50 protein-coding genes (1 of these 50 cut by a window edge) are annotated in these 44,813 nt (G+C 67.2%); 29 read left to right on the forward strand and 21 right to left on the reverse strand.

Annotated elements, in window-relative coordinates:
• The 10 genes from coxB to QMZ16_RS11750 all read left to right on the forward strand — a co-directional run.
• Nucleotides 1–450, forward strand: the 3' portion of a protein-coding gene (coxB, locus tag QMZ16_RS11705) for a cytochrome c oxidase subunit II (RefSeq protein ID WP_040595973.1). The gene continues 435 nt to the left of window position 1, outside the view; only the last 450 of its 885 coding nucleotides appear in the window; the start codon falls outside the window, past its left edge; it ends in the stop codon at nucleotides 448–450.
• A 64-nt stretch (nucleotides 451–514) separates the two neighbouring features.
• Nucleotides 515–1,432: a heme o synthase gene (gene cyoE / locus QMZ16_RS11710; RefSeq protein ID WP_022707720.1), complete on the forward strand. Its 918-nt coding sequence runs from the start codon at nucleotides 515–517 to the stop codon at nucleotides 1,430–1,432.
• Nucleotides 1,432–1,623, forward strand: a complete 192-nt coding sequence (locus tag QMZ16_RS11715) for a hypothetical protein (protein ID WP_156845233.1) — start codon at nucleotides 1,432–1,434, stop codon at nucleotides 1,621–1,623. Before cyoE ends, QMZ16_RS11715 begins: the two co-directional genes overlap by 1 nt.
• A complete protein-coding gene (locus tag QMZ16_RS11720) occupies nucleotides 1,620–2,192 on the forward strand; it encodes a cytochrome c oxidase assembly protein (RefSeq protein ID WP_282603400.1) in 573 nt (190 codons plus the stop codon). The genes QMZ16_RS11715 and QMZ16_RS11720 overlap by 4 nt, the downstream gene beginning before the upstream one ends.
• A gap of 36 nt (nucleotides 2,193–2,228) precedes the next feature.
• The gene (locus tag QMZ16_RS11725) at nucleotides 2,229–3,056 is read left to right on the forward strand and encodes a cytochrome c oxidase subunit 3 (protein ID WP_022707718.1); all 828 of its coding nucleotides are present in this window, start codon (nucleotides 2,229–2,231) and stop codon (nucleotides 3,054–3,056) included.
• Between the two features lie 75 nt (nucleotides 3,057–3,131).
• The gene (locus QMZ16_RS11730) at nucleotides 3,132–3,803 is read left to right on the forward strand and encodes an SURF1 family protein (protein ID WP_282603401.1); all 672 of its coding nucleotides are present in this window, start codon (nucleotides 3,132–3,134) and stop codon (nucleotides 3,801–3,803) included.
• 10 nt (nucleotides 3,804–3,813) lie between these two features.
• Entirely contained in the window at nucleotides 3,814–5,190 is a 1,377-nt protein-coding gene (thrC, locus tag QMZ16_RS11735) for a threonine synthase (protein WP_282603402.1), read from the forward strand.
• Nucleotides 5,187–6,461: a pitrilysin family protein gene (locus tag QMZ16_RS11740; protein WP_022707715.1), complete on the forward strand. Its 1,275-nt coding sequence runs from the start codon at nucleotides 5,187–5,189 to the stop codon at nucleotides 6,459–6,461. Before thrC ends, QMZ16_RS11740 begins: the two co-directional genes overlap by 4 nt.
• Nucleotides 6,461–7,042 (forward strand): GNAT family protein, encoded by a 582-nt coding sequence (locus tag QMZ16_RS11745; RefSeq protein WP_282603433.1) that lies wholly within the window; start codon nucleotides 6,461–6,463, stop codon nucleotides 7,040–7,042. The genes QMZ16_RS11740 and QMZ16_RS11745 overlap by 1 nt, the downstream gene beginning before the upstream one ends.
• A 10-nt stretch (nucleotides 7,043–7,052) precedes the next feature.
• On the forward strand, nucleotides 7,053–8,453 hold the full coding sequence (locus QMZ16_RS11750) for an FAD-binding oxidoreductase (protein WP_282603403.1): 1,401 nt from the start codon (nucleotides 7,053–7,055) through the stop codon (nucleotides 8,451–8,453).
• On the opposite strand, the gene QMZ16_RS11755 is transcribed toward QMZ16_RS11750, so the two are convergent.
• Together QMZ16_RS11755 and QMZ16_RS11760 are read right to left on the reverse strand one after the other, a co-directional pair.
• On the reverse strand, nucleotides 8,447–8,980 hold the full coding sequence (locus QMZ16_RS11755) for an adenine phosphoribosyltransferase (protein WP_022707712.1): 534 nt from the start codon (nucleotides 8,978–8,980) through the stop codon (nucleotides 8,447–8,449). The genes QMZ16_RS11750 and QMZ16_RS11755 overlap by 7 nt on opposite strands.
• Entirely contained in the window at nucleotides 8,977–9,579 is a 603-nt protein-coding gene (locus tag QMZ16_RS11760; RefSeq protein ID WP_282603404.1) for a flavin reductase family protein, read from the reverse strand. Before QMZ16_RS11760 ends, QMZ16_RS11755 begins: the two co-directional genes overlap by 4 nt.
• A gap of 114 nt (nucleotides 9,580–9,693) precedes the next feature.
• Here QMZ16_RS11760 and QMZ16_RS11765 point away from each other — a divergent pair, with 114 nt between their 5' ends.
• Together QMZ16_RS11765 and QMZ16_RS11770 are read left to right on the forward strand one after the other, a co-directional pair.
• Nucleotides 9,694–10,194: an N-acetyltransferase gene (locus QMZ16_RS11765; protein WP_282603405.1), complete on the forward strand. Its 501-nt coding sequence runs from the start codon at nucleotides 9,694–9,696 to the stop codon at nucleotides 10,192–10,194.
• 10 nt (nucleotides 10,195–10,204) lie between these two features.
• Nucleotides 10,205–10,978, forward strand: coding sequence for an EcsC family protein (locus QMZ16_RS11770; protein ID WP_282603406.1), 774 nt, complete (start codon nucleotides 10,205–10,207; stop codon nucleotides 10,976–10,978).
• A gap of 3 nt (nucleotides 10,979–10,981) precedes the next feature.
• On the opposite strand, the gene QMZ16_RS11775 is transcribed toward QMZ16_RS11770, so the two are convergent.
• Nucleotides 10,982–12,511: an AAA family ATPase gene (locus QMZ16_RS11775; RefSeq protein ID WP_282603407.1), complete on the reverse strand. Its 1,530-nt coding sequence runs from the start codon at nucleotides 12,509–12,511 to the stop codon at nucleotides 10,982–10,984.
• 66 nt (nucleotides 12,512–12,577) lie between these two features.
• A complete protein-coding gene (ccrA, locus tag QMZ16_RS11780) occupies nucleotides 12,578–13,864 on the reverse strand; it encodes a crotonyl-CoA carboxylase/reductase (protein WP_282603408.1) in 1,287 nt (428 codons plus the stop codon).
• 185 nt (nucleotides 13,865–14,049) lie between these two features.
• Here ccrA and QMZ16_RS11785 point away from each other — a divergent pair, with 185 nt between their 5' ends.
• Together QMZ16_RS11785 and QMZ16_RS11790 are read left to right on the forward strand one after the other, a co-directional pair.
• On the forward strand, nucleotides 14,050–16,035 hold the full coding sequence (locus tag QMZ16_RS11785) for a protein meaA (RefSeq protein ID WP_282603409.1): 1,986 nt from the start codon (nucleotides 14,050–14,052) through the stop codon (nucleotides 16,033–16,035).
• Between the two features lie 88 nt (nucleotides 16,036–16,123).
• Nucleotides 16,124–17,041: an acyltransferase gene (locus QMZ16_RS11790; protein WP_282603410.1), complete on the forward strand. Its 918-nt coding sequence runs from the start codon at nucleotides 16,124–16,126 to the stop codon at nucleotides 17,039–17,041.
• A gap of 61 nt (nucleotides 17,042–17,102) precedes the next feature.
• Here the strand turns inward: QMZ16_RS11790 and rpmE are convergent, their stop codons facing one another.
• The 10 genes from rpmE to QMZ16_RS11840 all read right to left on the reverse strand — a co-directional run bounded on the left by rpmE (nucleotide 17,103) and on the right by QMZ16_RS11840 (nucleotide 23,124).
• On the reverse strand, nucleotides 17,103–17,324 hold the full coding sequence (gene rpmE / locus QMZ16_RS11795) for a 50S ribosomal protein L31 (RefSeq protein ID WP_022707704.1): 222 nt from the start codon (nucleotides 17,322–17,324) through the stop codon (nucleotides 17,103–17,105).
• Nucleotides 17,325–17,335: 11 nt separating this feature from the next.
• Nucleotides 17,336–17,713 carry a 50S ribosomal protein L19 gene (gene rplS / locus QMZ16_RS11800; RefSeq protein ID WP_022707703.1) on the reverse strand — a complete coding sequence of 126 codons (378 nt, stop codon included), beginning with the start codon at nucleotides 17,711–17,713 and terminating at the stop codon, nucleotides 17,336–17,338.
• Nucleotides 17,714–17,715: 2 nt separating this feature from the next.
• Nucleotides 17,716–18,582, reverse strand: coding sequence for a tRNA (guanosine(37)-N1)-methyltransferase TrmD (gene trmD / locus QMZ16_RS11805; protein WP_282603411.1), 867 nt, complete (start codon nucleotides 18,580–18,582; stop codon nucleotides 17,716–17,718).
• A complete protein-coding gene (rimM, locus tag QMZ16_RS11810; RefSeq protein WP_282603412.1) occupies nucleotides 18,579–19,091 on the reverse strand; it encodes a ribosome maturation factor RimM in 513 nt (170 codons plus the stop codon). Before rimM ends, trmD begins: the two co-directional genes overlap by 4 nt.
• A 65-nt stretch (nucleotides 19,092–19,156) precedes the next feature.
• Nucleotides 19,157–19,516, reverse strand: a complete 360-nt coding sequence (gene rpsP, locus QMZ16_RS11815; RefSeq protein ID WP_022707700.1) for a 30S ribosomal protein S16 — start codon at nucleotides 19,514–19,516, stop codon at nucleotides 19,157–19,159.
• A 45-nt stretch (nucleotides 19,517–19,561) separates the two neighbouring features.
• A complete protein-coding gene (locus tag QMZ16_RS11820) occupies nucleotides 19,562–19,858 on the reverse strand; it encodes a chorismate mutase (protein ID WP_022707699.1) in 297 nt (98 codons plus the stop codon).
• The gene (locus QMZ16_RS11825) at nucleotides 19,855–20,397 is read right to left on the reverse strand and encodes a GNAT family N-acetyltransferase (protein ID WP_282603413.1); all 543 of its coding nucleotides are present in this window, start codon (nucleotides 20,395–20,397) and stop codon (nucleotides 19,855–19,857) included. The genes QMZ16_RS11820 and QMZ16_RS11825 overlap by 4 nt, the downstream gene beginning before the upstream one ends.
• A complete protein-coding gene (ffh, locus tag QMZ16_RS11830; RefSeq protein WP_022707697.1) occupies nucleotides 20,394–21,890 on the reverse strand; it encodes a signal recognition particle protein in 1,497 nt (498 codons plus the stop codon). The genes QMZ16_RS11825 and ffh overlap by 4 nt, the downstream gene beginning before the upstream one ends.
• Nucleotides 21,891–22,045: 155 nt before the next feature.
• On the reverse strand, nucleotides 22,046–22,459 hold the full coding sequence (locus tag QMZ16_RS11835; RefSeq protein WP_282603414.1) for a hypothetical protein: 414 nt from the start codon (nucleotides 22,457–22,459) through the stop codon (nucleotides 22,046–22,048).
• 77 nt (nucleotides 22,460–22,536) lie between these two features.
• A complete protein-coding gene (locus QMZ16_RS11840; RefSeq protein ID WP_282603415.1) occupies nucleotides 22,537–23,124 on the reverse strand; it encodes an NAD(P)H-dependent oxidoreductase in 588 nt (195 codons plus the stop codon).
• Nucleotides 23,125–23,222: 98 nt separating this feature from the next.
• Here QMZ16_RS11840 and QMZ16_RS11845 point away from each other — a divergent pair, with 98 nt between their 5' ends.
• From QMZ16_RS11845 to QMZ16_RS11855, 3 genes are all read left to right on the forward strand, one after another.
• The gene (locus QMZ16_RS11845; RefSeq protein ID WP_282603416.1) at nucleotides 23,223–24,071 is read left to right on the forward strand and encodes a LysR family transcriptional regulator; all 849 of its coding nucleotides are present in this window, start codon (nucleotides 23,223–23,225) and stop codon (nucleotides 24,069–24,071) included.
• A 114-nt stretch (nucleotides 24,072–24,185) separates the two neighbouring features.
• The gene (locus QMZ16_RS11850) at nucleotides 24,186–24,956 is read left to right on the forward strand and encodes a division plane positioning ATPase MipZ (protein ID WP_022707693.1); all 771 of its coding nucleotides are present in this window, start codon (nucleotides 24,186–24,188) and stop codon (nucleotides 24,954–24,956) included.
• Nucleotides 24,957–25,022: 66 nt separating this feature from the next.
• Nucleotides 25,023–25,541, forward strand: coding sequence for a type 1 glutamine amidotransferase domain-containing protein (locus QMZ16_RS11855; RefSeq protein WP_348984667.1), 519 nt, complete (start codon nucleotides 25,023–25,025; stop codon nucleotides 25,539–25,541).
• 69 nt (nucleotides 25,542–25,610) lie between these two features.
• On the opposite strand, the gene QMZ16_RS11860 is transcribed toward QMZ16_RS11855, so the two are convergent.
• The 7 genes from QMZ16_RS11860 to QMZ16_RS11890 form a co-directional block, all read right to left on the reverse strand.
• Nucleotides 25,611–26,927 (reverse strand): pyruvate dehydrogenase complex dihydrolipoamide acetyltransferase, encoded by a 1,317-nt coding sequence (locus QMZ16_RS11860; RefSeq protein WP_282603418.1) that lies wholly within the window; start codon nucleotides 26,925–26,927, stop codon nucleotides 25,611–25,613.
• A 13-nt stretch (nucleotides 26,928–26,940) separates the two neighbouring features.
• Complete coding sequence (locus QMZ16_RS11865) at nucleotides 26,941–28,311, reverse strand: pyruvate dehydrogenase complex E1 component subunit beta (protein WP_022707690.1); 1,371 nt, start codon at nucleotides 28,309–28,311, stop codon at nucleotides 26,941–26,943.
• Between the two features lie 12 nt (nucleotides 28,312–28,323).
• Nucleotides 28,324–29,358 carry a pyruvate dehydrogenase (acetyl-transferring) E1 component subunit alpha gene (pdhA, locus tag QMZ16_RS11870; RefSeq protein ID WP_022707689.1) on the reverse strand — a complete coding sequence of 345 codons (1,035 nt, stop codon included), beginning with the start codon at nucleotides 29,356–29,358 and terminating at the stop codon, nucleotides 28,324–28,326.
• 145 nt (nucleotides 29,359–29,503) lie between these two features.
• Complete coding sequence (locus QMZ16_RS11875; RefSeq protein ID WP_282603419.1) at nucleotides 29,504–29,797, reverse strand: septum formation initiator family protein; 294 nt, start codon at nucleotides 29,795–29,797, stop codon at nucleotides 29,504–29,506.
• A 60-nt stretch (nucleotides 29,798–29,857) separates the two neighbouring features.
• On the reverse strand, nucleotides 29,858–30,637 hold the full coding sequence (rlmJ, locus tag QMZ16_RS11880; RefSeq protein WP_282603420.1) for a 23S rRNA (adenine(2030)-N(6))-methyltransferase RlmJ: 780 nt from the start codon (nucleotides 30,635–30,637) through the stop codon (nucleotides 29,858–29,860).
• A 39-nt stretch (nucleotides 30,638–30,676) separates the two neighbouring features.
• Nucleotides 30,677–30,889: a DUF2945 domain-containing protein gene (locus tag QMZ16_RS11885; RefSeq protein ID WP_282603421.1), complete on the reverse strand. Its 213-nt coding sequence runs from the start codon at nucleotides 30,887–30,889 to the stop codon at nucleotides 30,677–30,679.
• A gap of 614 nt (nucleotides 30,890–31,503) precedes the next feature.
• The gene (locus QMZ16_RS11890) at nucleotides 31,504–31,725 is read right to left on the reverse strand and encodes a DUF1127 domain-containing protein (RefSeq protein WP_282603422.1); all 222 of its coding nucleotides are present in this window, start codon (nucleotides 31,723–31,725) and stop codon (nucleotides 31,504–31,506) included.
• A 332-nt stretch (nucleotides 31,726–32,057) separates the two neighbouring features.
• Here QMZ16_RS11890 and QMZ16_RS11895 point away from each other — a divergent pair, with 332 nt between their 5' ends.
• From QMZ16_RS11895 to rpsI, 12 genes are all read left to right on the forward strand, one after another.
• The gene (locus QMZ16_RS11895) at nucleotides 32,058–33,116 is read left to right on the forward strand and encodes an Mrp/NBP35 family ATP-binding protein (protein ID WP_282603423.1); all 1,059 of its coding nucleotides are present in this window, start codon (nucleotides 32,058–32,060) and stop codon (nucleotides 33,114–33,116) included.
• 649 nt (nucleotides 33,117–33,765) lie between these two features.
• The gene (locus QMZ16_RS11900; RefSeq protein ID WP_282603424.1) at nucleotides 33,766–34,278 is read left to right on the forward strand and encodes a cell division/cell wall cluster transcriptional repressor MraZ; all 513 of its coding nucleotides are present in this window, start codon (nucleotides 33,766–33,768) and stop codon (nucleotides 34,276–34,278) included.
• A gap of 3 nt (nucleotides 34,279–34,281) precedes the next feature.
• Nucleotides 34,282–35,250 (forward strand): 16S rRNA (cytosine(1402)-N(4))-methyltransferase RsmH, encoded by a 969-nt coding sequence (rsmH, locus tag QMZ16_RS11905; protein ID WP_282603425.1) that lies wholly within the window; start codon nucleotides 34,282–34,284, stop codon nucleotides 35,248–35,250.
• Nucleotides 35,250–35,588, forward strand: a complete 339-nt coding sequence (locus QMZ16_RS11910; RefSeq protein ID WP_028725865.1) for a hypothetical protein — start codon at nucleotides 35,250–35,252, stop codon at nucleotides 35,586–35,588. Before rsmH ends, QMZ16_RS11910 begins: the two co-directional genes overlap by 1 nt.
• Complete coding sequence (locus QMZ16_RS11915) at nucleotides 35,585–37,414, forward strand: penicillin-binding protein 2 (RefSeq protein WP_282603426.1); 1,830 nt, start codon at nucleotides 35,585–35,587, stop codon at nucleotides 37,412–37,414. The genes QMZ16_RS11910 and QMZ16_RS11915 overlap by 4 nt, the downstream gene beginning before the upstream one ends.
• 3 nt (nucleotides 37,415–37,417) lie before the next feature.
• Nucleotides 37,418–38,911, forward strand: coding sequence for a UDP-N-acetylmuramoyl-L-alanyl-D-glutamate--2,6-diaminopimelate ligase (locus tag QMZ16_RS11920; protein ID WP_282603427.1), 1,494 nt, complete (start codon nucleotides 37,418–37,420; stop codon nucleotides 38,909–38,911).
• Nucleotides 38,908–40,278 carry a UDP-N-acetylmuramoyl-tripeptide--D-alanyl-D-alanine ligase gene (murF, locus tag QMZ16_RS11925; RefSeq protein ID WP_282603428.1) on the forward strand — a complete coding sequence of 457 codons (1,371 nt, stop codon included), beginning with the start codon at nucleotides 38,908–38,910 and terminating at the stop codon, nucleotides 40,276–40,278. Before QMZ16_RS11920 ends, murF begins: the two co-directional genes overlap by 4 nt.
• Nucleotides 40,279–40,282: 4 nt before the next feature.
• Entirely contained in the window at nucleotides 40,283–41,365 is a 1,083-nt protein-coding gene (gene mraY / locus QMZ16_RS11930; RefSeq protein ID WP_022707678.1) for a phospho-N-acetylmuramoyl-pentapeptide-transferase, read from the forward strand.
• Between the two features lie 73 nt (nucleotides 41,366–41,438).
• Entirely contained in the window at nucleotides 41,439–42,845 is a 1,407-nt protein-coding gene (gene murD / locus QMZ16_RS11935; protein ID WP_282603434.1) for a UDP-N-acetylmuramoyl-L-alanine--D-glutamate ligase, read from the forward strand.
• A 64-nt stretch (nucleotides 42,846–42,909) separates the two neighbouring features.
• Nucleotides 42,910–43,332, forward strand: coding sequence for a PaaI family thioesterase (locus QMZ16_RS11940; RefSeq protein WP_282603429.1), 423 nt, complete (start codon nucleotides 42,910–42,912; stop codon nucleotides 43,330–43,332).
• A 153-nt stretch (nucleotides 43,333–43,485) separates the two neighbouring features.
• Complete coding sequence (rplM, locus tag QMZ16_RS11945; protein ID WP_022707675.1) at nucleotides 43,486–43,950, forward strand: 50S ribosomal protein L13; 465 nt, start codon at nucleotides 43,486–43,488, stop codon at nucleotides 43,948–43,950.
• A gap of 2 nt (nucleotides 43,951–43,952) precedes the next feature.
• Complete coding sequence (gene rpsI, locus QMZ16_RS11950; RefSeq protein ID WP_282603430.1) at nucleotides 43,953–44,444, forward strand: 30S ribosomal protein S9; 492 nt, start codon at nucleotides 43,953–43,955, stop codon at nucleotides 44,442–44,444.
• The last annotated feature ends 369 nt before the right edge of the window (nucleotides 44,445–44,813 follow it).

Here is a 44,813-nt window from a genome sequence, read left to right on the forward strand (position 1 = left end):
TACTGGTCCTATGAATATCCCGACAACGGCGTGAGCTTCGACAGCCTGATGCTGCCCGAGGAGGATCTGGCCGAGTACGGCTATGCCCCCGAGGAATACAAGCTGGCGACCGACACCGCCGTCGTCGTGCCGACCGGCCAGAACGTGCTGCTGCAGGTGACCGCCAGCGACGTGATCCACAGCTGGACCATCCCCGCCTTCGCCGTGAAGCAGGACGCCGTTCCGGGCCGCATCGCCCAGGCCTGGTTCAACGTCGAACAGGAAGGCACCTATTTCGGCCAGTGCAGCGAGCTGTGCGGCGTGAACCATGCCTACATGCCCATCGTCGTGAAGGCCGTCTCTCCCGAGGTCTATGCCGAGTGGGTCGCCTCGCAGGGGGGCAGCATGGGCGACGAGGTCGAGCAGACCGCCGCCCTGACCACCCCGGTCGAGGTCGCAAGCGCCGACTGAACCGACAAGCCGTTCGGGGGTGGCCCGCAGCCGCGCCCCGGACAAGCCAAACCGTGAAGGCCCGATGACCGACATCAACGCATATGACGCAAGCCCCGAGGGCGAGTTCCGCGATTACGTCGCGCTGCTGAAACCGCGCGTGATGTCGCTGGTGGTCTTCACCGCCTTCGTGGGCCTGTGGGTCGCGCCGGTCGACGTGCATCCCTTCATCGGCTTCTGCGCCGTGCTGTTCATCGCGCTTGGCGGCGGGGCCTCGGGCGCGCTGAACATGTGGTACGACCGCGACATCGACGCGGTCATGAACCGCACCCGTTCGCGCCCCATCCCCGCGGGCCTCGTGCAGGAAAACGAGGCGCTCGGCCTCGGGATCGTGCTGAGCGTCATCTCGGTGATGATGCTGGGGCTGGTGGCCAACTGGTTCGCCGCCGCTTTCCTCGCCTTCACGATCTTCTTCTATGCCGTCGTCTACACCGTCTGGCTCAAGCGCTCGACCCCGCAGAACATCGTCATCGGCGGTGCGGCGGGGGCGTTTCCGCCGATGATCGGCTGGGCCTGCGCGACGGGCGGCATCGGCATCGAATCCATCCTGATGTTCATGCTGATCTTCGTCTGGACGCCGCCGCATTTCTGGGCGCTGGCGCTGTTCATGAAGGAAGATTACCACCGCGCGGGCGTGCCGATGCTGACGGTGACGCATGGCCGCCGCTCGACCCGCCGGCACATCCTGGCCTATGCCGTGGCGCTTGCGCCCTTCGCGATCGGGCTGGGCCTGACCTCGGTGGGCGGGCCGCTGTACATGGCGGTGGCGGTGGTGCTGAACGTGGCCTTCCTGCGCGGCTGCTGGCAGATCTTCCGCCGGTCCGAGGATCAGGCGATCGCCGACGACTATGCCGTTGAGAAGCGCGTCTTCCGGCTGTCGCTCTATTACCTGTTCGTGCATTTCCTCGCGCTGCTGATCCAAAGCTGGCTGGGGGGCTGGTAATGCGTACCGAACACGAACTGCACTCGCGCCGCCGGTCGCGCAATGTCGGGCTTGGGCTGGTTCTTCTGGCCTTCGTCGCGCTGGTCTTCGCGCTGACCGTGGTCAAGGTCCGCCAGGGCGACCTGATGGAGGCGTTCGACCATAGCCCGCGCGTCTCGCTGACACCGGCCGAGACCGAGGAGGCCGAATGAAGCGCCTGAGCCCCGAGGCCCGCACCGTCACCGCGCTTCTGGCCGTCGTCCTGACCATGGGCGCGCTGGCCTGGGCCGCCGTGCCCTTCTACAACTGGTTCTGCCGCGTGACCGGGTTCGGCGGCACCACGCAGGTCGCCGAAAGCGCCTCGGACGAGGTCCTGGACGAGATCGTGCGCGTGCGCTTCGACGCGAATGTGGACGACAATCTGGGCTGGACCTTCCGGCCCATGCAGACGCGCATGGACCTGCGCATCGGGGAAAACGGGCTGGCCTTCTACGAGGCCATCAACAACACCGACGAGCCGCTGACGGGGACCGCCAGCTACAACGTCGCCCCCGAGGTGTCGGGCTATTATTTCATCAAGGTCGAATGCTTCTGCTTCACCGAGCAGACGCTTCAGCCCGGAGAGCGGATCGAGATGCCGGTCAGCTTCTTCGTCGATCCCGAACTGGTCGAGGATCGCGACGCGTCCTGGGTGCGCGACATCACCCTGTCCTATACCTTCCATCGGACCGAACCCAAGAGCGCTGCGCTTGACACGGGCACGTCCGGGACCATCAACTGACCTGAAGACAAAGAGGGGGCCTCTGGGGATCCAACGATGGCGCACGCAAAGAACCACGATTACCACATTCTGCCGGCCTCGATCTGGCCGTTCCTCGCCTCGGTGGGGGTGTTCGTCATGCTGTTCGGCGCCGTCGCATGGATGACCGGGGATGTCACCGTGATGGGCGCGCCGCTCACCGGTCCCTGGGTCTTCGCGATCGGCCTGATCGCGACCTGCTATGTCGCCTTCGGCTGGTGGGCCGATGTCGTCCGCGAGGCTGAATCGGGCGATCACACCCCGGTCGTGCGCATCGGCCTGCAGGTCGGCTTCATCCTGTTCGTGCTGTCCGAGGCGATGCTGTTCGTGTCGCTGTTCTGGAACTTCATGAAGAACGCCCTCTATCCGATGGGCGAGCAGAGCCCGATCACCGACGGCGTCTGGCCGCCCGAGGGCATCCAGACCTTCGACCCCTGGCACCTGCCCTTCATCAACACGCTGATCCTGCTGCTGTCGGGCGTGGCCGTCACCTGGGCCCACCACGCCTGGGCGCACGAGGGTGACCGCAAGACGACCATCAACGGCCTGGCCATCGCCGTCGTCCTGGGCGTCTTCTTCACCGGTCTGCAGGCATACGAATACAGCCACGCGGCCTTCGGCCTGGCCGACACGGCCTATGCCTCGGCCTTCTACATCGCGACCGGCTTCCACGGGCTGCATGTCATCATCGGCACGATCTTCCTGCTGGTCTGCCTGATCCGCTTCATGCGCGGCCAGATGACCCGCGACCAGCATATCGGCTTCGAGGCCGCCGCCTGGTACTGGCACTTCGTCGACGTGATCTGGCTGGTGCTGTTCGCCGTCATCTACGTCTGGGGCAGCTGATCCCCCAATCGCGACGACAGGGCGCGCGGGGGATGTCTCCCCGCGCGTTTTTCGTCATGGCCCGCCGGAAAGCCCATGCGCCGCTATCTGTTTCCCGTCCTGATCGGCATCGTCGGATGCGCCATCCTGGTCCAGCTGGGCTTGTGGCAGCTGGACCGTCGCGACTGGAAGGAAGCGATGCTGGACCAGATCCGGCAGGGGATCGACGCCGAACCGGTCCCGCTGCCCGCCGATGTCGATCCCTCGATGAAATACCTGCCCGTGACCGTCGCCGGCACCACCTCGGGGGCCGAGATCGACGTGTTGTCCCACACCAAGGAACAGGGCGCGGGCTATCAGGTCGTGTCGCGCTTCATCACGGATGACGGACGTGCGATCCTGCTGGACCGGGGCTTCGTGCCGCAGGACGACCGGCACCTGCACCGCGGCCCGACGCGCCTGCAGGTGACGGGCAACCTGCACTGGCCGCAGGATGCCAGCGGATCGACCCCCGCGCCGAACCTGGACGAGAATATCTGGTTCGCCCGCGACGTGGACGCCATGGCCGCCCAGCTGAACACCGAGCCCGTCTTGGTCGTCGCCAGCTTCGTGCAGGGCGACAACCAGGGCGCCGACCCCATCCCCGTCGCGATCGAGGGGATACCGAACAACCACCTGTCCTATGCCCTGCAGTGGTTCATGATCGCCGCCACATGGGCGGTGATGACACTGGCGCTGATCTGGCGTATCAGGCAGCGCAGCTATTGAAGGATTGCCGATGCGTTACGTCTCGACCCGCGGAGAGGCCCCGAGCCTGGATTTCGAACAAGCCATGCTGTCCGGTCTGGCGCGTGACGGGGGGCTGTACCTGCCCGAGACGATCCCGACCATCGACGGCCTGGACCGGATGGACGGCCTGTCCTACGAGGAGATCGCCTTCCGCGTGATCCGCCCCTTCACGGGCGACTGCTTCACCGACGCGGAACTGCGCGGCGCCATCGACCGCGCATATGACCGGATCAGCCATGCGGCCCGCGCGCCGCTGGTGCAGCTGGCCCCCGGCCATCACCTGCTGGAGCTGTTCCACGGCCCGACGCTGGCCTTCAAGGACTTCGCGATGCAGCTGATCGCCCAGCTGTTCCAGATCGCGCTGAAGCGGTCCGGCCAGCGGATCACCATCGTGGGCGCGACCTCGGGGGATACCGGCTCCGCCGCGATCGAGGCGTTCAAGGGCATCGACAATGTCGACGTGTTCATCATGTACCCGCATGGCCGCGTCTCCGAGGTGCAGCGCCGCCAGATGACCACGCCCGACGCGCAGAACGTCCACGCGCTGGCGCTGACCGGCCATTTCGACGACTGCCAGGCGCGGCTCAAGGACCTGTTCAACGACCACGATTTCCGCGACACCGTCGGGCTTGCGGGCGTGAACAGCATCAACTGGGCGCGGGTCGTGGCCCAGATCGTGTACTATTTCACCGCGGCGGCCAGCCTCGGGATGCGCCCGACCGATTTCTGCGTGCCGACCGGCAATTTCGGCGACATCTTCGCGGGCAGCATCGCGCGCCGCATGGGCCTGCCGGTCCGTCGCCTGATCGTCGCCACGAACCAGAACGATATCCTGCACCGCGCGCTGACCACCGGCGAATATCGCGTGGGCGAGGTTGCGCCCTCGATAAGCCCGTCGATGGACATCCAGGTCAGCTCGAACTTCGAACGCGCGCTGTACCTGGCCTATGACAAGGATGCGGGCGCGATCGGCCAGCTGATGGACGAGCTGAAGGCCGGCGGCTTCTCGATCAGCCAGGGCGCGCTGGAAACCCTGCGCGACGAGTTCCTGTCGGGCCGCGTCGGCGAAGAGGAAACCACCGCCCAGATCCGCGCCACCCGCGATGCCACGGGCGAAATCCTGTGCCCCCACAGCGCCATCGGCGTCGCGGTGGCCGAACGCAACATCGAACCGGGCGTCCCGATGGTCACGCTGGCCACCGCCCATCCCGCGAAATTCCCCGACGCGGTGGAGAACGCCATCGGCGAACGCCCCGGCCTGCCGCTGCACATGGCGGGGCTGTTCGATCTGCCCGAACGCGTCACCCGGGTTGAAAACGACGTCGAGGCGCTTAAATCGCTGATCCTCGACCGGAGGACGAATTGAACCAGGACCCCAACAGCCGACTGACGACCCTTCCCAACGGCCTGCGCATCGTCACGCGCCAGATGCCGGGGCTGCATTCCGCGGCCCTGGGCGTCTGGGTCAGCGCGGGCGGGCGCAACGAGCGCGCCGAACAGAACGGCATCGCGCATTTCCTCGAACACATGGCGTTCAAGGGCACCAAGACCCGCAGCGCCCTGCAGATCGCCGAGGCGATCGAGGATGTGGGCGGCTATATCAACGCCTATACCTCGCGCGATGCGACGGCCTATTACGTGCGCGTGCTGGAACAGGACGTGGACCTGGCCTTCGACGTCATCAGCGACATCGTCCTGAACCCCGTCTTCGATCAACGAGAGATCGAGGTCGAGCGCGGCGTGATCCTGCAGGAGATCGGGCAGTCGCTGGACACGCCCGACGACATCATCTTCGACTGGCTGCAAGAGGCCGCCTATCCCGACCAGCCCATCGGTCGCACGATCCTGGGCCCGGCCGAGCGTGTCAGCGGTTTCGGCCGCGAAGATCTGGCGGGTTTCGTGACCGAGCATTACGGCCCCGGCCAGATGATCGTCGCGGCGGCAGGTGCGGTCGATCACGACCGCATCGTGCGCCTGGCCGAGGCGACGCTTGGCCATGTCGCGCCGCGTCCGCAGGCCAAGCGCGAGGGTGCACGTTGGCAGGGCCTCGAATTCCGCCGCGACAAGCAGCTGGAACAGGCGCATTTCGCGCTGGCGCTCGAGGGGCCGGGCTATCACGCGCCGGACTTCTACGCCTCGCAGATATTCTCGGCGGCGCTCGGGGGCGGGATGTCCTCGCGGCTGTTCCAGAAGATCCGCGAGGAGCGCGGCCTGTGCTACACGATCTTCGCGCAGTCGGGCTTCCATGACGATACCGGCATGATGACCGTCTATGCGGGCACCGGCGCCGAGGATCTGGGCGATCTGGCGAACCTGACCATCGACGAGATCAAGCGCGCCGCCGAGGACATGACCGAGGCCGAGATCGCGCGCGCCAAGGCGCAGCTGCGCGCGGGGCTGCTGATGGGCCTCGAAAGCCCGTCCGCGCAGGCCGAACGCGCGGCGCGGACGCTGGCGATCTGGGGCCGCGTGCCCGATCCCGCCGAGGTGGCCGAGCGTATCGCCGCGGTCACCGCGGCCGATGTCCGCGCCCATGCCGAAGGGCTGATCGCCAATGCCCGGCCTGCGCTCGCGCTCTATGGTCCCGTGTCGCGGGCGCCGTCGCGCGATGCGTTGATCGAAAGGTTGGCCGCATGATCATGGCGCGGCGACGTTCCTTCCGGCTGGACGCCGAACGGATCGTGCTGCGCCTGCCCCAACATACGGATTTCACGGCCTGGAGCACCCTGCGTGCCGAAAGCCGTGACTTCCTGACGCCGTGGGAGCCCGTCTGGGCCCCCGACCACCTGACCCGCAAAAGCTTTACCAACCGCGTCTACTGGGCCGCCCGCGCCAGCAGGCAGGGCAGCGCCTGGCCGCTGTTCATCATGCGCCGCGACGGGGTTCTGGTGGGGGCGATCACGCTGGACAACATCCGCCGCGGCCCCGCGCAATCGGGCACGATCGGGTACTGGATCGGCCAGCCGCACGCGCGGATGGGCTACATGGCCGAGGCGATCGGCGTGCTGGTCCATCACGCCTTCACCACGCTGGACCTGTCCCGGATCGAGGCCGCCTGCCTGCCCGAGAACGCCGCCTCGCGCGGGGTCCTGGAGAAGTCCGGCTTCAAGTACGAGGGCGTCGCCCAGAGCTATCTGCAGATCGCGGGGCGCTGGCGGAACCACGTCCTCTATTCCAACCTGCGGCTGGACAGGCGCGGCCGCACCGATATCCGCTGACAGGTTGCCCATGCTGAACCCCGCCGACGACCGCCTTGCCGCCCGCCTGCCCGAAGGCGTCCTGCGAGAGGTCACCCCCGCCCATGTCGAGGAACCGCGCGGGCGTTTCCGCGGTCAGGCGGGCCTTGTCGCCGCCCCCCGCGACGCCGAGGAATGCGCCGCCGTCATCCGCGCCTGCGCCGAAGCCCGCGTGGCTGTCGTCCCGCGCGGCGGCGGCACGGGCCTTGTCGGCGGCAACGTCATGCCCGACGGCCCCGCGCCCCTGGTCCTGTCGATGGAGCGGATGACCGCCATCCGCGCCACCTGGCCCGAGGAAGGCGTGATGATCGCCGAGGCCGGGGCGACCCTGCAATCGGCCCGCGACGCTGCGGCAGCGGTGGGGCGCCAGTTCCCGCTGTCCCTGGCATCGCAGGGCAGCGCCCAGATTGGCGGCGTGCTGTCGACCAATGCGGGCGGGGTGAACGTGCTGCGCCACGGCAATGCCCGCGCCCTGTGCCTGGGCGTCGAGGCGGTCCTGCCCTCGGGCGAGGTCATGCGCGACCTCAAGCGGCTGCGGAAGGACAATACCGGATACGACATGCGCGACCTGTTGATCGGGGCCGAGGGCACGCTTGGCGTGATCACTGCGGCCTCGTTGGTGCTGGCGCCGCTGCCCGCCGAGACGGGCGTCGCGATGATGGTCGTGGACAGCCCCGCGTCTGCGCTGTCGCTGCTGTCGCTTGCGCAGGCGCGCATGGCGGGCGGCGTCACCGCGTTCGAGCTGATCTCGGGGCAGGGGATGCGCTTCCTGTCCGAGGCGTTTCCGGACATGCGCCAGCCCTTCGACCCCGCGCCCGAATGGATGGCGCTGATCGAGGTCGGCCTGCCTGCGGGCCTGTCCGCCGATGCAGCACTCGAGGGGCTGTTCACCGCTGGCCTTGATGCCGGGCTGGTCAGCGACGGCACCGTCGCGCAATCGGGCCAGCAGGCCGCGGACCTGTGGGCCCTGCGCGAACATATTCCGCTGGCCAACCGCCATGTCGGCGCGATCGCCAGCCACGACATCAGCCTGCCCCTGTCAGAGGTGTCGCGCTTCATCGCGGATGCGGGGGCGATGATGGCGGGGCAGGGCGACATGCGCATCAACTGCTTCGGCCATCTGGGCGACGGTAACCTGCATTACAACCTGTTCCCCGCCAAGGGGCGCGTGCGCGAGGAATACGACGACCGCCGCCGCGACCTGTCGCGGATGATCCACGAGATGGTCGTCGAACGCGGCGGCTCGTTTTCGGCCGAACACGGGGTGGGGCGGCTGAAGGCGCAGGACCTGGCCCGTTGGGGCGATCCGGTGCGCCTGTCGGCCATGCGGGCCATCAAGGGGGCGCTGGACCCCCTTGGCATCATGAATCCGGGTGCCGTCCTGGCTCAGTGACCGTCGAATTCGCACAGCGCGTGGACGGGCATGTCCATGCCCTCCAGCAGCTTGCGCCCGCCCAGGTCGGGCAGGTCGATGACGAAGGCGCAGCCCACGACCTCGGCGCCCAGGCGGCGGCACAGCTTGATGCTGGCCTCGGCGGTGCCGCCGGTCGCCAGCAGGTCGTCCACGATCAGCACTCGTTCGCCCGGCTTCAGCGCATCGTCATGGATCTCCATCACGGCCTCGCCGTATTCCAGCTGATACGCCTCGGAGATGACGGTGCCGGGCAGCTTGCCCTTCTTGCGGATCGGCACGAAGCCCGTGGACAGTTGGTGCGCCACCGCGCCGCCCAGGATGAAGCCGCGCGCCTCGAGGCCCACGACCTTGTCGATCCGGTCCCCGGCATAGCCGTGCAGGATCTGGTCCACGGCCATGCGGAACCCGCGCGCATCGGCGAACAGGGTCGTCACGTCGCGGAAGATGATGCCTTCCTTCGGGAAGTCGTGAATGCTGCGGATGTAATCCTTGACGCTGCGGCTCATGCCGGACGCTCCATCTCGAACAAATCGGTCACGGCGGCATAGTCCTTGTAGCCCAGGCGTGCAATCCAGCCGCCAGCCGCGCGGGGGTCGAAGCGCCCGTCCACGATGCAGTCGTCGCGCATGTGCACGCCCGTCACCACGCCGAAGACGGCAAAGTTCGACTGACCGGCCAGCGGCACGATCTGCGTCATGCGGCATTCCAGCGACGCGGCGGCGTCGCGCACGCGCAGGCAGTCGATCGTGTCGCAGGGGGCCATGTCGATGCCGGCATGTTCGGCCTCGGACTGTCCGGCGGGCAGCGGCGCCGAGGTCGCGTTCAGCGCCTCGCGCAGGTCGCCCGTGCCGATATTGACGCAGAAGACGCCGCTTTCGATGATCTGGGCCACGCTGTCCTTGGTGCCCCCGCGATCGGGTTTCGCCCCGGTCGAGGCGAACATCACCTGCGGCGGCACATAGGCGACCGCGTTGAAGAAGCTGTAAGGCGCAAGGTTGTCGCCCTGCTTGCCGCGGGTCGAGATCCAGCCGATGGGGCGCGGGGCCACGATGGCGTTGAAGGGGTTGTGCGGCAGGCCGTGTCCGGCTTCGGGGCGATAGAACATGGGCGGCCTCCTGGAATGATGCGCGCCCAAACTGCCACCGGATTTCTTCAGGTGCAATGTTCCGCAGGGCCGGGTGGCGTGCTATGCGCCGCGCGAAGACGTGCAGGAGGTGCAATGTACCGGATCCACCCCGAGACGCCCGCCGACACCCCCGAGGTCGAGGCGCTCTATGATCTGTGCTTCGCGCCGGGTCGGACGGCGCTGTCCTCCTATCGCCTGCGGGACGGGGTCGCGCCGGTCGCGCCGCTGTGCCTTGCGCTGCGCGGGGACGGGGACGCGCTGCTGGCGGCGATCCGGTTCTGGCCGGTGCGCGTGGCCGGTCGCAAGGTGCTGCTGCTGGGGCCGATCGCGGTCCATCCCACCGCCCAGGGCGAGGGGCTGGGCGCGATCCTGATGCGCGACAGCCTGGAGCGGGCGCGGCAGATGGGCTTCGGGCGCGTCCTGCTGGTGGGCGATGCCCCCTATTATTCGCGCTTCGGATTCGCGAAGCTGGACGAGGTGGTGATGCCGCCGCCGACGAATCCCGACCGCGTCCTGGGTCTGGAACTGCGGCCCGGCGCGTGGGTTGGTGTGACGGGGCAGGTGACACGCGACGAGGCCGCCCCCCGCGATTGAAGGATGCACCATGACCGACAAGCGCCCGATGGTCCTGCCGCCGATCACCGACCCTTCCGTTCATGAACAGATCGACCGGCTTGCACGCAGGCATCTGGCCGCCGGGGGCATCGGCATCGACCTGCTGACCCGCCTTGGCAGCAGCGCCGAGGGGTTGCTGGACCGCCTGCCGGGTTTCGTGCGCAGCAGGCTGGACGGGGCGACCCGCGCCGCCCTGTCGCGGGCGTTCCGCGCGGCATCGGGCAGCCGCCGCGTGACGCGGGATCGGGGCGACGTGTTCAACCGCATGGCATCCACGCTCAGCGGGGCCGCCGGGGGGATCGGCGGTTTCGCGGGTGCGCTGGTGGAATTGCCCTTTACCGTGACATTGCTGCTGCGGGCGATGCTGGACATCGCCGCCGAACACGGGCTGGACCCCGATGACGAGGCCGTGCGCAAGGAATGCCTGCGCATCTTCGCCGCCGCCGGCCCGATGGAGGATGACGACAGCACCGATATGGGTTTCCTTGCTGCGCGGATGTCGGTCACCGGTCAGACCGTGCAGGGCCTCATCAGCAAGGTCGCGCCGCGCCTGTCGGTGTCCCTGGGACAGAAGATGGCCGCGCAGGCGGCACCGGTCTTCGGCGCGGTGGTCGGTGCCTCGATCAACTATACCTTCGCGCGGTATTACCAGGAGATGGCGCGCGTCCATTTCGGCCTGATGCGGCTGTCGCAGGAAACCGGCCTGCCGCAAGAGGCCCTGGCCGAGGCGCTGCAGATGCGCATCCGCGCGCTGTCCCGATAAGCCTCAGCCCTGCTGTTCCAGCGACAGCGCGGTGTTCGGCACGGGCAGATCCTCGGTCGTCAACGGCCCCGAGGGACGCGCAAGCCGCGGCTTCGTCACCCAGATCAGCCGTTCCTGCGCCCGCGTGATCGCGACATAGGCAAGGCGCTTCCACAGGGGGATGCCCGCCTCGGTCCGGTTCGACCATGCGGCGGCGGAAATGTCGGGCGCGAAGACCTGCACGTCGCGCCATTGCGAGCCTTGGGACTTGTGGATCGTGATGGCGGCCCCGTGCAGGAAGGTAGCCCCCATGCGGGCGGCGAAGGGGATGAAGGGTTCCTCTTCGTCCAGCAGCTCGATCTTGACGATGGATGCCGCGGACAGGCGCGGATCCTCGGCCCCGATGACATGCAGGCGCGAGAAGCCCGGCTTGCGGCCCGGCCCCATATAGACCACCTGCGCCCCCTTGATGAGGCCGCGCGCCTCGAGGTCGATGCGCTTCTTGCGGTGCTTCAGCGGCAGCTCGATCCCGTCGCAGACCAGCGGCTCGCCCGGCAGCAAGGCATCGCCCGGCGCGCCGAAGGCGGTGCGGAAGGCATGGATCAGGCGGATGCGGGTCGCGTTGCGCCAGACCAGCACCGGGCTACGGGACATCAGGTCGCTTTCGACACGTTCGGACCAGACCACACGGTCGTCGCGGCGGGCGGCGTCGCGGATCATGCGCTCGAACGCGTCGAAGGTCAGGCTGTCATCGGCCAGCGCATGGGCCAGGTCCAGGATCGGGCTGTCATCCGATTGGCGGTGGATGCGGTCCAGGTACAGGCGCTGCTGGGGGGCAAGGCGGTCGAAGACCATTTCCCCGGACTGCCCGACGGGCGCCAACTGCGCCGGATCGCCGAACAGGACCAGCGTCGGGAAGATCTCTCGCAGGTCGTCGAACTGCTTCTCGTCCAGCATGGACGCCTCGTCGATGAGGCCCACGTCCAGCCCTTCCTCGCGCCTGCTCCAGCCGCGGATGAAATCGGACCCGCGCAGGCCCGCCGCCGCCAGTGCGCCCGGAATGGATGCGTGCTGCTGATAGAAGGCCAGCGCGCGGTCCAGCGCCACATCCTCCAGCCCCTCGATGTTCGGGCGGTCGCCCTGGCCCGTCAGCCATTCGGCGATCTTCTCGTATTCCGGATCGTAGACGGGGGTATAGAGGATGCGGTGGATCGTCGTCGCCGGAACTCCGCGCATCCGCAGCACGAAGGCCGCCTTGTTCGTGGGGGCCAGGATCGCGACCGACCGGCGGTCCTTGCGGCGGCGTCCCTCCCAGTCGGGGCTGATCAGGTCCACGCCCGCGGCCAGCAGGGCCTTGGTGATCTGCGACAGGATCAGCGTCTTGCCCGAGCCCGCCTTGCCGATCACGGCCATGACGCGTCCCTTGCCCTCGGTCGCGGGGGCGACCTCTTCGGCGGTCAGGTCGATGCCCGCGGCCTCGAAGGTTTCGGCCAGCCGGTCCCAGGCGGTGGCCTGGTCGGGCGAAAGGGTCAGGGCGGCGGAGGTCTGGGTCATGCGCCCTGAGATAACGCGGCGGGCACGGAAAGCGAAGCCCCGCAATCGCGGGGCCTCGTGCAGGCTTCAGTCGCGTGCGGCCAGCGCGTCCTCGAAGGTGCGCAGCCCGGTGACGGGGGACTGGACCAGGACGGCCATGTTCCCCGGCTTGTGCTGGTTGCGATACATCTGCATGTGCGCGGCCGGGATCTCGGCCCAGGGGAAGACCTCGGACATGCAGGGATCCAGCCGGCGTTCCAGCATCAGCTTGTTCGCCGCGCTGGCCTGCTTGAGATGGGCGAAATGGCTGCCCTGCAGGCGCTTCTGGTGCATCCACATGTAGCGCACGTCGAAGGTGCAGTTGAAGCCGGTGGTGCCCGCGCAGATCACGACCATGCCGCCCTTCTTGCAGACGAAGGTGGACACGGGGAACGTCGCCTCGCCCGGATGTTCGAAGACGATGTCGACATTGTTGCCCTTGCCGGTGATGTCCCAGATGGCCTTGCCGAACTTGCGGACCTCGTTGAACCACTCCTTGTATTCGGGGGTGTTCACGGTGGGCAGCTGGCCCCAGCAGTTGAACTCCTTGCGGTTGATGACACCCTTGGCGCCGAGGGACATGACGAAGTCGCGCTTGTCCTCCTCGGAGATGACGCCGATCGCGTTGCCGCCCGCCGCGTTGATCAGCTGGATCGCATAGGACCCGAGCCCGCCCGATGCACCCCAGACCAGCACGTTCATGCCGGGCTTCAGCTCGTGCGGTTCATGGCCGAACAGCATCCGATAGGCGGTGGCCAGCGTCAGCGTGTAGCAGGCCGATTCCTCCCATGTCAGGTGCTGGGGGCGAGGCATCAGCTGCTGCGCCTGCACGCGGGTGAACTGGGCGAAGCTGCCATCCGGCGTCTCGTATCCCCAGATGCGCTGCGTTGGCGAATACATCGGGTCGCCGCCGTTGCAATCCTCGTCGTCGCCATCGTCCTGGTTGCAATGGATCACGACCTGGTCGCCGACCTTCCAGCGCTTGACCTTGTCGCCGACCGCCCAGACGATCCCCGAGGCGTCCGACCCCGCGATGTGGAAGGGCTGCTTGTGCACGTCGAACATGCTGATCGGAACGCCCAGTCCCGCCCAGATGCCGTTGTAGTTGACGCCCGCGGCCATGACCATGACCAGCACCTCGTTGCTGTCGATGGCGGGCGTGTCCACGACCTCGAGCTGCATCGCCTTGTCGGGCTCGCCCTGGCGGTCGCGACGGATCGCCCAGGCATGCATCCTGGCGGGCACATGGCCCAGGGGCGGCATCTCGCCGATGTCATAGAGATCCTTCACGGGCGCCTGATAGGGCGCGATCGGGTTCGGGGCGTCCAGGGCCATCGTGTCGTCTCCTTCCCTTTGCCGCGGCGCAGAATCGCCGCTGATGGTCATCTTGCTACGGCAATACTGCGCAACATTGCAACTGTTGTGAACCATATTCGGTAATTTTATGTCTGCCGCGACGCAGCGTATTCCGCGCCGCGGCGAATTGACGGGGCAGTTTTGTTTCTGTAACGATCCCCGTGATGCAATTTTATTGCGGGTGTGATGCGATGACCCAGAAGGACAAACCCTGGCTTTTCCGGACCTATGCGGGGCATTCGACGGCGGCGGCGTCGAACGCGCTGTATCGTGCGAACCTGGCAAAGGGGCAGACGGGCCTGTCGGTGGCCTTCGACCTGCCGACACAGACCGGCTATGACAGCGACCACGTCTTGGCGCGCGGCGAGGTGGGCAAGGTCGGCGTGCCCGTCTGCCACCTGGGCGACATGCGCGCGCTGTTCGACCAGATCCCGCTGGAGCAGATGAACACCTCGATGACGATCAACGCGACGGCGCCCTGGCTGCTGGCGCTGTACATCGCCGTGGCCGAGGAGCAGGGCGCCGACATCGCGGCGCTGCAGGGCACGGTGCAGAACGACCTGATCAAGGAATACCTGTCGCGCGGCACCTATATCTGCCCGCCCGCGCCCAGCCTGGCGATGATCACCGATGTCGCGGCCTATACGCGCACGCATCTGCCGAAATGGAACCCGATGAACGTCTGTTCCTATCACCTGCAAGAGGCCGGCGCGACGCCCGAGCAGGAGCTGGCCTATGCCCTGGCGACGGCCATCGCGGTGCTGGACGATCTGAAGGGCAAGGTCCCGCCCGAGGGGTTCCCGGCAATGGTCGGGCGCATCAGCTTCTTCGTGAACGCGGGCATCCGCTTCGTGACCGAGCTGTGCAAGATGCGCGCCTTTACCGAGTTGTGGGACGAGATCTGCCGCGAGCGTTACGGCATCGAGGAGGAGAAGTTCCGCCGCTTCCGTTACGGCGTGCAGGTCAACAGCCTTGGCCTGACCGAGCAGCAGCCCGAGAACAACGTCTATCGCATCCTGCTGGAGATGCTGGCCGTCACCCTTTCGAAGAATGCGCGCGCGCGTGCGGTGCAGCTGCCCGCCTGGAACGAGGCATTGGGCCTGCCGCGCCCCTGGGACCAGCAATGGTCGCTGCGCATGCAGCAGATCCTGGCCTACGAGACCGACCTGCTGGAATATGGCGACCTGTTCGACGGCAACCCGGTGATCGCGGCCAAGGTCGAGGAGCTGAAGCAGGGTGCCCGCGACGAGCTGGCGGCGCTGGACGGGATGGGCGGCGCGATCGCGGCCATCGATTACATGAAGGCGCGGCTGGTCGAATCGAACGCGGCGCGGCTGGGTCGGATCGAGACGAACGAGACGGTCGTCGTCGGCGTCAACCGGTGGGAGCAGGGCGAGCCTTCGCCCCTGACGGCGGGGGATGGCGGCATCATGGTGGTCGATCCGGCGGTGGAACAGGATCAGGTGGACCGGCTGCAGGCGTGGCGCGAGGCACGCGACGAGGGGGCCATCGAGGCCGCCCTCGCCGCGCTGCGCGTGGCCGCGCAGAAGGGCGCGAACATCATGCCGGCATCCATCGAGGCGGCGCGTGCGGGTGTCACCACCGGCGAATGGGCGGGCGTGATGCGTGCCGTTCATGGCGAATATCGCGGGCCGACCGGCGTCTCTGCCAGCCCGTCGAACCGGACCGAGGGGCTGGACGACATCCGCGAGGCGGTGGACGCTGTCAGCGCGCGGCTGGGGCGCCGGCTGAAGTTCCTCATGGGCAAGCCGGGTCTGGACGGGCATTCCAACGGGGCCGAGCAGATCGCCTTTCGCGCCCGCGACTGCGGCATGGACATCACCTACGAGGGGATCCGCCTGACGCCCGAGCAGATCGTGTCCCGCGCGCAGGAGGAGGACGCCCATGTCGTCGGGCTGTCGATCCTGTCGGGCAGCCACCTGCCGCTGATCGAGGACGTGATGGCGCGGATGCGCGCGGCGGGGCTGATCCATGTGCCCGTGATCGTCGGCGGCATCATCCCCGACGAGGACGCGGCGCGGCTTCTGGGGATGGGGGTCGCGCGAGTCTATACGCCCAAGGATTTCCAGCTGAACGCCATCATGCGCGACATCGTCGTGCTGGCCGAACCGGAAACCGCCGCCGCCTGATGCGCGGATTGTCACCGAGCGCGGTTTGGTGATTTGAACCCGCGCCCGCCGCCGCTGTTGAAAGGGCGAAACGGCAGGCGGAGGTTCGATGCCCGGAACGAGTGACAGGAACAGCGCCATCGACCCGATGCGCATGGGGTTAGCGCTGAGCGTGATCGCGCTGCATACCGGCTTTCCCGACGGGCTGTCGGGACAGGCGCAGCAGGTGTTGATCAACGGGCTCTATCGCCTGGCGGTGCCGGTCTTTGCGCTGATCTCGGGGTTCTTCTTCCTTGGCGCGATGCGGTCGGGCAGGGGGGCGGGCTTCGTCTGGCGGATCCTGTCGCTCTATGTGATGTGGATGGTCGTCTATCTGCCGATCTATGGGCCGGATCTGTCATCGGTCGGACATGCGGCGCAGCTGTTCTTCTTCGGGTATTTCCACCTTTGGTTCCTGCCGGGGCTGGCGGTGGGCGCGCTGCTGGTGATGGCGCTGCGGGGCCGTGTGGCAGTCGCCATTGCCGCGCTGGCCTGCGCAGTCGTGGGGCTGGCGCTGCAATGGGCCGTCCTGTCGGGGCGGGCGACGATCCAGCTGGATTTCTATCGCAACGGGCTATTCGTGATCTTTCCCTTCTTCGCGACGGGCTGGCTGCTGGCGGGGGCGGACAGCCTGCCACGCATCCGCGGGCATTGGGTCGCATTGGCATTGGCCGCCGTCATGGCCGAAAGCCTGCTGTGGTACCGCATCGCGGGCGGAGGCTTCGGGGTGGACAGCATGGCCAGTCTGTTCGTCGCGGCGCCGCTGGTCTTCCTGGCAGCAAAGCAGGTCGGCGGGGATTGGGACGGCAAGCGCATCGCCTCGATGGCGGCCTTCGTCTATTTCATCCACATCCTGATCATGATCACCGCCAGCCGCTTCGGGCTGGAGGGCAACGCCAAGGCGGTCTTCGTCATGGCGGTCAGCACGGCGCTGGCCTGGTGGCTGGGCGCACCGCGCAGGCGGCCGGTCCTGTCGCTGCTGACCTGATGCCTGGAACGAAAAACGCCGCCCGGATGGGCGGCGTTTCCGTGTTCGCGTGGCGCGTGGCTCAGAAGCCCAGGCCTGCGTACTTGTTCTTGAACTTCGACACGCGGCCGCCGGTATCCATGAGGCGCGAGCTGCCGCCGTTCCATGCCGGGTGCGTGGTCGGATCGATGTCCAGCGACATGGATTCGCCCTCGGCGCCCCAGGTCGACCGGGTCTGATAGACGGTGCCGTCCGTCATCTTGACTTCGATCATGTGGTAATCGGGGTGGATGTCCTTTTTCATCGGGCGACCTCTCAGGCGTTGGCTTTGGGCTTGTAGTTGGTCTTTTCGGCGATACGTGCCGATTTGCCGCGGCGTGCGCGCAGGTAGTACAGCTTCGCGCGGCGGACCTTGCCGCGGCGGACCACTTCGATCGAATCGATGTTGGTCGAGTACAGCGGGAACACGCGTTCCACGCCTTCGCCGAAGCTGATCTTGCGCACGGTGAAGCTGGCGCTGATGCCGTTGCCGCCCTTGCGCGAGATGCAGACGCCTTCATAGGCCTGAACACGCGTACGGGTGCCTTCGGTCACCTTGTAGCCGACGCGAACGGTGTCGCCGGCCTTGAAATCGGGAATGGTCTTGCCGAGTTCAGAGATCTGCTCGGCTTCCAGTTGGGCGATCAGGTTCATCGCTATGTTTCCTCGTCATGCTCGCGGTGATTCCGCGATTGGTCTGATGCGCCCGAGAGCTGTCGGTCCTTTGCCGGGTCCATACCGTCCTGGTATGCCCGCCACAGGTCGGGGCGGCGTTCCTTGGTCAGCCTTTCGGCCTCACTGGCCCGCCAAGCATGAATGGCCGCGTGATTTCCCGACAGAAGAATGTCGGGGATCTCGCGACCGTCCCATTGGGCGGGTTTCGTGTACTGGGGGGCCTCCAGAAGACCCCGATTGCCGACGGAAAAGGATTCCTCGGCCAGCGAATCCTGATTCCCCAGCACGCGCGGTATAAGGCGGACCGTCGTGTCGATCAAGACCTGAGCGGCAATCTCTCCTCCGGTGAGGACATAGTCGCCGATGCTGATCTCCTCGACCCCGTGGGCGTCCAGGACGCGCTGGTCGACGCCCTCGAAGCGGCCGCAGATCAGGGTGACGCCGGGGCCCTGCGCCAGTTCGCGCGCGCGGGCTTGGGTCAGCGGCTTGCCGCGCGGCGACATGTAGATCACGGGCAGCGGGCTGTTGCCCGCCGCGTGGCGCAGCGCCTGGTCCATCACGTCGGCGCGGATGACCATGCCGGCCCCGCCGCCCGCGGGCGTGTCGTCCACGTTGCGGTGCTTGCCCACGCCGAATTCGCGCAGCGGCACGGTTTCCAGGTTCCACAGGCCCTGCGACAGGGCCTTGCCTGTCAGCGACAGGCCCAGGATGCCGGGAAACGCCTCGGGGAACAGGGTGACGATGCGCGCGGTCCATGCGCCCATCACCTGCGGTTCCGCCATCAGTTCGCGGGGGCGCAGGCTGGGGCGCATGGTCAGGCGGCCATGCGATTTGGGCTCCTGGCTCATTCCGCGTCTTCCGCGGCGTCCTCGCCCGGCGGGTCGGCGATGATGCGGCCTGCGGTCAGGTCCACCGTGGGGACGATCTCGCGGGTGAAGGGCAGCAGCACCTGTCCCGCGGGGCCCGTCACCTCGAGGATGTCGCCCGCGCCGTGATCATAGATCGCGTGCACGCGGCCAAGCGCCACGCCGCCCGCATCGAAGACCTGAAGCCCGATCAGGTCGGCATGGTAGAATTCGTCGTCGGGCAGCGAGGGCAGCGCCTCTCGCGGGGCCCAGAGGGTGGTGCCCTTCAGCGCCTCGGCCTCTTCGCGGGTGGCGATGCCCGTCAGGCGCGCGCCAAGGCCGCCGGTCACCGGGCGGGTCAGGTCGATCCGGAAGCTGCGCTGCCCGTCCTCGGTCGTCAGCGGGCCATAGGCCGCGATGTCCGAAGGCTCGGCGCAGAAGCTTTTCAGGCGAACCTCGCCCTGAACCCCGAAGGCTCCGGCAATGGCACCGACGCAGATCTTGTCCGTCATTGCTGATGACCCTTGCGGTTGTCGGGAAGAAAATGGCCCGGCGGGGTGCGCCGGGCCATCCTGCATCACTCGGCGTCGGCCGAAGCTGCGGCGGCCTTCTCGGCACGCTCTTCGGCGCGCTTGGTGGCCTTCGCACCCGGAACGGCCTTCTTCAGGTTCTGGCGGGTCGCCTTCTCGCGGACGCCTGCGGCTTCCAGGAAGCGCGCGATGCGGTCGGTCGGCTGGGCGCCCTGGGCGATCCAGTGCTGGACGCGCTCGACGTCCATCTTCACGCGCTCTTCGCTGTCTTTCGGCAGCAGCGGGTTGTAGGTGCCCAGCTTCTCCAGGAAGCGGCCGTCGCGCGGCATGCGCGTGTCGGCTGCGACGATTGCATAGTGGGGACGCTTCTTCGAACCACCACGGGCGAGACGGATTTTAACGGCCATTTGAGTTTCTCCTTTGAATGGCAGATGTCGCGGCGCGGCGGCGCCTTACGACTGATAGCTTTCGTGATGCCGGATCACTTCGGCGATCACGAAGTTCAGGAATTTGCGCGCGAATTCCGGGTCGAGATCGGCCTCGCGCGCGAGGCGTTCCAGCCGCTCGATCTGGGTCGCCTCGCGGGCGGGATCAGAGGGTGGAAGATCGTGTTCGGCCTTGAGATGGCCGACCGATTGCGTGTGCTTGAACCTTTCGGCAAGCGTATAGACGATGATCGCGTCCAGCCGGTCGATGCTGGCGCGGTGTTCCTTCAGCAGCTCGGCTGCGCGGAGTGCGGGATCGGTCATGCGGCACCTTTCGAGGAACCCGCCGGATGGCGGAAGACAAGACAGGGCCGATCCGAGGCCGGCGCCTTCGCGGTATCGTCGAGCGTGGCCCCCAGCCGTTCGGCCAGCGCGATGGACCGCGTGTTCCGCGCATCGACATAGCTGACGGCCGTATCCCAGCCAAGCGTGCCGAAGGCGTGATCGCGCGCGGCAACGGCCGCCTCGTGGGCAAAGCCGCGACCCTCGGCGGCCCCGGACCAGATCGTCCAGCCGATCTCTCGTTCGGGCCAGCCTGCGGGGAACCACGGGCCCGCCATGCCGATGGGCGTGTCGTCACCCTTCGCCGTGATGGCGAACGTCCCCCAGCCGCGCATCACCCAATGGCCGATGACATGCCCGAAGGCGCGCCAGACCTTGCCCTCGTCGAAATCGCCGTCGCGGACGAACCGGGCGCGATCGGTGGACATGAAGTCCCGCCAATGCGGCCAGTCGCCCGCCGCCGGTGCACGCAGCACCAGCCGGTCGGTCTCGATCCGGGGGGTGGGGGACAGCTGGATCATTTCTTGCCGAACATCCCGCCCAGGCCGCCGGGGAGGCCGGCCTTGCCCAGCTGACCGCCCAGGCCCTTGGGGTCCTGCAGCATCTTCTGGGCCTCGGCCATCTTCTCGGGGTCCATGTTGGCCATGTCGGGCAGCCCGCCGCCCTTGCCGGTCATGGCGCGCATGGCCTGCTTCAGCATGCCGCCCTTGCCCATCTTGCCCAGCTTCTTCATCGTGTCGGCCATCTGCTTCTGCATCTTCAGCAGGCGGTTCAGCTCCGACACCTCGAGGCCGGCGCCCGCGGCGATCCGCTTCTTGCGGCTGGCCTGCAGCAGGTCGGGATTGGCGCGCTCCTTCTTGGTCATCGAGTTGATGAGCGCGATCTGGCGGCGCACGACGGTGTCGTCGTAACCGGCCGCCTCGGCCTGCTTGGCCATCTTCTGCATGCCGGGCATCATGCCCATGATCGACTGCATGCCGCCCATCTTCTGCATCTGTTCCAGCTGGCCCTTGAGGTCGTTCATGTTGAACAGACCTTTCTGGAAGCGCTTCATCATGCGCTCGGCCTGCTCGACCTCCAGCACTTCCTGCGCCTTCTCGACCAGGGCGACGATATCGCCCATGCCCAGGATGCGGCCCGCGACGCGCTGCGCGTCGAAGGCTTCCAGCGCGTCCATCTTTTCGCCCAGGCCGACGAAGCGGATGGGCTTGCCGGTGACCTGGCGCATCGACAGGGCGGCACCGCCGCGCCCGTCGCCGTCCATCCGCGTCAGCACCACGCCCGAGATGCCGACCTTACCGTCGAACTCGGTCGCGACGTTCACGGCGTCCTGGCCGGTCAGGCCGTCGACGACCAGGATCGTCTCGCGCGGGTCGGCGATGTCGCGGACCTGCTGGACCTCGGACATCAGGGTCTCGTCGATATGCAGGCGGCCGGCGGTGTCCAGCAGCACCACGTCGTAACCCCCGAGCGATGCCTGCTGCTTGGCGCGCTTGGCGATCTGGGGCGCGGTCTGGCCCGGCACGATGGGCAGGCAGTCGACGCCGATCTGCTGGCCGAGGATGGCCAGCTGCTCCATCGCGGCCGGGCGGTTCGTGTCGAGCGAGGCCATCAGGACGCGCTTCTTCTCGCGGTCCTTCAGGCGCAGGGCCAGCTTGGCGGTGGTCGTGGTCTTGCCCGAGCCCTGGAGGCCGACCATCAGGATGGCGGCGGGCGGGTTGTCGATGCGCAGCGCCTCGGGGGCGTCCTCGCCCTGCAGGACGCGGATCAGTTCGTCATGGACGATCTTGACGACCTGCTGGCCGGGGGTGACCGATTTCGTGACGGCGGCGCCGGTGGCCTTCTGGGTGACGGCCTTGACGAAGCCGCGCGCCACCGGCAACGAGACGTCGGCCTCGAGCAGGGCGACGCGGACCTCGCGCATGGCGGCGGTGACATCGTCCTCGGACAGGGCACCTTGCTTGGTCAGCCGGTCGAAGACGCCGCCAAGACGGTCGGAAAGGTTCTCGAACATGGCCGGGCCTCCTGATGGCTCCAATACGGTTTTGCCCCCGTGGGCGCGACGCGCTGACGGGGGGCGATCCCCGCGCCATGCGGGGACCGGAAGGACGGCCTTCCGGGAATCCCGGGTTGCTTAGGGGATTCCCGTGTCCGAGTCAATCGTCCCGGTCAGTGCCTGACGGTTCCCATGGGCAGCACCAGGCTGACCCAGTCGTCCTTCATGTCGCTGCTGAAGGGCGGAATGCCCAGGTCGCGCGAGAATCCGCGCTGGACGGCGGCGTCGATCGACGGCCTGCCGGAGCTGCGCAGGATGTTTGCCTGCCGGACGCTGCCGTCGCGCGCGATGACCAGCCCGACCTCGAGCGAGATGCCCATCATGTGGCCTTGGCCGACAAGGCTGGACCCCATCCGCCGCATCGCGGCCTCGAGCGCGCCGGCGGTGGCGCGGCTCCATTCCTCGCGGTTCTGCACGGAAACGGGCGCGGTCCCGAACGAGGTCTGGGCGGACGCCTGCCGCGGAAACGAAACGACCGCAGGCCCGGCGATCAGGGCTGCGGTCAGAAGAAGCGCGAATGCACGCATGGTGAAATGATCCCTTGGAAAAATACGACCGGACCAGTTGCACCGGTCCGGTCGCATTCACCAAGCGGTTTCGCGGATCAGGCCGCGATTTCCTGCAGCGCGGCCTCGGCGCGTGCCATTCCGGCATCACGGTCCATCGCAAGGCCGTCGGCGGGCACGAAGGTCACGTCCGTGATGCCCAGGAAGCCCAGCATGTGACGGACATAGCCCGAGGCGTGGTCCAGGTCCGACCCGAAGGGCGTGCCTGCGGCAGCATAGGCGACGATGGCGCGCTTGCCGGTCAGCAGGCCCTCGGGGCCCTCGGCGGTATAGCGGAAGCTGATGCCTGCGCGGGCGATCTGGTCCAGCCAGTTCTTCAGCTGCGCGGGCAGGGTGAAGTTGTAGACCGGCAGCCCGATCACCAGCGTGTCGGCATCCTGCACCTCGGCCAGCAGCTCGTCCGAGATCTGGACGTGGCGCTCCTGCGTGGGGGTGGGGTTATCGGTGCCGACGCGGACGGCGGTGAACCACTCGCCGTCGATGGGCGTCACGCCCTGGTTCAGGTCGCGATAGGTCACCCTGGCCGCGGGGTTCGCGGCGGTCAGGCGAGCCACGACGTCGGCGGTCAGCTTGCGGGTGACGGATTGGTCGCCGGTGATGGCGCTGTCGATATGCAGGATGTTCATCGGAAGATCTCCGCTTCATGTTGGATTGCAGCTTACTTAGTCCTATGCATCCGCGAACGAAACGCCGATAATCGCGCAGTATCTGTGCGAGGATGCACATGCCGGTCGAAACCTGGGACGATATCCGCGTGGCGCTTGCGGTCGCGCGTCACGGCACTGTCAGCGGGGCCGCGACGGCGCTTGGGGTGCATCATGCGACCGTCATCCGCCGCATCGACGCGCTGGAGGATGCACTGCGCACGCGGCTGTTCCAGCGCCATGCGCGCGGCTATGCCCTGACCGAGACCGGGCGCGCGATGCTGGCGGCGGGGGCCGCGGCCGAGGAGCGCTTTGCCCAGATGGCCGCGCAGATCGAGGGTGCGGGCGACCGGGTCGAGGGGCAGTTGACCGTCACCTCGCTTCCCGGTCTTGCGGATGTGGTGATGCCGCGGCTGATCGGGCTGATGCGGCGTCATCCGGGCCTGCGCGTGAACTATGCCCCCGATCTGCGCCTGCTGCGCCTGGACGCCGGAGAGGCGCATGTCGCGATCCGCGCGGGCGCGAGGCCGACCGAGCCGGATTATGTCGTCCGCGCCATGGGATCGGGCGGGCACGCGCTGTTCGCCACCCGCGACTACATGCAGCGGCACGGCCCGATCGACGACCTGGACCGCCATTGCTTCGCGCTGCCCGCGACCAGCGGCGCGCTGGCCCCCTGCACGCGCTGGCTTCTGGAACGCATCCGCCCCGAGAACATCCTGATGACCGCCCCCGAGGACGACGCCCGCGAGCAGGTCGTCCGCGCGGGGCTGGCCGTCGGGATCCTGCCGCCCTCGCGCAGCGCGGGGCTGGAACTGGCGCTGCATCTGCCGGAATGGGATGCGCCGCTGTGGCTGGTCACGCATGTCGACCTGCACCGCACGCCCAAGGTGCAGGCGGCGCTGCATGCGCTGCGGGACGGCGACTGACCGCAGGGGATCGTGGCCGGCCGCCACATCTTGTGGGTGAACGCGTCGCGACGGCTTTTCTTTGGATCACGCCCTCGTTACGTTCGCGGAAGGGACAAGGAAGCGGGGCGGGACGTGGCGCATATCATCGTTGTCGGAAACGAGAAGGGCGGCTCGGGCAAGTCGACGACCTCGATGCATGTGGCGACGGCGCTGGCGCGGCTGGGCCATACGGTCGGCGGGCTGGACCTGGACGTCCGACAGCGCAGTTTCGCCCGCTATATCGAGAACCGCGCCGCCTTCCGCGCCCGCGAGGGGCTGGACCTGCCCATGCCGGTCGTGGCCCAGCTGGCCGAGGGGCCGGACCCGCTGTCCCCCGCGCTGGAGCTGCTGGAGCGGCAATGCGACTTCATCCTGATCGACTGCCCCGGTTCGCACACCAAGCTGAGCCAGATGGCCCATACGCTGGCCGACACGCTGCTGACGCCCCTGAACGACAGCTTCGTCGATTTCGACCTGCTGGCCCGCCTGTCCCCCGAACAGGAGATCCTCGGGCCGTCGATCTATTCCGAGATGGTCTGGAACGCGCGGCAGATGCGGGCGCAGGCGGGGGCGGGGCCGATCGACTGGCTGGTGCTGCGCAACAGGCTGGGCACGCAGCAGATGCACAACAAGCGCCGCGTGGGCGGTGCACTGGACCAGCTGTCGCGGCGCATCGGGTTCCGCGTCTCTCCGGGCTTCTCGGAGCGGGTGATCTTCCGCGAGCTGTTCCCGCGCGGTCTGACGTTGCTGGACATGAAGGATGTCGGCATCGAGAACCTCAGCATGTCGCATATCGCCGCGCGCCAGGAACTGCGCGAGCTGATCAACGAATTGCGGCTGCCGGGCGTGACCGTCACCTTCTGACGCAGGAACCGGTCGGGCCGCCGCGTCATTGGATGGGACACGAGGACCCAACCAATGGAGGCTTTCATGGCCAAGATCCTGATCGTCGCATCCGACGGATTCGAGCAGTCTGAACTTTTCGTCCCGCTGGAGAAGCTGCGCGCCTCGGGTCACGAGGTGCATCTGGCCGCCCCCGAGAAGGGCGATATCCGCGGCTGGGACCAGACCGACTGGGGCAAGTCGGTCGCGGCGGACCTGACCATCGCGGATGCGGGGGCGGGCGCCTATGACGCGCTGGTGCTGCCGGGCGGCCAGATCAATCCCGACGTGCTGCGCCTGAACGACAAGGCGCTGTCGCTGATCCGCGAATTCGGCGAAGCGGGCAAGCCCGTCGCCGCGATCTGCCACGCGCCCTGGCTGCTGATCGAGACGGGGCTGGCCAAGGGGCGGCGCATGACCAGCTTCGATTCCATCCGCACCGACCTTGCCAATGCGGGCGCCGAGGTGGTGGATGAAAGCGTGGTGGTGGATGGCAACATCATCACCAGCCGCAATCCGGACGACCTGGGCGATTTCGTGGCGGCGATCGAGAAGGCCGTCGCCTGAAACGTTGCCTGAAACGCGAAAGGGGGCCCGCGAAGGCCCCCTTTCTGAAACGTGCCGGAAGGTCCGGGGTCAGGCGAGCATGCCGACCGGGTTTTCCAGATGCGAGACGATACGCTCCATCAGTTGGGCGCCCAGTGCGCCGTCGATCACGCGGTGATCGACCGACAGGGTCATCGACATCACGTTGCGGATGACGACCTGATCGCCCTCGACCACGGGGGTCTTGATGCCCGCGCCGACCGCAAGGATCGCACCGTGCGGGGGGTTGATGACGGCGTCGAAATTCTCGATCCCGAACATGCCGAGGTTGCTGATCGCGAAGCTGCCGCCCTGGTATTCATGGGGTGCCAGCTTCTTCGACTTGGCGCGGCCCGCCAGGTCCTTCATCTCGGCCGACAGCTTGGACAGCGTCTTCATGTCGGCATCCTTCAGGACCGGCGTGAAGAGACCGCCTTCGACCGCGACGGCAACCGCCACGTCCGAGGGCTTCAGCTTGATGATCCGGTCGCCCGCCCAGACGGCGTTGGCATCGGGAACCTCTTGCAGGGCCAGCGCGCAGGCCTTGATGATGAAGTCGTTGACCGACAGCTTCACGCCCCGGCCTTCCAGCTGCTTGTTCAGCGTGGCGCGGAATTCCATCAGCGCATCCAGCTTGGCCGAGCGGCGCAGGTAGAAATGCGGGATGGTCTGCTTGGCCTCGCCCAGGCGCTGCGCGATGGTGCGGCGCATGCCGTCCAGCTGGACCTCTTCGGTTTCGCGATCGGCATAGATCTTGGCGATGGCATCGGCCGAAGGGGCCTTGGGCGCGGGCGCGGCGGCGGGTGCCGCGGCTTCGGGCTTGGCGGCGGGTGCCGCGGCCTTGGGCTGCGCGTTCTCGACATCGGCCTTGACGATCCGGCCGCGCGGGCCCGAGCCTTCGACCTGGGTCAGGTCCAGGCCCTTGTCGGCCGCGATGCGGCGCGCCAGGGGCGAGGCGAAGATGCGCTGGCCGTCGCCGGATTTCGGCGCGGGCGAGCCGCCTGCCGATTTCGCGGGCGAGATGTCGGCATCAGCCTGACCTTGCACCTCGCGCGGGGCCTCGGCGGGGGCGGCATCGGCCTTGGCGTCCGATTTCGGCGCGCTGTCGATGTCGTCCGCGCTTTCGCCGTCTTCCAGCAGCACGGCGATGGCGGTGTTCACCGCCACGCCCGAGGTGCCTTCCGCGATCAGGATCTTGCCGATCTTGCCCTCGTCGACGGCCTCGAACTCCATCGTGGCCTTGTCGGTCTCGATCTCGGCGATGATGTCGCCCGATTTGACCTCGTCGCCCTCTTTCACCAGCCACTTGGCCAGCGTGCCTTCCTCCATGGTGGGGGACAGCGCGGGCATCAGGATTTCCGTTGGCATCGCATTGCCTCCCTTACTTGTAGGTGACTTTCCGCACGGCCTCGACCACCTCGTCGACGGTGATCAGCGCGTGGCGTTCCAGGTTCGCGGCATAGGGCATGGGAACGTCCTTGCCGGTGCAGTTGATCACCGGGGCGTCCAGCCAGTCGAAGGCGTTCTCCATCACATAGGCCGAGATGTGGTTCCCGATCGAGCCGACGGGGAAACCTTCCTCGACGGTGACGAGACGGTTGGTCTTCTTCACCGATTCGATGATGGTGCCGTAATCCAGCGGGCGCAGGGTCCGCAGGTCGATCACCTCGGCGTCGATGCCCTGTTCGGCCAGCTTCTCGGCGGCCTCCAGCGAATGCGACATGCCGATGCCGAAGCTGACGATGGTCACGTCGGCACCCTTGCGGGCGATGCGCGCCTTGCCGAAGGGGATGGTGAAGTCCTCGAGATCCGGCACCTCGAAGCTGCGACCGTAGAGGATCTCGTTTTCCAGGAAGATGACCGGGTTCGGGTCGCGGATCGCCTGCTTCAGAAGGCCCTTCGCGTCGGCCGCGCTGTAGGGCATGACGACCTTCAGGCCCGGAATGGCCGAGTACCACGCCGCGTAGTCCTGGCTGTGCTGCGCGCCCACGCGAGCGGCGGCGCCGTTCGGACCGCGGAACACGATCGGGCAGCCCATCTGGCCGCCGGACATGTACAGCGTCTTGGCGGCCGAGTTGATGATGTGGTCGATCGCCTGCATGGCGAAGTTGAACGTCATGAACTCGACGATGGGGCGCAGGCCCGCGAAGGCCGCGCCGGTCGCGATGCCGGTGAAGCCGATCTCCGAGATCGGCGTGTCGACCACGCGACGCTCGCTGAACTCGTCCAGCAGGCCCTGGCTGATCTTGTAGGCGCCCTGGTATTCGCCGACTTCCTCGCCCATCAGCAGGACGTTCTCGTCGCGGCGCATCTCTTCGGCCATGGCTTCGCGCAGGGCTTCCCGCACGGTCATGGTCTTCATCTGCGTGCCTTCGGGCCAGTCGGGGCTGCGGTCGGGCTCGGGGGCCTTCACCTCCTCGACGGCGGATGCGGCGGGCTTGGCCTCGGCCTTTTCGGCGGGGGCCTTCTCGGCGGGTGCGGATGCGGTCTCGATGTCGTCGGCGGATTCGCCTTCCTCGATCAGGACGGCGATGGCGGTGTTGACCGCGACGCCCTGGGTGCCCTCGGCCACCAGGATCTTGCCGAGGATGCCCTCGTCGACCGCCTCGAATTCCATCGTGGCCTTGTCGGTCTCGATCTCGGCGATGATGTCGCCGGATTTGACCTCATCGCCTTCTTTCTTCAGCCATTTCGCCAGCGTGCCTTCCTCCATGGTCGGCGACAGGGCGGGCATCAGGATTTCGGTTGCCATGAATGATCCCCCTCAGGCGTTCTCGGTGGCGCTGCCCTGCGGCAGGTCCTCGGCATAGATGTCCGTCCACAGCTCCTCGAGCGCGGGCTCGGGGCTTTCCTTCGCGAACTCGGCCGATTCGTTGACGATGTCCTTGATCTCCTTGTCGAGGGCCTTGAGCTCGTCTTCCGACGCGTGCTTGCCCTGCAGCAGGATCTCGCGGATGTTCTCGATCGGGTCGCGCTCGTCGCGCATCTTCTGGACCTCTTCGCGGGTCCGGTACTTTGCCGGGTCCGACATCGAGTGCCCGCGATAGCGATAGGTCATCACCTCGAGGATGTAGGGGCCCTTGCCCGCGCGGCAATGCGCGACGGCCTTCTCGCCCGCGGCCTTGACCGCCAGCACGTCCATGCCGTCGACCTGCTCGCCCGAGATGCCGAACGCCTCGCCGCGACCGAAGAGGCTGGTCGAGCGGGTCGAGCGCTTGACCGAGGTGCCCATCGCGTACTGGTTGTTCTCGATCACGAAGACCACCGGCAGATCCCACTGGGCCGCCATGTTGTAGGTTTCGTAGACCTGGCCCTGGTTCGCCGCGCCGTCACCGAAATAGGTGAAGGTGACGTTGTCGTTGCCCAGGTACTTGTCGGCGAAGGCAAGGCCCGCGCCAAGCGGCACCTGCGCCGCGACGATGCCGTGACCGCCATAGAAGTGCTTCTCGCGGCTGAACATGTGCATGCTGCCGCCCTTGCCCTTCGAATACCCGCCCTCGCGGCCGGTCAGCTCGGCCATCACGCCGTTCGCCTCCATGCCGCAGGCCAGCATGTGGCCGTGGTCGCGATAGGAGGTGATGCGCTTGTCGCCTTCCTTAGCGCAGGCCTCGAGGCCCACGACGACGGCTTCCTGCCCGATATAGAGGTGGCAGAAGCCCCCGATCAGACCCATGCCGTAAAGCTGGCCCGCCTTCTCTTCGAAGCGGCGGATCAGCAGCATGTCGCGATAATATTGCAGCAGCTCGTCCTTCGAGACGTTCGCGGGCGCCTCTCCCTCGGAGCTTGGTTTCCTGGCCATGCCGGTATCCTCCTGGCTGTGCGGTCGGAATAGTTCAGCGTTAAACGATCCCTAGCCCAAACCGTCAGATGCTGCAATCTGCCATGCGAAAAGGGGCACGACCAGCGTGCCCCTTCCGACGGATTTCTGCGCATTCGTCAGGAAATCAGCGGATCATGATCTCGTCCGCACGGATCAGGCCCAGCACGTCGCGGGCGCGTTCGTCCAGCAGGTCGAGGTCCAGATACTCGTCCGACAGGCGATGGGTCAGGTTCTGCATCTGCGCGACCTCGTCGCGCAGGGCGTCGCGCTGTTCCATCAGTTCCTGCGTCTCGGCTTCGATCTGGATGCGGCGCAGGATGCCGGACGGCCCCTGCACGGCGGCATAGGCGAAATAGAGCGAGAGCGCGCAGAAGAGCGCGATGAACACGGTCGCGCCGATCGAAAGGCGTTGCGGCATGGTAGCTTCCCTTTTGTCGCGGTCATCATGCCACAGGCGCGGGCCGGTGGGGAATCCCCGTCAGGCGCGTTCGGCGAAGATGGTTTCCAGGCGCGCGGCCTCGTCGGCCAGTCCCCAGGGCGGATTCAGCACCCACATCCCCGATCCGACCATCGAATGACCGGGGCGGGCAGGGGGGAATCGGACCTCGGACAGCAGGGCGTCGGGGTGGTCGCGCATCAACTCGCGGACCATCGGCAGGTGCCGGTCGTCGGTCAGGATCGGATACCACAGCGCGATGACGCCCACGTTCCACTTGCGCGCGATCTTGGCGATGTGACGGGGGATGGCGGCGTAATCGGCCTTCACCTCGAAGCTGGGGTCGATCAGCAGCATCCCCCGGCGGGGCGTCGGCGGGCAGACCGCCTGCGCCATCTCGAATCCGTCGCGCTGGTGCAGCGTCGCGAATCCGGTCACGGTGGAAAGCGCAGCATGTTCGGCGGGGTGCAGTTCGGCCAGGTGCACGCGGTCGTCGGGGCGCAGGAAATGCGCGGCGATCAGCGGCGATCCCGGATAGGTGTTGGCCCCCCGGCTGGTGCGGATCGCGGTCAGCGCGCGCATCAGCGGGTGATCCTCGGGCAGCCAACCCTGGCTTGCCGCGCGCTCGATCCCGGCCGCGGCCTCGCCGGTCTTCAGGGCCTCGGCGCCGTCCAGCCGATAGAGCCCGCGCCCCGCATGGGTTTCGAGATAGGACAGCGGCTTGTCCTTGCGGGTCAGGTAATCCATCGCCGTTGCCAGCAGCGCGTGCTTGTGCAGATCGGCAAGGTTTCCGGCGTGATAGGCGTGCTGGTAACTGAGCATCCCCAGCCCATAGCGCCATATCGGCCCCTGCGGAAGGGTTCAGTCGGCGCGCTGCACCTCGGACCGGCTTTTGAGCACGCGATCGCCGTCATCCTGCTCGATCAGATAGGCCGGATCGTCCTTCGACGCGTCGCGCGTCACCTTCTGGCCCTTGATGGTCCGTTCGACCTTGTCGTGAAAGACCTCGGCGATCTTGCCGGTTCCCTTGCCGTTGCCCCATTCCCATTCGACCTTGGTGCCCTTGCGCAGCATATCGCATCCCCTGATCCGTGATCTCTGGATCAATGCCCGCAGGTCGGTCGGGTTCCGGAAATGAAAAGGCGGCGCCACCCAGGGAGGAGGAGGGGTGACGCCGCCGAACGCTGGCCCAGGGAGGAGGAGGGGCCGCGTAGTGTTGCGGTGACAGCCAGGGAGGAGGAGAGGCCACACCGCTTGCGCAGGGTCCGGGAGGGAGGAGGAGAGGACCCGGCGCAATTCGGTTGCCGCATATGGGGCGGCTATGAGGGACGCGGCGACACCCAGGGAGGAGGAGAGGGTGTCGCCGCTGAACGCTGGCCCAGGGAGGAGGAGGGGCCGCGTTTGGGGTGCGGTTCGGCCCGGGGAGGAGGAGAGGGCTTCACCGCGGAGCACCAGATCCGGGAGGGAGGAGGAGAGGACCCGGTGCGTTCGCTTGCCGCAGATGGGGCGGCTATGAGGTCGCGGCGGCTCCGAGGGAGGAGGAGAGGAGCCGCCGCTGCAAGCGCGAAACCCTTAAGGGAGGAGGAGGGTTCCGTCGCATCTTTTGGGCGGCATCCCCGAGGGAGGAGGAGATGGGGATGCCGCCGATCCCGGCCCGAGGGAGGAGGAGTGGGCCGGTGTTCGAATTCTTACTTCACGCCCCAGGCGGCTTCGTGCGCCAGGCGGGTGATCATCGAGCGGCTGATGCCCAAATCGTTCAGATCGCGGGTGGTCAGCGCGTTCAGTTCACGAACGGTCTGCTTGTAGACCGCACGACGAGCGCGGTTTTCCTGCAGGCGCTGGATCGCGTTCAGCATACGGCCGCGCAGGCCGGCTTCGGCGATGGCGTTGGTGTGAGCGATTGCAGCCATGTTCGTTTCCTTTCGTTCGTCCTTTGCACCGTCCCCGGATTGGTCCGGCGCTGCGTTGAGGTGAAGATGGCGCTAACCGCGGCGATTCACAACGGACGGTTTGCGAATGCTGCCATGCAGCAAATGCATGACTAAGCCTGACCTATCGTGAGCTTGAGTGATGAAAAACTGTCACAAAATTGAAGCGACACATTCGTTAACGGTAACGGGATCACGGCAAAAACCCATGTTTTGAAAGCGGTTGCGGGGCCGTGCGGCGACCCTCTCACGGCCCATTGAGGTGCGCTGCGCGATGCGCCATGCTGCGCGCGTTCTCAAGAAAGGCTGCCGCCATGACCGTCACGCGCGAAAAGATTCTGACCACGATCGCGGATATTCCTCTGCCGCAGGGGGGATTCCTGAAGGACGCGGACCTTGTCAGGGCCCTTGTCGTGGAAAACGGTGCCGTGCGATTCGTCATCGAGGTCGCCGATGCCGAGGCTGCCAAGGCCATGTCCGGCGTCGAGGCCGAGGCCAAGCGCCGGATCGAGGCGCTGGAGGGTGTCGCCACCGTCAGCATCGTGACGACCGCCCCCGCCAAGGCTCCGCCGCAGCTGAAGGTCGGCGGCCATGCCACGCCCCAGCAAGGGCCGCAGCCGATTCCCGGCGTGCGCAACATCGTGGCCATCGGATCGGGCAAGGGCGGCGTCGGGAAATCCACCGTCACCTCGAACCTTGCGGTGGCGCTGGCCAAGGCAGGCCGCAAGGTCGGCCTGCTGGATGCCGACATCTACGGCCCCTCGCAGCCGCGCATGATGGGCGTGTCCGGCAAGCCCCACAGCCCCGACGGCAAGCGGATCGAGCCGATGCGCGCGCATGGCGTCACCGTCATGTCCCTTGGTCTGATGCTGCGCGAAGGCGAGGCCGTCGTCTGGCGCGGCCCGATGCTGATGGGTGCGATGCAGCAGATGCTGCAGCAGGTGAACTGGGGCGAGCTGGACGTCCTGCTGATCGATCTGCCGCCGGGCACGGGGGATGTGCAGCTGAGCCTGTGCCAGAAGGCGCCCGTCACGGGCGCGGTCATCGTCTCGACCCCGCAGGATGTCGCGCTGCTGGATGCGCGCCGGGCGATCGACATGTTCAACAAGCTCAAGACGCCCGTCCTGGGCATGATCGAGAACATGACCAGTTATGTCTGTCCGCAATGCGGCCACGAGGCGCATCTGTTCGGCCATGGCGGCGTGGCCCAGGAGGCCGAGATGCTGAACCTGCCCATGCTGGGCCAATTGCCGTTGGAGCTGGAGACGCGGCTGGCGGGGGATTCGGGCAAGCCCATCGCGACCGGCGACGGCCCTGCGGCCGCGGCCTATGCGGATCTTGCGCAGCGCCTGATCGACCAGGGTGTCGTCTGAGGGCTGGTCCAACCGCCCCGACGTGGGAAAACGCGGGGCCTGCGGGAAATCACGGGAAGGCCGGGAAAAGGCGGGAGCGATGCTCTCGCCTTCGTGATTCCGCGTGAGCGGCAGGCTGGTCGTGCGGCGGCTCTGACAATTTTCACGATTGCCCGCCACTCGGGCTGTTGCAGCTTTGCGTCAGTTGCAATGGCCTTATGCAATGCGGGAATTGCGCATATCTCGTTGATTGTTGGGCATGCTGCCACCACAAGTTGTTGCGAACCGCCTGGTTCAGCTTGGCGCAGAATGATTTTCCACTGTCAAGTTGGCTGCGAAACTCCGCCGGGTAGGGAAAAATTCCGTTGCTTCCCGTAAATTCCCATGACACAAAGAACTCACGAAAACGGGCAGTGACCAAGGGGCGACCAAGACCCCGACGAAGATCGAAGCAGGCTTCATACAGGCATCCGTTTTCCAACATCGACCGGCCCGCGCGTGCGAGCAGCACCTCCCCCAGGTGGCGCGCGACAGGGGCGGCGGCCAACCCCGCAAAGGGGCCCGGTTGAACGGGAACGAGGGCGGCGGATCGGGCAGTGGCAGCAGTCCGATCCGCCCTTTCTCGTTTCAGGGCAGGGCCCATGGGCAGGACAGTGAGGGCGGACGCAAGGTGGCGCGGAAGTTCAGAGGCACCGAAACCGTCAAGGTCGATGGCAAGGGTCGCATGTCGATCCCGGCCAGGCTGCGGCGCGTATTCGATGCGGGCGACCCCTCCTTCGCGGGCTCGAATGCGGGCCGGACCCAGCTGGTGGCCGTCTATGGCCCCGAATGGTGGAACTGGCTCGAACTCTATACCATGGATGCGATCGAAGAGATCGACGAACAGATCGACGCCCTGCCGCGAGGCAGCCAGGAGCGTCGCTGGCTGGAGCTGCTGATGAACGGGCAGTCCACCGATCTGGAGATCGACAAGGAAGGCCGCATGGTCCTTCCGCTGAAGCTGCGCGACAAGCTGGGCTTCGCGGACGGGGCCGAGACGGTCTTCGAATCACGTGGCGACTATATCCAGGTCTACCTGCCCGATTCCCGTCCCAAGGACGTCGAGGCGCTGGAGCAGTTCGCCGAAAGTCACGGACCGGAATTCGACCCGCGCGTCTTCCTCAGCCGAAATAAAGAGGGCTGACCATTGGCAGATCCGCATATCCCCGTACTTCTCAATCCCCTGCTGCGCGCGGTCGACCCGGTTTCGGGCGTCTGGCTGGACGGCACCTTCGGCGCGGGCGGCTACAGCCGCGGCCTGCTGGCGGCGGGCGCCGATGTCGTGATCGGCGTGGACCGCGATCCGTCGGTCTTCCGCATGGCCGAAGGCTGGCGCGGCGAATATGGCGACCGGCTGCGGCTGGTCGAGGGGACGTTCTCGGACATGGACGAACTTGCGGGGCAGGCGCTGGACGGCGTGGTGCTGGATCTTGGCGTCAGCTCGATGCAGCTGGACCAGGCGGATCGCGGGTTCTCGTTCCTGCGGGACGGGCCCTTGGACATGCGGATGGGCGATGACGGACCTTCGGCTGCGGATCTGCTGAACACGGCCGAGGAATCGACGATCGCGGACGTCCTCTATCACTATGGCGAGGAACGGGCCTCGCGCCGGATCGCGCGGGCCATCGTGGCGGCACGTCCCCTGACGCGCACCGCGCAGCTGGCCGAGGTGGTCGCATCCTGCCTGCCGCGCCCGAAACCCGGTCAGAGCCACCCGGCCACGCGCAGCTTCCAGGCGATCCGCATCTGGGTCAACGACGAGTTCGGGCAGCTGGTCGCGGGCCTGTCGGCCGCCGAGCGCGCGCTGAAGCCCGGCGGCAAGCTGGCGGTCGTCAGCTTCCATTCGCTGGAGGACCGGATCGTCAAGCGCTTCATGCAGGCCCGTGCCGATACCGGCGGCGGCGGCAACCGCTATGCCCCCGTGCAGCAGGAACGCCAGCCCGCCTTCACGCTGCCCACCCGCCGCGCCATCGGCCCCGACCCCGAGGAGCTGGACCTGAACCCGCGCTCGCGCTCGGCGCTGCTGCGTGTCGCCATCCGCACCGACGCCCCCGCGGGCGATGTCGATGCGCGGTCGCTGGCCATGCCCAGCCTGCCGGGACAGGAGGGGCGCTGATGCGGTCCCTGGCCTATCTTGCGGCGGTCCTTGTCCTGATGGGGCTGGCCTTCTGGGCCTATCGCGAGAATTACGCCACCCAGGCCGCCATAGGCGAGATGGGCCAGGTCCAGCGCGAAATCGCCGGACTGCGCGAGGAGCTGGGCGTGCTGCGCGCCGAATGGGCCTATCTCAACCGCCCCGACCGCCTGAGCGAGCTGGTTGACCTGAACTTCGACCGCCTTCAGCTAGTGCCGCTGGAATCGGGGCAGTTCGTCGATCCGGGGCGCGTGGACTATCCCAAGCCGCCCGAGCCCGCCGCAGACCTTGCCGCCGACCAGTCCGAGGAACAGCCATGATCCGCACCCCCCTGCGCCCGCTGGCCCGCATTCTTCGCGCCCGTGAACGCGGCGAGAATCCCGACGATATCGAGGCCGAGAACCGCCGCGCCCGCCACGAGAAGATCCAGGACCGTGCCCGCCGCCGCGCCGAGGGGCGGCTGGTCCTGCTGGCCGCCTGCTTCATCTTCGCCTATGGCCTTGTCGCCGTGCGGATGGGCACCCTGGCCCACAGCAGCCCGTCCGAGCCGCGCGCCGCCGTCCTGTCGGCCCAGATCATGTCGCAGCGCGCCGACATCACCGACCGTCGCGGGCGGGTCCTTGCGACGAACCTGCTGACGCATTCCATCTATGCCCATCCCCACCAGATGGTGGACCCGATCGGCGCGGCGCGCGGTCTTGCCCGCATCTTCCCCGACCTGTCTGAGGAGAAGCTGATCGCGGACTTCACCGGCAGCCGCAAGTTCATGTGGATCAAGCGCAAGATCAGCCCCGAGCAGATGCAGGCGGTCCACGATATCGGCGAACCCGGCCTGCTGTTCGGCCCGCGAGAGATGCGCGTCTATCCCAACGGGCCGATCGCCTCGCATATCCTTGGCGGGTCTGGTTTCGGCAACGAGGGCGTGAACAGCGCCGAGGTCATCGGCATCGCGGGGGTCGAGAAGGCCTTCGACGCATGGCTGCGCGACCCGGCCAATGACGGCGCGCCGCTGCAGCTGTCCATCGACCTGACCCTGCAGCAGGCCATGGAAGAGGTGCTGGCATCGGGCATGGACGTCATGAACGCCAAGGGTGCGACGGGCATCCTGCTGGAGATCGCCTCGGGCGAGATCATGGCCATGGCAAGCCTGCCCGATTTCGACCCGAACGACCGGCCCCGGCCGCTTCTGACGGGCGAGCCTTCGGACAGCCCGCTGTTCAACCGCGCGGTGCAGGGGCAGTACGAACTGGGCTCGACCTTCAAGATCTTCCCGGTCGCGCAGGCCATCGATCTGGGCCTGATCAACCCCTCGACCCAGATCAACGCGCAGGCGCCGATGCGCATCGGCAAGTTCCTGATCAACGATTTCCATAACTATGGCCGCACGCTGAGCACGACGGACGTGATCGTGAAATCGTCGAACGTGGCCACCGTGCGGATCGCGCAGATGATCGGCGTGGACCGGCAGAAGGACTTCCTCGAAAAGCTGGGCCTGTTCGTGCCGACCCAGATCGAGATGGTCGAGGCCCCGACCGGCCAGCCGCTGGTCCCGTCGCGCTGGCCCGCCGTCACCTCGGCCACGGTCAGCTTCGGTCACGGCCTTGCGGCAAGCCCGCTGCACCTTGCCGCCGCCTATGCGACCATCGGCAATGGCGGCAAGCGCGTGACGCCGACGCTGATCCACAACCGCCAGCGCCCCGAGGGCGAGCAGATCCTGTCGCCCCGCGCAGCGGCGATGGCCGTGGACATGCTGCGCCAGGTGGTGACGCGCGGCACCGCCCGCAAGGCCGAGGTCGAGGGCTACGAGATCGCGGGCAAGACCGGCACCGCCGACAAGCCGCGCGCGGCGGGCGGGTATTACAAGAACAAGGTCATCGCGACCTTCGCGTCGGTCTTTCCCGCAAGCGATCCGAAATACGTGCTGATCGTGGCGCTGGACGAACCCTCGATCGAGACCGCCGCGGGCGAGAGCCGGACCGCCGGCTATACCGCGGTTCCCGTCGCCGCCGAGGTCGTGCGCCGGATCGGCCCGCTTCTGGGCCTGCATGCCATCGGCGACGAAAACCTGCCGATGATCAACGCCCGCTTCGAACCCCGTGTTGAACCCGGGGAAGACCCTGAGCTAAAGCTGGTCGCGAACCAATGACGGATGGGACCCTTGAGCAAGGATAATGTGACGCTGTCGCGGCTGGGGCTGCATGGGCAGGGCGGGCGCGATCCGCTGATCTCGGGGCTGGCCATCGATAGCAGGCAGGTGGGCGTCGGCTTCCTGTTCGCCGCGCTGCCGGGGGCGACGCTGCATGGCGGCGAATTCATCAGCTATGCGCTGCGGATGGGGGCGAACGCGATCCTGACCGACCGCAAGGGCGCCGAGATCGCCGCCGATGCGCTGAAGGGCTGGGAAGGCGCGCTGGTCGTGGCCGAGGATCCGCGCGCCGCGCTGGCGGGCGCCGCCGCCCTGTGGTTCGAGGCGCAGCCGAAGCATGTCGTTGCCGTGACCGGCACCTCGGGCAAGACGAGCGTCGCGACCTTCACCCGTCAGATCTGGCAGCATCTGGGCCACAGCGCGATCAGCCTTGGCACCATGGGCGTCGAGGGCGATTTCCAGGCCAAGCTGGCCCATACCACCCCCGATCCGCTGACCTTGCACGGCGTTCTGGCCGATGCGACCGATGCGGGCGTCACCCATGTCGCGATGGAGGCCTCCAGCCACGGGCTGGACCAGCGCCGCCTTGACGGGGTGCGGGTCGAGGCCGGCGCCTTCACCAATCTCAGCCAGGATCACCTGGATTACCACGCCGATTTCGACGCCTATTTCGCGGCCAAGGCGCTGCTGTTCAACCGCGTGCTGGAAGAGGGCGCCTCGGCGGTCATCAATACCGACAGCCAGCGCGGGCGGCAGATGGCGGATATCGCGACCGATCGCGGGTTGTCCGTCACCAGCATCGGCACGCATGAGGGCGCGATGCTGCGCATCCTGGGCCAGCGCTATGACGCGACGGGGCAGGATCTGCGCTTCTCGGTGATGGGGGTGACGCAGATGGTCCGCCTGCAGCTGATCGGCGGCTTCCAGGCGGAGAACGTGCTGGCGGCGGTGGGTCTTTGCGTCGCGGCGGGCGATCCGATGGACGAGGTGCTGGCCGCGCTGCCGCATCTGGGCACCGTGCGCGGTCGCATGCAGCTGGTCGCGCAGCGCGACAACGGAGCGGCGGTCTTCGTCGATTACGCGCACAAGCCGGGTGCCGTCATCGCTGCGCTGCAATCGCTGCGTCCGCATGTGATGGGCCGCATCATCTGCGTCATCGGCGCGGGCGGCGACCGCGACAAGGGCAAGCGCCCGCTGATGGGGCAGGCCGCGCGCGAATTCGCGGATGTGGTGATCGTCACCGACGACAACCCCCGGACCGAGGATCCGGCCCTGATCCGCGCCGCCGTCATGGAGGGCGCCGGCCCCGAGGCGACCGAGGTGCCCGACCGCGCCGAGGCGATCCTGCGCGGCGTCGATGCGCTGCAGCCGGGCGACGCGCTGCTGATCTGCGGCAAGGGCCATGAGACCGGCCAGATCATCGGGCAGGACGTCTATCCCTTCGACGATGCCGAACAGGCCTCGGTCGCGGTGGCCGCATTGGATGGCAAGATATGAGCCTTTGGACCGCAAGCGAAGCCGCAGCCGCAACCGGCGGTCGCGCCATCGGCGACTGGGCCGTGGACGGCGTCTCGATCGACACGCGCACGATCCGTCCGGGCGATCTGTTCGTGGCGCTGACCGCCGCGCGCGATGCGCATGATTTCGTGGCGCAGGCCCTGTCCAAGGGTGCGGGCGCCGCGCTGGTCAGCCGCATCCCCGAGGGTGTCCCCGAGGACGCGCCGCTGCTGATCGTCGATGACGTGCTGCAGGGGCTCGAGGCGCTTGGCCGTGCCGGGCGCGCGCGGATGAAGGGCAAGGTCGTCGCGATCACCGGCTCGGTCGGCAAGACCTCGACCAAGGAGATGGCGCGCGACGCGCTGGCGGGGCAGGGCGTGATCCACGCGGCCGAGGCCAGCTACAACAACCATTGGGGCGTTCCGCTGACGCTGGCGCGGATGCCTGCCGATACCGATTTCGCCATCATCGAGATCGGTATGAACCACCCGGGCGAGATCGCGCCCCTGTCGCGCATGGCCCGCCCGCATGTCGCCATGATCACCACCGTCGCCGCCGCCCACCTGGAGGCCTTCGGCGCGATCGAGGGCATCGCCCGCGAGAAGGGCGCGATATTCGAGGGGCTGGAGCCGATCGGCACCGCCATCATCCCCGAGGACCTGCCCGTCACCCAGATCCTGCGCGACTGCGCGGATGCGGCGGGCGCGATCGTCGTGGGCTTCGGCGATCAGGGCATGGCGAAGCCAATGCGCATCGAGGTGCAGGATGACGGCCTGTCGGTCCGCGCGCGCATCACCGGCGAGACGCTGGACTTCACGCTGCGCACGACGGGTCGCCATTTCGCGATGAACGCGGTCGGCGTTCTGGCCGCGCTGTCTGCTGCGGGCGCCGACCCCAAGGCCGCCGCCGCCGCGATGTCGAACTGGCTGCCCCCCAAGGGGCGCGGCGCGGTCGAGACCCTGGGCGGCATCCGCCTGATCGACGACGCCTTCAACGCGAACCCGGCCTCGCTTGCGGCGGGCCTTGCGACGCTGGCGGGCCTTCAGGGCGGGCCGCGCGTCGCCATCCTGGGCGACATGCTGGAACTGGGCGAGGACGAGATGCGGATGCATCGCGATGTCGCCGACGATCCGGCGATGGCCGGCATCGCGCGGGTCCATTCGGCGGGGCCGCGCATGCAGGCGATGCACGAGGCGCTGCCGCAGGACAAGCGCGGCATCTGGGCCGAGGACGCATCGGAGCTGGCCCGGCGGGCCGGCGAACTGGTCGAGCCGGGGGATATCGTCCTGGTCAAGGGATCGAAATCGTCCCGCATCTCGACCGTGGTCGACGCGCTGCGCGCGCTGGCCGAAGACGACAAAGGATAACGCCATGCTCTATTGGCTCAGCCACCTGTCCGAGGGCGGGGATTTCTTCAACCTCTTCCGGTACATCACCTTCAGGGCGGGGGCGTCCTTCTTCACGGCGCTGTTCTTCGGCTTCATGTTCGGTCGCCCGCTGATCGAATACCTGCGCCGCGTCCAGAAGAAGGGGCAGCCGATCCGCGACGACGGCCCGGAATCGCACCTGGCCAAGGCCGGCACGCCGACGATGGGCGGGCTTCTGATCCTGTCCGCGCTGCTGTTCTCGACCCTGCTCTGGGCGCGGTGGGACAACGGCTATGTCTGGATCGTGCTGCTGGTGACGGCGGGCTTCTCGGCCATCGGGTTCGCGGACGATTACGCCAAGGTGTCCAAGCAGAACACCAAGGGCGTCAGCTCGCGCACGCGGATGGCGCTTGGGCTGGGGATCGCTTTCCTTGCCTCGGTTGCGGCGATGCTGCTGCATCCGGCGGAACTGTCGGGCCAGCTGGCGCTGCCGATCTTCAAGGACACGCTGGTCAATCTCAGCCTGCTGTTCATCCCCTTCGCGATGGTCGTGATCGTGGGCTCGGCCAATGCGGTCAACCTGACGGACGGGCTGGACGGGCTGGCGATCATGCCGGTGATGATCGCGGCGGGCACCCTGGGCGTGATCGCCTATACGGTCGGTCGGGTCGACTTCACCGACTACCTCGGCGTCCACCACGTTCCCGGCACGGGCGAGATCCTGGTCTTCGTCGCCGCACTGATCGGCGGGGGCCTGGGCTTCCTGTGGTACAACGCACCCCCCGCCGCGGTATTCATGGGCGATACCGGTTCGCTGGCACTGGGCGGCGCCCTTGGCGCCATCGCGGTCGTCACCAAGCACGAGATCGTGCTGGCCATCGTCGGCGGCCTGTTCGTGGTCGAGGCGCTGAGCGTCATCATCCAGGTTCTGTACTTCAAGCGCACCGGCAAGCGGGTCTTCCTGATGGCGCCGATCCACCACCACTTCGAGAAGAAGGGCTGGGGCGAGGCGCAGATCGTCATCCGCTTCTGGATCATCGCGCTGATCCTTGCGCTGATCGGGCTGGCGACGCTGAAGCTGCGTTGACGCGGCCGATCACCCGTCTATCTATCTTCGACCGGGGGCATCGCGCCCCCGGCTTGTGTTTCAGGAGGCCATGATGATCCCGGTTCAGGACGTCTTCGATCAGACAATCGCGGTTCTCGGCCTTGGCCGGTCGGGTCGCGCGACCGCGGCGGCGCTGGCGGCGGGCGGAGCGCGCGTCATCGCATGGGATGACGGGCAGGACACCCGCGAGGCCGCCGAGGCCGAGGGGCTGGAGCTGGTCGACCTGACCCGCGATGCGGCCTGGACGGGCGTGTCCGCGCTGATCGTCAGCCCGGGCATCCCGCACCTGTTTCCGAAGCCCCATCCCGTCATCGCCAAGGCCTATGAGCTGGGCGTGCCGGTCGACAACGATATCGGGCTGTTCTTCCGCAGCTATGCCACGCGGGACTGGGACGCCTTCGACCGCCCGCCGCGGGTGATCGCCGTGACCGGATCGAACGGCAAGTCCACGACCACCGCGCTGATCCACCACATCCTGCAAGAGACCGGCCGCCCCACCCAGATGGGCGGCAATATCGGGACCGGCGTGCTGTCGCTGGAACCCGCGACCGACCGCGAGGTCGTGGTGCTCGAGCTGTCATCCTATCAGACCGACCTGGCGCGGGCGCTGACGCCCGATGTCGCGGTCTTCACCAACCTCTCGCCCGATCACCTGGATCGTCACGGCGGGCCGGGCGGGTATTTCGCCGCCAAGCGTCGCCTCTTCGCGGAAGGCGGCCCGGACCGCGCCATCATCGGCGTGGACGAGGTCGAGGGACGATACCTTGCCAACCAGCTGACCGTCGCACCGTCGGACGACCGGGTGATCCGCGTGTCGGCGGGGCAGAAGCTGGACGGGGCATCCTGGTCGGTCTTTGCGCGCAAGGGGTTCCTGTCGGAATACCGCAAGGGGCGGCAGGTCGCCTCGATCGACCTGCGCGACGTGACCGGCCTGCCGGGGGCGCACAACCATCAGAACGCCTGCGCGGCCTATGCCGCCTGCCGCGCCGTGGGGATCGCGCCCCGCGACATCGAGGCGGCGTTCCACAGCTTTGCCGGTCTGCCGCATCGCAGCCAGACCGTGGCCGAGATCGGCGGCGTCCGCTACGTGAACGACTCGAAGGCGACGAATATCGATGCTGCGGCCAAGGCGCTGCAGGCGTTCGACAAGATCCGCTGGATCGCGGGCGGCCTGGGCAAGGAGGGCGGCATCGCGGCGCTTGGCCCCCATCTTGGGCGCGTCGGCAAGGCGTATCTCTATGGCCATTCGGCACGCGATTTCGCGTTGGAGATCGGGCAGACCCCGCACGAGGTCGTCGACACGCTGGACCAGGCGCTGGCCCATGCCGCAGCCGAGGCCCAGCCCGGAGAGACGGTCCTGCTGGCCCCTGCGGCGGCCAGCTTCGACCAGTACCCGAACTTCGAGAAGCGGGGCGAGCATTTCGTCCAGCTGGTCCGGGATATTGCCGCAAGGTCATAGGACCTTTCCATTGATCCCCCTGCCGTTCTGCGGAAACCTGCCGCGAAGGGGCAGGGGGGACGACATGACATTGGCAATGGATGCGGGGGCGCTGAACGCGTTCCTGGAACGCGAGTTTCCGCAGGTGGCCGGCACCTACCGGGTCGAGGATGCGACGACCGACAGCGTGACCGCGCGACTGGCGGTCGGCACCGACCACCTGAGGCCGGGCGGCACGGTCAGCGGTCCCGCGATGTTCGGGCTGGCCGATCTTGCGGTCTATTGCATGGTGCTGGCGCGGATCGGTCCGGTTGCGCTGACGGTGACCACGAACGCCTCGATCGACTTCATGCGCAAGCCCGCTGCAGGACGCGACCTGATCGCGGAATGCAGGCTGCTGAAGCTGGGCCGCACCCTGGCGGTCGCCGACGTGCTGATCCGGTCCGAGGGTCAGGAGGGCGCCGTGGCCAGATGCTCGATGACCTATTCGATCCCGCCCGCGACCTAGCGATTCCGGCTGCTTATGGCGGGGTATTCAGTTACCTATATTGCAAGCGCTTGAAATCGCTTGGAAATAATGGCCGCGCGCGTCTTGACCCAAGGCGCGCAATCTTGGATAAGCCGCCATCTCGAATACAAACCGACCCTGAAGGGACGACAGATGAAAACCTATACCGCGAAACCGGCGGAGATCGAGAAGAAGTGGATCCTGATCGACGCCGAGGGCGTCGTTCTGGGCCGCCTCGCCACGATCGTCGCCAACCGCCTGCGCGGCAAGCACAAGCCGAGCTTCACCCCGCACATGGACATGGGCGACAACGTCATCATCATCAACGCCGACAAGGTGCAGATGACCGGCGCGAAGCGCGATGACAAGAAATACTACTGGCACACCGGTCACCCGGGCGGCATCAAGCACCGCACCGCACGTCAGATCCTGGAAGGCGCACACCCCGAGCGTGTCGTCATCAAGGCTGTCGAGCGCATGATCAGCCGCAACAAGCTGGGCAAGCAGCAGATGACCAACCTGCGCGTCTATGCCGGTGCCGAGCATCCGCACGAAGCGCAGCAGCCCGAAGTTCTGGACGTCAAGGTCCTGAACAAGAAAAACACCCGGAGCGCGTGATCATGGCCGAAGACATCAAAACTCTGGACGATCTGAAGTCGGTCGTGTCGGGCACCCCGGCTGCCGAAGCTGACGCCCAGATCAACCGCGAGCCGCAGCGCGACGCGCAGGGCCGCGCCTATGCCACCGGCAAGCGCAAGGACGCCGTCGCACGCGTCTGGGTCAAGCCGGGCTCGGGCAAGGTCACCGTCAACGGCAAGGACATCAACGAGTACTTCGCTCGTCCCGTTCTGCAGATGATCCTGAGGCAGCCCTTCGACGTCGCCGGCGTTGCCGGTCAGTACGACGTCCAGGCAACCGTCAAGGGCGGTGGTCTGTCGGGTCAGGCCGGCGCCGTGAAGCACGGCATCAGCCAGGCGCTTCAGCTGCACGAGCCGAGCCTGCGCGCCGCGCTGAAGGCAGCCGGCTTCCTGACGCGCGACAGCCGCGTCGTCGAGCGTAAGAAGTACGGCCGCGCAAAAGCCCGCCGCAGCTTCCAGTTCTCGAAGCGCTGATACGCTTCCTGCATATGCTTCCGGAAAGGGCGCGGCGAAAGCTGCGCCCTTTTCCATTTCCGGGCTGCGATCTTCTTGGGCAGCGGAGCCGCAGGGCGCCTTCGGGATGCGCAAACATGGAATCGCGAGTCGGAATCGAGCCGTTTTTGTCACCTGGGCGTCGCGTTCCCGTGCGAAGTTGGATGGGTGCAGATCCGACCGCAGGATTTCTTGCGGAGATTATCGAAGCGAAAACATGCCCTTGCGAGAAAATCGTCCGCAGGGTGTGATTTTCTGCTTGCGGGTTCTGATTGGTGTGTCTAAACACCGCTTCACCGAAGGGCGGGACACGCCGGACGGTGCGACGGACCGGCCTCGAGGGGTTGGGCA

Origin of the sequence: Paracoccus sp. PARArs4, from assembly GCF_947311865.1 — a bacterium.
In the GTDB taxonomy this organism is placed as follows: Bacteria; Pseudomonadota; Alphaproteobacteria; order Rhodobacterales; family Rhodobacteraceae; genus Paracoccus; species Paracoccus zeaxanthinifaciens.

Bases quoted from the DNA above. Each gene is read 5' to 3' on its own strand.
- cyoE (WP_022707720.1), top strand. From the start codon at position 515: ATGACCGACATCAACGCATATGACGCAAGCCCCGAGGGCGAGTTCCGC.
- QMZ16_RS11715 (WP_156845233.1), top strand. From the start codon at position 1,432: ATGCGTACCGAACACGAACTGCACTCGCGCCGCCGGTCGCGCAATGTC.
- QMZ16_RS11720 (WP_282603400.1), top strand. From the start codon at position 1,620: ATGAAGCGCCTGAGCCCCGAGGCCCGCACCGTCACCGCGCTTCTGGCC.
- QMZ16_RS11725 (WP_022707718.1), top strand. From the start codon at position 2,229: ATGGCGCACGCAAAGAACCACGATTACCACATTCTGCCGGCCTCGATC.
- QMZ16_RS11730 (WP_282603401.1), top strand. From the start codon at position 3,132: ATGCGCCGCTATCTGTTTCCCGTCCTGATCGGCATCGTCGGATGCGCC.
- thrC (WP_282603402.1), top strand. From the start codon at position 3,814: ATGCGTTACGTCTCGACCCGCGGAGAGGCCCCGAGCCTGGATTTCGAA.
- QMZ16_RS11750 (WP_282603403.1), top strand. From the start codon at position 7,053: ATGCTGAACCCCGCCGACGACCGCCTTGCCGCCCGCCTGCCCGAAGGC.
- QMZ16_RS11755 (WP_022707712.1), bottom strand. From the start codon at position 8,980: ATGAGCCGCAGCGTCAAGGATTACATCCGCAGCATTCACGACTTCCCG.
- QMZ16_RS11760 (WP_282603404.1), bottom strand. From the start codon at position 9,579: ATGTTCTATCGCCCCGAAGCCGGACACGGCCTGCCGCACAACCCCTTC.
- QMZ16_RS11765 (WP_282603405.1), top strand. From the start codon at position 9,694: ATGTACCGGATCCACCCCGAGACGCCCGCCGACACCCCCGAGGTCGAG.
- QMZ16_RS11770 (WP_282603406.1), top strand. From the start codon at position 10,205: ATGACCGACAAGCGCCCGATGGTCCTGCCGCCGATCACCGACCCTTCC.
- QMZ16_RS11775 (WP_282603407.1), bottom strand. From the start codon at position 12,511: ATGACCCAGACCTCCGCCGCCCTGACCCTTTCGCCCGACCAGGCCACC.
- ccrA (WP_282603408.1), bottom strand. From the start codon at position 13,864: ATGGCCCTGGACGCCCCGAACCCGATCGCGCCCTATCAGGCGCCCGTG.
- QMZ16_RS11785 (WP_282603409.1), top strand. From the start codon at position 14,050: ATGCAATTTTATTGCGGGTGTGATGCGATGACCCAGAAGGACAAACCC.
- QMZ16_RS11790 (WP_282603410.1), top strand. From the start codon at position 16,124: ATGCCCGGAACGAGTGACAGGAACAGCGCCATCGACCCGATGCGCATG.
- rpmE (WP_022707704.1), bottom strand. From the start codon at position 17,324: ATGAAAAAGGACATCCACCCCGATTACCACATGATCGAAGTCAAGATG.
- rplS (WP_022707703.1), bottom strand. From the start codon at position 17,713: ATGAACCTGATCGCCCAACTGGAAGCCGAGCAGATCTCTGAACTCGGC.
- trmD (WP_282603411.1), bottom strand. From the start codon at position 18,582: ATGAGCCAGGAGCCCAAATCGCATGGCCGCCTGACCATGCGCCCCAGC.
- rimM (WP_282603412.1), bottom strand. From the start codon at position 19,091: ATGACGGACAAGATCTGCGTCGGTGCCATTGCCGGAGCCTTCGGGGTT.
- rpsP (WP_022707700.1), bottom strand. From the start codon at position 19,516: ATGGCCGTTAAAATCCGTCTCGCCCGTGGTGGTTCGAAGAAGCGTCCC.
- QMZ16_RS11820 (WP_022707699.1), bottom strand. From the start codon at position 19,858: ATGACCGATCCCGCACTCCGCGCAGCCGAGCTGCTGAAGGAACACCGC.
- QMZ16_RS11825 (WP_282603413.1), bottom strand. From the start codon at position 20,397: ATGATCCAGCTGTCCCCCACCCCCCGGATCGAGACCGACCGGCTGGTG.
- ffh (WP_022707697.1), bottom strand. From the start codon at position 21,890: ATGTTCGAGAACCTTTCCGACCGTCTTGGCGGCGTCTTCGACCGGCTG.
- QMZ16_RS11835 (WP_282603414.1), bottom strand. From the start codon at position 22,459: ATGCGTGCATTCGCGCTTCTTCTGACCGCAGCCCTGATCGCCGGGCCT.
- QMZ16_RS11840 (WP_282603415.1), bottom strand. From the start codon at position 23,124: ATGAACATCCTGCATATCGACAGCGCCATCACCGGCGACCAATCCGTC.
- QMZ16_RS11845 (WP_282603416.1), top strand. From the start codon at position 23,223: ATGCCGGTCGAAACCTGGGACGATATCCGCGTGGCGCTTGCGGTCGCG.
- QMZ16_RS11855 (WP_348984667.1), top strand. From the start codon at position 25,023: ATGGCCAAGATCCTGATCGTCGCATCCGACGGATTCGAGCAGTCTGAA.
- QMZ16_RS11860 (WP_282603418.1), bottom strand. From the start codon at position 26,927: ATGCCAACGGAAATCCTGATGCCCGCGCTGTCCCCCACCATGGAGGAA.
- QMZ16_RS11865 (WP_022707690.1), bottom strand. From the start codon at position 28,311: ATGGCAACCGAAATCCTGATGCCCGCCCTGTCGCCGACCATGGAGGAA.
- pdhA (WP_022707689.1), bottom strand. From the start codon at position 29,358: ATGGCCAGGAAACCAAGCTCCGAGGGAGAGGCGCCCGCGAACGTCTCG.
- QMZ16_RS11875 (WP_282603419.1), bottom strand. From the start codon at position 29,797: ATGCCGCAACGCCTTTCGATCGGCGCGACCGTGTTCATCGCGCTCTTC.
- rlmJ (WP_282603420.1), bottom strand. From the start codon at position 30,637: ATGCTCAGTTACCAGCACGCCTATCACGCCGGAAACCTTGCCGATCTG.
- QMZ16_RS11885 (WP_282603421.1), bottom strand. From the start codon at position 30,889: ATGCTGCGCAAGGGCACCAAGGTCGAATGGGAATGGGGCAACGGCAAG.
- QMZ16_RS11890 (WP_282603422.1), bottom strand. From the start codon at position 31,725: ATGGCTGCAATCGCTCACACCAACGCCATCGCCGAAGCCGGCCTGCGC.
- QMZ16_RS11895 (WP_282603423.1), top strand. From the start codon at position 32,058: ATGACCGTCACGCGCGAAAAGATTCTGACCACGATCGCGGATATTCCT.
- QMZ16_RS11910 (WP_028725865.1), top strand. From the start codon at position 35,250: ATGCGGTCCCTGGCCTATCTTGCGGCGGTCCTTGTCCTGATGGGGCTG.
- QMZ16_RS11915 (WP_282603426.1), top strand. From the start codon at position 35,585: ATGATCCGCACCCCCCTGCGCCCGCTGGCCCGCATTCTTCGCGCCCGT.
- QMZ16_RS11920 (WP_282603427.1), top strand. From the start codon at position 37,418: ATGGGACCCTTGAGCAAGGATAATGTGACGCTGTCGCGGCTGGGGCTG.
- murF (WP_282603428.1), top strand. From the start codon at position 38,908: ATGAGCCTTTGGACCGCAAGCGAAGCCGCAGCCGCAACCGGCGGTCGC.
- mraY (WP_022707678.1), top strand. From the start codon at position 40,283: ATGCTCTATTGGCTCAGCCACCTGTCCGAGGGCGGGGATTTCTTCAAC.
- murD (WP_282603434.1), top strand. From the start codon at position 41,439: ATGATCCCGGTTCAGGACGTCTTCGATCAGACAATCGCGGTTCTCGGC.
- QMZ16_RS11940 (WP_282603429.1), top strand. From the start codon at position 42,910: ATGACATTGGCAATGGATGCGGGGGCGCTGAACGCGTTCCTGGAACGC.
- rplM (WP_022707675.1), top strand. From the start codon at position 43,486: ATGAAAACCTATACCGCGAAACCGGCGGAGATCGAGAAGAAGTGGATC.
- rpsI (WP_282603430.1), top strand. From the start codon at position 43,953: ATGGCCGAAGACATCAAAACTCTGGACGATCTGAAGTCGGTCGTGTCG.